Source organism: Janthinobacterium sp. HH106 (genome assembly GCF_001758725.1).
In the GTDB taxonomy this organism is placed as follows: domain Bacteria; phylum Pseudomonadota; class Gammaproteobacteria; order Burkholderiales; family Burkholderiaceae_D; genus Janthinobacterium.
Genome location: NZ_LRIC01000018.1, coordinates 1 through 57,671 on the forward strand (window position 1 = coordinate 1; position 57,671 = coordinate 57,671).

Below are 57,671 nucleotides of genomic sequence, written 5' to 3' on the forward strand. Positions count from 1 at the left end.
GGGGGCTCAGCGCACGCTGGCCAGCGTGCGCGCCGCCGAAAACATGCTTTCGGAACTAGGTGAGATGAGGCGCGGCACGCTGGCCATTCATGCCAGTCAGACTATCGCCAGCTACTGGCTGCCTCGCCTGCTCGTTCAATTTCGTCAAACGTACCCCGCCATCGACCTGACTTTGGAAGTGGGCAATACCGACAGCGTGGCGCAGGCCATCCTGCTGGGTGGCGCTGACCTCGGTTTCATCGAAGGCGACATCGACGAACCCTCCCTGGCCATCGAAGCTGTGGGGGAGGATCAGCTCGTTGTCGTGGTAGCACCCGATCATCCATGGTCCGCCGGGGTGCCGCTGGCGGCTGCCGACCTGGTGCAGGCGCAATGGATTTTGCGCGAAACCGGTTCCGGCACGCGTTCGGCGTTTGAGAAAGCGCTGTCGGACATGGGCGTGCCGGTCGCCGCAATGCAGGTTGCTCTCAGCCTGCCGTCCAACGAGGCGGTGCGCAGCGCGGTGATGGCCGGTCCCTTTGCCACCGCGATTTCCGAACTGGTCGTGGCATCGCATGTTCAGGCGGGCCTGCTGGCGCGCGCGGCGCTGGTCCTGCCGGCGCGTGGGTTCTCGATGCTGCGTCATCCTGAACGCCATCGCAGCCGTGCGGCGCTGGCATTTGAAGAATTGATGAACACAAAAAAATAAATACAAATACATGGAATAAAAACAGGGCAATGACGTTTGCACCTGTAGCAAGCCCGTTTTTCAACCTGACCTGTACTGGACCGCACCCATGAAAACCACCCACCTGATGTTCCTGTTGGCCAGCACCATCGGCATCGCCACCACGGCTGTTGCCGGGCCTGCGCTGGATATGGCGCAAGCCCACTTCGCCGCCATTGGCGCCGGTGAACACGCCGCCATCGTGCATGATTACGCCGACAATGCGCGGCTGACCTGGGTTGGTGGACCGCTTGACGGCAGCTACGACGGTGCAGCCGCCATCGGCGCCGTATGGAGCAAGTTCGGCGCGATGGGCCCGCTGCGCGTCACCGTTATGGGCGCGTCCGAGTCGGTCAATCCGAAGGGTGCGACCGTCACGGCGGCAGTGCAATTCGACGGCAAGGCCTCCATCAAGGTGCGCTACGTGTTGACCTACCGCGACGGCAAACTGGTCAATGAAACCTGGCAGATCGATCCGAAGCTGGCCGCCAGCGCGATGTAATCACTGGTTCCATGAGCGTCCTGCCCCTTCTTCCCGGCGCGGAGTTGCTGGCGTGTGTCCCGCGGCTGCGGCGCTACGCGCGCGCGCTCGTGGGCGAGCGCGCCGCGGCCGATGACCTGGTGCAGGACACGCTCGAACGCGGCTGGGCCCAGCGCGCCGCGCTGCAACCCGGCACGGACGCGCGCGCCTGGCTGTTTGCGATCATGCACAATATGCGTATCGATCAGATACGGCGCGGCGCACTGGTCACCGAGCCGCTCGACGATGATACGCCGATGCCGGCCCTGGCGGATCGCAGCACGGTCAGCATCCAGGTGCGCGAGATGGATGCCGCGCTGCGCCTGCTGAGCGAAGAACAGCGCGCGATCCTGCTGATGGTCGGGCTGGAAGACATGCGTTATGAAGAAGTGGCGTCGACGCTCGGCATCCCGGTCGGGACCGTCATGTCGCGGCTCGCGCGCGCCCGCGAAAAGCTGCGCAGCCTGATGGACGGCGGCGCCCGCGTAAACTCGTTGAAAGTCGTGAAATGAACCTGCCCGTGACTGAAGCCGATCTGCACGCGTACGTCGACGGCGTGCTGCCGGCAGCACGCGCTGCCGAGGTCGCCGCCTACCTGGCAGAGCGCCCCGAGGAAGCTGCGCGCGTGCGCGCCTACGCGGCCCAGAACGACGCCATGCATCGCCTGTTCGATCCGGTGCTGGGCGAACCGGTCCCGGCGCCCATGGCAGCGGCCACCACGCCGCATCGCAACCGGCACTGGCAATGGCAGGCGCTGGCGGCGGGCCTGGCAATCGCGTTGGTGAGCGGTGGCGCCGGCTGGGGCTTGCGCGGCGCGGCAACTGGCCAGTCCCTGGCGCGTATGGAGCAGCAAGCGCCCGCGTATCAGCAGGCAGCGTGGTCCGGCCTGGCACACCAGGCCGCAATAGCCCATGCCGTGTACAGCCCGGATGTGCGCCGGCCAGTGGAAATTCGCGCCGACCAGGAAGACCAGTTGGTGACCTGGCTGTCGAAGCGCATGGGCAGCAAGATCCGTCCGCCGCATTTGGGCAAGCTGGGCTATGAACTGATCGGCGGGCGCCTGCTGCCCGGGGCCAGCGGGCCGGTAGCGCAATTCATGTACCACGACGGCGCTGGCCAGCGCCTGACGCTGTACGTGTCGACGGAGCAGGCGCGCAACAAGAACACCGGCTTTCGGTTCGCCAAAGAGGGCGACGTCAACGTGTTTTACTGGATCGACGGGAAGTTCGGCTATGCGCTGTCCGCAGCCGTCGACAAGGGCGAACTGGCACGGGTTGCCAGCGCCGTCTATGAACAACTGGAGGGACCGGTTTGAAATTTTCACTTTTTTTGGGCGCCATGCTCTGGTGCTGCACCGCCACAGTCTCGGCGCAGCATGCTGGCCACCATGGCGCGACTGCGCCGCCTGCCTCGTTTATCGCCAGTAGCGACAGGCCCTATGCGTCTCTCGCGGATGATGCCATGGCGATCATGGATGACGGCATGCGACGCGCGCCCACAACCGGGGATCCCGCGCATGACTTCATGAGCATGATGATTCCTCACCATCAAGGCGCGATCGATATGGCCAAGGCCATCCTGGTGCACAGTAACGACCGCGAACTGCGCAACCTGGCACAAGGCATCATCGTCGAACAACAGAACGAAATCAATGTAATGCGCGCCTGGTTGCAACGCTACCAGGCAGCCCACGGCGCAAGAGCCGATTCCACCAACGCAGACACCAGGAAAGACTCTCATGCAACTCACTGAATTGAATAAGCTCACCTTCGCCATGACGCTTGCGGTCGCTGCCATGGGTACTGCGCAGGCTGCGCCAGGCACACAGGACCGCGTCTATACAGCTGACCAGAACAGCAACACCGTTTCGGTGATCGATCCATCCACCAATCAGTTGCTGGGACAAATCCGGTTGGGTAATCAGCGGCCCGACATCCTGTCTCCTTTGTACAAGGGGCAAGTGAATGTTCATGGACTGGGTTTTTCGCCGGACCATAAAACCTTGATTGCGATATCGAATGGCTCCAATTCGGTGACCTTCATCGACACGGCCACCAATAAGGTCAAGGGCGTTACCTATATCGGGCGGTCGCCTCACGAAGGATTTTTCACCGCGGACGGTCGCGAAGTCTGGGTCGTGGTACGCGGCGAAGATTACGTCTCGGTCATCGATCCTGTCACCTTCAAGGAAAAACGCCGGATCCAGACAACAGGTGGTCCGGGCATGGTGATGTTCCATCCCGATGGCAAACTGGCGTTCGTGGTATCGAGCTTTAATCCTGTCGTCGATGTCATCGACATGAAAACATCCAAAGTGATCAAGCATATTTCTGTCACTAGCCCGTTCTCGCCGTTCTTGCAGTTCACGCCTGATTTCAAGGAAGTCTGGATGACGCACAAGGACGTTGGCAAGGTCACCCGCATCGACGTGGCGACGCTGACAGTCAAAGGCGTCATCGACACCGGTTTTATTACCAACCACCTGGCGTTCGGGAAGAACGCTGGCGGCGCAAGAGCCTACGTGACAGTGGGCGGAGAAAATGTCGTCAAGGTCTATTCCACCGGTGATCAGCCACAACTCATGGCGACGATACCGACCGGGGCCTTGCCGCATGGCGCATGGGCGTCGGACGACGGCAGCAAAGTGTACGTTGGTCTCGAAAACGGCGATGGTGTCGACGTGATCGACACCGCAAGCAACAAGGTCGTCGCGCATGTGGCGGCCGGCCAGGCGCCGCAAGCGCTTGTCTACGTGTCCCATGCCGTGCCCACCGGTGCTGGTACCAGCAACCTGGTGCCGCGTGTGAACGGCGAGTCGAGCAATATCGCTCTCAAGTCCCGCGGCGACGGCAAAGGATTCGTGGTCGTGCGCAGCCTGGGCGTGACCGATGCACTGGAAGTGTTCTTGTACAAACTGAAACCGGAGACTGTTTACAACGTCTACGCCGGTGGTCAGCGCGCGCCGGTGGGTCGCTTCAAGACTGACGGCAAAGGCATGGCGAACGGTACTGCCATTGGGCCCATGCGCGACGTGCGGCCGGGCCTGGCGCAGCAGCCTGCTGGCGCCAGCCGGATCCTGGTGATGGAGGGCGACACGCCAGCCGGAGCGGAGCAGGCAGCGCTGGCGAGCAGCGAGTGACGTCTGGCGTGCCGGTGGCTCCCTTGCTGGACGATGTAGCCGAACTGGCACGCCGCGTCGAACTGCTGTCTCTTCCCCATGTGGTCGCGCTCAACCAGTGGGTCGACACGCACGCAGCCGTCCGCGCGCTGCCGTACTTCGATCCGCTGGACGGCGGCGCCGATGCGTCCATTCTCATCTTGCTGGAAGCGCCGGCGCGCCATGCGATGCGCCCGCGCTTCGTCTCGCGCGACAATCCTGGTCCTGCGCAGCGCAATCTTCAACGTTTCCTGGCGCAAGCCGCCGTCGCGCGTGCGCGTACCGTGCTGTGGAATACCGTGCCCTGGCTGGCCGACGAGCAAGCTCCGCCGGCGCGCCTGGGTGTGGCGGCGGTACGTGCAGGCATCGCCATGCTAGGCGATGTGCTGGACCTCCTGCCATGCCTGCGGGTGGTCGTGCTGGCCGGACGCACGGCCCGCCAGGCCCACGCTGCCATCGAGGCCAGGCGGCCGGGCTTGATCGTACTGGAAATGCCTCATCCGAGTCCGCTATCTGTTTGTACGTCGCCAACTGTGGCCCCGCAAATCGTCGCGACACTGGCGCGCGCGGCGCAACTGGCGCGCTGAACGTTGGCCTTCAGGGCCGGTTCATCGACGCAATACAGGGAGAGACGAACAGGTTGCCACGGTAAGCGCCGAGCGCGGTGCGCCATGCGACAACCAGCCACAGGCTTGCCAGTACCACTACCAGCGCGCTGCCGAAGACCTCGAAGAACAGCGAATCGAGCACCTTCGCCAGACGCAGCGTGGTGACCGCGAATACGCCGAGCGGAAAGGTATAGCCCCACCAGCCCAGGTTGAATGGAACGGCTGCCCTGAAGTAGCGCAGCGTAATCAGGGTTGCCAGCATCATCCACCACAGGCCGAGTCCCCAAAGCAGCAGGCCGCTCACCACGCCCATCCCGTTGGCCACGTGGCCAACCTCGGCCAGGCCAAACGGCGCCAGCGTCGCCGGCGCGGCGGCGCCGAGCACCAGCATGCCGAGCGCGCCGGTGCCCACTGGTCCCAGCGCCAGCCAGCTCGATGCCGCCATGCTTTCGTGCGGCAGTTTGTGCAGGGCCATGCGTAATAACAGAATCGCGAGAATGCTGAGCGCCACTGGCACCGAGTATGCCCACAGCACGTAGCCGGTGATCAGGACTGTGAAGCGCGCGCCACCATCCTGCAGGTGCGGCACAAGCAGCCCGGCGCTCGCCGCTGCAACCTCGGCAGCGACGACCGGCAGCAGCCAGACCGCCGTCATCTGGTCGATGCTGTGCTGCTGGCGCGTGAACATCAGGTAAGGAATGAGGACGCCGCAAGCAAGTGCCATGGCCACATCGATCCACCACAAAGCTTCGGCCACCGCGACGGCGGCGGCGCCCCAGCGCGCCACGCCAAAGCTGAGAAATCCATTGATAATTGTAGCTAATCCCATGGGAATGGTACCGAAGAACATGGAGACGGTCGCATGGCCGAACACCTGTTTCGCTTCGTCGAAAAACATGACCCAGCGCGCGCTGTACAGCGCGGCAAACAACACGAACAGCGCAATGTTAAAAAGCCAGAGTCCCTCGGCCAGGCGGGCCATCCCCGGGAGCGCGCCTGGCAGTTGGGCGAGCGCAAGCGACAAGATGCCGGTGCCCATCGTTGCCGCAAACCAGTTCGGCGTAAACTGACGGATCACTTCGATAGGACTGCGCAGCTGGCGTAAGGGTGTGGCGCCAGCGGCCATCGCCTGAATTTCCTTGAATGACATGCAAATCCTTGATTGAAGGCGTGAAGCCGGATGGCATCCGGCATATTCCGTCAGCATAAAGCAAAGGCCGTACTAGCATTAATCAACCTGTTTCCTAGCTAGATATGACTTGAATTATGCGTTTTCCTGTTTTGATGCGGAGTATTAAAGTGGTTTCATTCTGCTGACCTGCAAAGGTCGCGGTCAGCACCGCTCCCCACCATTTACGAGGAAAACATCATGCACGCTCCAAAACGTATCGCGGTCACCGGCGCCGCCGGACAAATCGGTTATGCCTTGCTGTTTCGCATCGCCAGTGGCGATTTGCTGGGCCCAGATCAGCCGGTTATCCTGCACCTGCTTGACCTTCCCCGCGCGCTCGGCGCACTGAACGGCATCCGAATGGAGTTGGATGATTGCGCGTTTCCACTGTTACAGCAAGTCGTCATCACGGATGATCCACTGACAGCGTTTCGCGACATCGATCTCGCGATCCTAGTCGGCGCGCAGCCGCGCAGCAAGGGCATGGAACGCAAGGATTTGCTGGCGGCGAACGCCAACATTTTTGCCGAACAAGGCAGAGCACTCAACGCGGTTGCGCGGCGGGACGTGAAAGTGCTCGTGGTGGGCAATCCCGCCAACACCAATGCGCTGATCGCCATGACGGCGGCGCCCGATCTGGCGCCGTCCTGCTTCAGCGCGATGATCCGCCTCGACCAGAATCGCGCGCAAGCGATGCTGGCCCAGCACCTGCACCAGCCGGTGGACCGTGTCAGCCAACTCGTGGTATGGGGTAACCATTCGCCGACCATGTACCCGGACTATCGCCATGCCGAGGTCGATGGCCGGCCAGCGCCACTCGCCGTTGGCGACGAGTCATGGAATCAAGAGGTGTTCATTCCGACGGTCGCGCAACGGGGAACTGCAGTGATTGAAGCACGCGGCCTGTCCTCTGCAGCGTCGGCGGCCAATGCCGCATTGGACCACATGCGCGACTGGGTCTGCGGCAGCGCCGGGCGTTGGGTGTCGATGGCCCTGCCATCTGACGGATCGTACGGCATCGCCACGGGAATTTTCTTCGGCGTTCCCGTAGTTTGCCATGGCGGCCAGATCGAACGCGTCGCCGGCCTGGACATTAATGCGTTCGCCAGGGAGAAGTTGCAGCGGGCCGAGGACGAGCTGCGGCAGGAGCGTGCGGCGGTCGAGCACCTGCTGCACTAAGCGTCCAGGCCGGCCGCCATATGCGCAGCCTCGCGAGATACGCACCGGTGCCGCCTCGTATAATCCTGCATCGACTTCACGGATCCGGCTTCATGCGCCTTTCACTTCGCCAGCTCCAGATATTCCTGGCCGTCGCGCAATGCGGCAGCACGACGGCCGCCGCGACGGCACTCGCGCTATCGCAATCGGCGACAAGTGCCGCACTCAACGAGCTCGAATCGCTTCTCGACATCGTCCTGTTCGACCGGGTTGGCAAGCGCCTCGTCATCAACGATAACGGCCGCGTGCTGCTGCCGCAGGCACGCGAGATGCTCGACGCTGCAGCGACGATCGAGAAGCAGTTCGGCCGCCATGCGGCGCTCTCAGGAAACGGGCTGAACTTGGGTGCGAGCACGACCATCGGCATTTATGTGCTGCCGCCATTATTGGCCGCCGCATTCGGCAAGCATGCGGCCAATCCGCCACTCGTCAAAATCAGGAATACCGCCGAGATCGCCGCTGCCGTCGCGAACTTTGAACTCGACCTCGGGTTTATCGAAGGCCCGTGCACCGACGCCGCCCTGGAAGTGGCACCATGGCTCACCGATGAACTGCTGGTAGTCGGCGCGCCCGATCATCCACTGGCGCTGCAGAGCGCACGACGCGAGGTCACGCTGGATGAATTACGCGCCGCCCACTGGCTATTGCGGGAACCGGGCTCGGGAACGCGCGATGCCGTAGAGCAGGCGCTTGCGCCGTACCTGCACAGCCTTCGTTCGGCCGGAGAGTTCAGCAATGCCGAAGCGATCAAGCATGGCGCCGCCGAAGGACTGGGACTAGCCTGCCTGTCGCGGCTGATCGTGGCCGATTTCCTCGCGAACGGCCGCCTGGTTGCGCTATCGACGGCACTGCCGCCCTTGACCAGGCATTTTTTCATTGTCTACCACCGGCGCAAATTGCTGTCCCCCAGGTTGCAGGCGTTTCTGACATTCTGCCGCACAGAGCCGGTGCGTAGCCATCCATAGCGCAGCGGTCGGATAGCGGGCGCCTTGTCGAGACCGCTGGCTTTGCGATATGATCGCACCAGGAGATGACGTTCCTCCTTGAACCGCAGTGGAAACAGCGCTGCTGATGACGTCTACAGACACCTGACCTTGGTCGGGGCTGTAGGCGTTCGCGTTCACACCCCGGTCATTGGTCAGCCCGTATCGTTCGAGCAAAGATCGACCCAATGACAAACTCTTCCAATATTTTTCATATCGAGCAAATCGCACTGTTGCCTTCCATCGGCAAATGGCTGTGCATGGCAAGCGTGGTCGCCGCACTTGCCGGCAGCGCTGCTGCAGTATTTTTAATGACCCTCGATCATGCCACCGCGTGGCGCGAGGCGCATCGCTGGATCATCTGGCTGCTACCGGTTGCCGGGTTCGGCGTGGGAATGGTCTATCACCTGGCCGGTCGATCGGTGGAGCGCGGCAATAATCTCATCATCGACGAGATCCATGATCCCCAAAAGGTCATCCCGTTGCGTATGGTGCCGCTGGTGTTGGGCGGCACCGTCGTCTCGCATTTGTTCGGCGCGTCCGTAGGGCGCGAGGGAACTGCCGTTCAAATGGGCGCGGCGCTGGCCGATCAGCTCACGCAACTGTTTCGCGTCACGCCGGAGGGCCGCCGGGTCCTGCTGATGGCGGGCATGAGCGCCGGCTTTGCCGCAGTGTTCGGGACGCCACTCGCAGGCACCATCTTCGGCCTGGAAGTGCTCGCCATCGGCCGCATCCGCCATGACGCACTATTGCCCTGCGTTGTCGCCAGCCTCGGCGCCGACCAGGTCTGCCTGGCATGGGGCGTTCACCATACACACTATGCAATCGGGACGATCGTCCCTGTCGGCTTCTGGAGCGTTGCCGCCGTAATCGTCGCTGGCATCGTCTTCGGCCTGGCCGGCATGGCATTTGCCGTGAGTGCGCGCCGGGTGGGTGCCGCGGCGAAGCGGTGGGTTGCCTATGCGCCGCTGCGCCCGGCGATAGGCGGAATCCTCATCGCGCTTGCGGTATGGGGGTTCGATGCGTGGCACTACACCGGATTGGGCATCCCGGAGATCGTGCGCGCGTTCCAGCAGCCAGGGTCTCCCTGGGACTTTTTCGGCAAGATGTTTTTCACTGTCCTGTCGCTGGGCACCGGCTTCAAGGGGGGCGAGGTCACGCCGCTGTTCTACATCGGCGCGACGCTCGGGAACGCCCTTGCACCGATCCTGCATCTGCCGTTTGCCATGCTCGCCGGCCTGGGTTTTGTGGCCGTTTTTGCCGGCGCGGCGAATACCCCGATCGCAACTACGCTGATGGCCATCGAGTTGTTCGGGCCGGCAATCGGACCGTTCGCGGCCATCGCGTGCGTGACGGCTTATTTGTTTTCGGGCGACACCGGCATTTATCACGCGCAGCGTATCGGGCGGGGCAAGCACGGGATGTACCGGGGTGCCATTGCGGCCCCGGAATCTTCGATACGCTAACTGCAGGCGAGCAGAAATGTATGCTTGCGCGCGAATTCCGCATCCGTTGGGAGAACTTATATCGACATTAACCGTCGGGTTTAACACCTTAAACAGATTTTCCGGTTCGCTGCACTTCCTACCCCTGGCCCAAAAGTCTTCCACGGGCCAGTTTCAAGACCAATCCGATGGGCATGGCCAACGGCACTGCGATCGCGCCAATGCGCGACGTGAGCAACAGTCTGAACTCCAGGCCGTGACCGCGAGCCGCGTCTTGGTGATGGAAGGCGACGTTGCAGCCCATCCACAAGAGGCCGTACTGAGCAGCGCGCAGTAAGCAAATTGCGACAAAACTGTGTCAGTATGGCACTGAACAGTTTCATAACAATAACGGAGACCCGTATGGCGAAGACCTCGTTGGTATTGACGGCGGAGGCGGCGCGGCGCCGTTCCTTTCTGAGGCAGGCAGGCACGTTCGGTGCCGTCACCGCTTTCGGCAGCCCGGTATTGAGCGCGCTGGCTGCAGAAGCCGGCCACGTCACGCTGCCGTTTGAAAACGGCGAGCGCGAACTGGTCGCGTATCCCCAAAAGCGACCGCTGATCCTGCTTACCGCCCGTCCGCCGCAGCTGGAAACTCCGTTCAGTGTGTTCAACGAATCGGTGATTACGCCGAACGATGCGTTCTTCGTGCGCTATCACTGGAGCGGCATTCCCACCGCGGTAGATGCGCAGACGTACCGCCTGCGCGTCGGCGGCAATGTCAATACTCCATTGGAACTCTCACTCGCCGACCTCAAGCAAATGGCCGAGGCCACCGAGCTGGTCGCCGTTAACCAGTGCTCCGGTAACAGCCGCGGTCACTTGTCGCCGCGCGCCAACGGCGGCCAGCTATCGAACGGCGCCATGGGCAACGCCCGCTGGACAGGCATCCCGCTACGTAAGGTGCTGGAAAAGGCGGGCGTAAAGGCCGGGTCAGTGCAGGTCTCGTTCAATGGCCTTGACACTCCGCCGGTTGGTGACGGGCCCGATTTCATGAAGGCCCTCAATATCGATCATGCGCTCGACGGCGAGGTAATGCTGGCGTCGCAAATGAACGGGGTCGACATGCCCATGTTGAATGGCTATCCGCTGCGGCTGGTTGTACCTGGTTACTACGGCACCTATTGGGTCAAGCATCTCTCCGACATTACCGTTACCGACAAGGTATTCGACGGATTTTGGATGAGCACCGCATATCGCATCCCGGACAACCAGTGCGCCTGTACCGAACCGGGAAAGGCGCCGACCAAGACTATCCCGATCAATCGCCTCAACGTGCGTTCGTTCGTGACCAGCCTGACCGACGGCATGCATGTCAAGGCGGGGCGTCAGACTGTAGTGCGCGGAATCGCGTTCGACGGCGGCTACGGCGTGAATGAAGTGGCGTTTTCATCCGACGGTGGAAGGAACTGGCAGGCAGCACAACTGGGCAAGGACTTGGGGCGGTACTCCTTCCGAGAGTGGAGCGCGGCGTTCACGCCGAAACAGAAAGGGAACCACGAACTGCTGGTACGGGCGGTGAACCGGATTGGTCAAGGCCAACCCGCGAGTGCACTGTGGAACCCTGCCGGCTACATGCGCAACGTGGTCGAATCAACGCGCGTCGTCGCGGTATAAGGGGAACAAAATTGAAACATCCACTGATTTGTTCTCTGTTCACCATCGGCCTGATGGCTGCGGCCCCAGCTTTCGCCCTCGACATTCAGCTTCCGCCTGAAACTGCTGTCTTCAAACCCAGCGATTTGCCGGGATATGCGCTGGCCCAGCGCAACTGCATGACATGTCATTCAGTCCATTATATCCAGTCGCAGCCAACGACGTCGCCTCGCGGCTACTGGGATGCGACCGTGAAAAAGATGAAGAAACCGTTCGGCGCACAATTTCCCGATGCGGATATCCCGGACATCGTTGATTATCTGGTCAAGACCTACGGGGCCGAGCGCAGTACCGCAATTCCGACTGCGACAGCAGCGGTAAAGCCAGCTGCCGTGGCACGGACGGTCGGGACCGCCGCCGCAACCGACACAAAAGCGCTGCTTGCCACAAATGCCTGCACGGGATGTCATTCGATCGACAAGAAAATCGTCGGGCCGGCATTCAAGGAAGTGGTTGCTAAATACAAGGGAAAGGCAAACGCAGAGTCATTGGTAGCGCACAATATTCGGGCAGGCGGCGCCGGCAAATGGGGGCCTGTACCGATGCCAGCATTCGCCCAACTGAGCGAGACCGAGGCGATGGCTTTGGCGCATTACGTCCTGGCGCAGTAACTTTGATGCGGCGTTGCGGCAGATAAGAACGTGCGCTCTTGAATTTGGTCGCCACTCGATGTCAAGTCGAAGCGATAGTCCTGCGCGCCATAATTATTAGTGATGCTGCTGGGAACACCAGGTAGTCGGGCCGGACGCAGCATGCTTGCGCAACGTCCACTCCGATCACCGCAGCAAAGCCGCGTGGCGAAGGGATGGTGAAAAGGATCTGCCGGCCGCAAACGAGTGGACGGGGGAGAAAGAGGAACCTTGGCATATTACCTCGGCAGGGCCAGGCGCTCCACCTTGGTGCGCATGCCAACCTTGGCGCTTACCGCAAAGTGTAGGTTCTGTCGCGTTGTTGAGCGCAGCGCGGAATTTCCCTGGTGCGCATAACCGCGGCTTACAGGCTTAAAGCAACCCTACCTAGTCGTTTAGGCGACAGCAGAATGAAAAGGATCGCATTGATGCGAACGGCTGCTTTGGGTCGAAAGCGGTCCTACATTGAAGGACACGTTGCCTTAGCGCCCGATTTTTTCCGAATCCTGTGTTCTTCCCTTCCAGAATATGGTTCAAAAGCGGTGAGTGACTCATCGTGATTCCGAAAATTTATACAGTCCATTGTATCGGATAGGCGTCTCCCTGCGAGACGCTGCAGTCGCAACGCGTCTCGTTTTTACATGTTTTGACCCAGTAGCAACGATCAAACCCGAGCAGTTGACTATCAGATGCTCAGTGGATAGGTCCGGCAATTAACTAATGGGCTAGTCACTTGCCCCCAGTAGGACGCAGGGCATGCTCAATACGGCGCTGGTTAAAGGAATCTTCCCGATCGATGTAGCGCATGGCGGACTGTGCATTTTTCCAGCCCACATGCTCCATCAGCGTTCTCAGATCCCACCCATTCGCGGTTGCCCAACTGGCAAAGCCGCGGCGCAGCGAGTGGGCACTGTACAACTCAGGCGCATCCACGCCAGCTTCCTGCAGGATATTACGCAGAAGCGGCACCAAGCTATCGATGTTTAGGCCGTTAGCGCTAATGTTGGCCCAGCGATCAATGGCACGAAACACCGGCCCAGCCGTCAATCTCGCTGCAGCGATCCATTCCTCATAAGCGGTGACAGGGCATAGGCGCGATAGCAACGGCACCTTGAAGTTGCCGCCTTTGAGCTGGCGATCACCCTTGGTGCGCGGCAAAAAGCAAGTCATCCCTTCACCTGGCGTGATGTGAATATGCTCGATCTGCACGCGCGTCAGCTCATCGCCGCGAAACCCGCGCCAGAAACCCAGCAAGAACAATGCTTTATTGCGGCGGTACCGCAGCTCGGCGGCCAGTTCTCCCTGGGATTGCGCGGCGTCGGCGTTGGCCGTCAACCAGTGATCGACCAACATGAGTTGATCGATCTGAAAGGGTTTTGCTCGCTTTTCCTGGGCGGGGTGCAGCGTCTGGATACCGCGCAAGACTTGGCGTACTACCGGTGCCTTGGTTGGGTCTGGAAAGCCCTGGTCGAGATGCCACTGGGCTAATGCGGCCAATCGCTGACGCAGGGTGTTGACAGCGTGTTTGCCGGCACGGTCGGCCAGGTAGCGTGCCACGCTATCCGGCGTCGCCGGCAAAAGACCACCCCATTCCACTTCAAAATCGCGGAGCGCGCTTTGATAGCTTTTTCGCGTGTTCTCGCGCGTAGCAGCCTGCAGAAAGAGGTCGATATCAGACATGGCATGACAAGGCTGAAAAGCGGGCGGGTAAGGCCGGCTGGATAGATCGTGGCGAGCGGCGTCACCAATTATGTCCGGCTCTATCGGCAAATGTACAGCAAACGCGGCCAAAATGGCACGAAAAGACGTCTGACACAGGATAACCATATATTATCCTGCTTTAATTTCAAGGAAAATTTGAGCTTGAATTTCTCGAAAAATGGTATGTAATTACATGGTATGTAATCCATCATCTTATTTCGTGGAGACGCCATGGCCCGCGCCGGACTGTATCAATCGGATATCAAAAAAGCGCGCGATGCGTTGCTGGCGCAAGGGCGCTACCCCTCGGTCGACGCAGTCCGCGTTGCATTAGGCAACACTGGGTCCAAGACCACCATCCATAAATATCTGAAAGAACTGGAGACGGAAGAAGGCTCTGGTGACGGGCGCAAGGCGCCGATCAGCGATGCCTTGCATGATATTGTGGTTCGGCTGGCCGCGCGACTGCATGAAGAAGCCGACGAACGGACCTCGGCTATCGAGTCTCGGAACGCCGAGCAGGAGCGAGACCATGCCGCGGCCGTGAACAACTATATGAAAGAACTGGCGGCACTACAACAGCAATTGCGCCAGGCCAGGGAGGACGGCGTCGAGGAAATACGGACGCATACCCAAACTCGCTCCAGTCTGCAAAATGAGACCATCTTGCGCCACACAGCGCAGCAGCAGGTGGCCGATTTGCAAGAGCGCCTGGCCGAAAATGAGGCGCACCGGCGGTCGCTAGAGGAAAAGCATGCCCATGCGCGCGACTCCCTGGAGCATTATCGTCAGTCAGTCAAGGAACAGCGCGATCAGGATCAGCGGCGCCATGAACAGCAGACACAGCAACTGCAAGCCGAGTTACGGCAACAGCAACAAGCGGTGGTGCTCAAACAGGAAGAGGCGACTCGATTGAACCAGGAAGGCGCTAAATTGGTTGCCGAGCTGTCACATGCCAAACAGGCGCTTTACGAGCAACAAGCGCTCGGCCGTCGGCAAGATCAAAAGATCGATCAGCTTCATGCGGAGCAGCTGCATGCCGGAGACCTGGAACGACAACTTGCCGCCAAAGTGACTGGGAATGAGGTATTGCTGGGGCAGGTAGCAGAATTGGAAAAGGAGTTGGGGGGACTGAAAACCCGATTCCATGAACTCGAATTGTCCTTGGCCCAAGCTAACGCTAGAGCAGAAGCGAGCCAAGGCATCAGTGAGGAGTTGCGGGGTTATCTACAGTCACTGGACCGACCACCCGCCTAAGAGAAGAGCTAGAGACTGGCCTGGGCAGCCGGCCACCAGTCAAAATGAAGAGATATCGCAACAAAAATCAGAATTAAAATTCTTTAAAAACAAAAACTTAGATCAAATTTTGGGGATTTTTACAAGAATCCGGGCCGACCCTCTGATAGGAGTCCCAGTCGATCAGTTGCACCCGGTAGTCGCTGTACTGGTCACTGTTGGCGACGTACAGATCCCCCGACTGCAATTCCTGCATCGCCTCGGTCAACACGCACAGCTCGAAATACTTGCGGTTGACCTCGGTAACCGGCGCGCCGCCTGACCGCTGGCCAGTGATCAGCCGGCGCCATTTTTCCGGGATCCATTTGAGGTTGATGTTCGCGCCGGCAATCGAAATACAGTCTCTATGGCTTTGGCGGTTGGCCAGCACAAAGCGGATGGCGGCGATGAGCGACAGGTCTGCGGACGTGGACTCCAGGTTCAGCAGGCCCAGACAGTTGAGCAGCAAAGGCCGCTGCGTCTGGTAGGGAGCCAACATGAACGGCAAGTAGTTATTGCCCGCATAGGCGATATGCTCATCACACTCGATCAGCAGGCTTCCCGGATCGTCATGAAAGGCTGCCGCGATGCGTGTGCCGCGCTCCGCGTCGGTCTCGCCTTCCTGAAACGCTTCGAGTACGTCACGCAGCTGGGCGATCAGTTTCTCGGCGCGCTTTTGATGTTCGAGATAGTATTGCTGGAGCGCAAGCTCGGCGCCGGTGTGGATTTTTCGAAGCTTACGGATGAACATGCCCACCGCATCGTCCAGCGCCTTGCACAGCTGGGCGTGAAACAGCAGGACCATCAGCGCATAGCGCTTGTTGGGCTGCGTCGACTTCATGTCCGCGGCATCCAAGGCCCGCGCCTCATGGATATATTGGCTGCGCTTGACGACAGGAATGTGATCGACCGCCGGCAGTTCGCTAGACCAGCTTTTGAGCCAGCCTATGTGTTCGAGGTACTGGCGCACTTCCGTGTTGGTCGGCTTCTTCGGCTCCAGCTTCAGTTGCTGCCACCCGGTGAGCGACTGTTGCGGTGCGCTCGCCAGCATGGCGTCAAATCTCTCGATGACGGCCGCCGCGAGGGGTTCGGCCAGCGAGCGGAAAAAGCGGTCGTTGACCTGGTTTCGCACTTTCTGCGCTTTCCGGTTCAAGGTGCTAAACGCCGGCAGCTCGAAACGTTGCCGGATCAATTCCTCGATGACGACGTTGATGATGTCGGCTAATTCCTGCTTTGTCTGCGCCGCCTCGGTTGCCGCCGATTGAATCGCGCTGTCCGTGTCGGCTGTAACGGGGCGGATGCCCAAATAGCTCCGGATGGCCTCCATAAAGCGCTGGCGCGAATCCGATCGCTCCTCGAGGGCGATATCGCGGGCTGGAATGGAACGGTTGTGTGTCGATTTCGACAGGAAGGAAACGATTGGCGCGGGAATGTCCGCCAGCATGGGAAAGTAGCCCAGCCGCTGCACTGCTTTTAGTAACAGCATGATATACAGCCGCGCGGGAGCTGTACGCCCTGTTCTGCGTGCGAATCGAAGTTCCTCGTCGCTCGGCGTGTAGACATCTGCCAGCTCGCGGTGGGTCAGCTCCGGCTTGAACCGCGGATAGGCCGTTTCATGAATACTGGTCAAGCAAGTCCCTTCGATTAACTAGCAGCGAGGCGCCCCATTTATTTCAGCTTTAGAATTCGACGCGCCCCATTTAATACGATGATGCCGATGACCGTGCCGATCACTAAATCAGGATAATGGGAGCCAGTCCAGGCGACGAGTGCGCCCGCGACAATCACGCCGATGTTCGCAATGACGTCATTGGCGGAGAATATATAGCTTGCCTTCATATGGGCGCCGCGATCCCGCTTTTTTGCGATCAACACCAGGCACGCGACGTTCGCCGCCAGCGCGAGCGCGCCGACGCCCATCATCAAGCCGGATTCCGGGTCGCTACCAAGCAGGGTGCGCCGCACGACCTCTCCAAGCGCCCCGAGCGCAAGCGCCATCTGCAGCCAACCAGCAACATGCGCTGCGCGCGTCTTGAGCGATGCGGCCCGGCCCACGGCGTACAACGCAAGGCCATAGACGGCGGCGTCGGCGAACATATCCAGCGAGTCGGCTACCAAGCCCGCCGATTGAGCAATAAGGCCCCACACCAATTCGAGTACAAACATGGCGCCATTGATCGCGAGGAGCAAGCGAAGGACTTTCGCCTCTGACTCGTTACCCGCCTTGTCAGCGTCGGCACCATCTTCGGGGGCTGATGGCGCCGCACTGATCAGATACGCACCAAACTGTAAGGGAATGAGCTTCGAGAGGATGGGATCGATGGTGCCGGTATGCGTCACGTGGAGCTGTCGCTGTTCGATATCGAAGTTGAGCGACTTGATACCTTCTATGTCGGAGAGCGCCATGCGGATCATGTTCTCTTCTGACGGGCAATCCATCTTGGGAATCCCCAGCGTGCTGGTCGTCCGTGTTGCTCGGGCGGCTGCAGGGCGCGACTGGCGCAGTTCGACGCCCAGTCCCAAAGGCAGCAGCGCATCGACCAGCGTTCCTGGAGCACCGCGATGGAACACCGTTACCGTGCGCGTGTTCAAATCGAACGCCATGCGGTCAATATCCGGGACGCTCCCCAAGGCCATCCGGATCAAATTCTCTTCGGATGGGCAGTCCATCTTGGACACGAATAAATCGGTTTCCAAGGTGACAGGAGCGGAAGTTGGATCTGGCGTCATGGTGATGTACTTTCGAGTTGAATCCGCTCAGGTTAAACGTTCAAGCAGCTTTAACGTCAAGCACTGTAAGCATCGATTATTGGCGAGGTGTCAGAGCGTCGATAATCCGGCAATCGGAAACCAGGCCGCCCTTGCAGGAGGCCAAGAGACTAGTGAGTCGGTCCTTCAAGAGGAGCAAATCGGCAATCTTTTGTTCCACTACGGCAAGATGGTTCTCGGTCAGCGCAGTCACCGTACAGCAGTCGCCATTCTGCTGGTCGGAAAAAGATAGCAGGCTCCGGACCTGGTCAATCGTAAAACCGATGTCACGCGCACGCCGTACAAAGGTAAGGCGGTCGAGGTCGTCATTCCCATACTGCCGATAATTGCTCCCCGAGCGGGACGGCGACGCGAGCAGTCCTATTTTTTCGTAATAGCGAATCGTGGCAGCCGGTATCTCGGCTGCGCTGGCCAGTTGGCCAATCGTAAAAGTAGGTGACATGGCGCTTGACCTTAAAGTGACATTAAGGTTTATAAAGACTCTTTGCCATCCCGTCAAGCCATGGAACCTATGCGTATCCGGATTTCTTTCTTCATTGTTGCCACTGTGCTGGCTACGACCGCTGTGGCGCAATCGGTCGTCGAGAATGGTACTGCCCTCAGATTGGGAGACGCCGTGGCGAAGGCGCGGCTTCAGGCGCCCGCTCTCCAGGGGGCGGATGCTGCCGTGCGTGCAGCCGAGGCCAACGTGCAACTATCCGGCCTGCGGCCCAACCCAACGCTGTCGGTAGAAGCTGAAAACGTCATGGGTTCAGGCCGCTACACCGGTTTCGGCGGCGGTGAAAAAACCGTTTCATTTTCGATACCCTTGGAACTGGGCGGTAAGCGTCAAGCCAGGGTCGGCGTGGCGCGGGCTGAAAGCATTGCTGCTGGGATTGGCGCCAAAGCGTCGCAAGCCGACTTGACGCTGCAGGTAACCGAAGCTTTCGTTAGCCTTGCCGCAAGCGAGCGGCACGCGCAGATCGCTAAAACGAGTCACGAGCTGGCCGAGCGCGCCTTCCATGCGGCACGAGAACGGGTGCGAGCGGGTAAAGCGTCTCCAATAGAAGAGCAACGCGCTGATGTCCTGCGCATTAATGCGGAGGTCCGCCTGGGCAAGGCAGTACGCGCAGTCGAGTTGGCTCGGTCCAATGTGGTACGGCTGACGGGCGTCGCAAAGCCATTTGCAATCGCATCGCCCTGGTTTGAGCATGTTGAACGTAGTGACGTACCTGCCGCTTCAGGTGCGGGACTGGCAATTGTGGCTGCTGATGCCGAGGTCGCCGCTGCCGCTGCCCGCATTGTCGCGGCCAGGAGCGACCGCGTTCCCGACGTTACACTCACCGCCGGCATGCGCCGCTTTGGAGAAACTTCCGATAAGGCGGCTGTAATCGGTCTGTCAATCCCCCTCCCACTGTTCAATCCGGGTACAGCCGTTTTATCACGCACGCGGGCTGAATACGATCGAGCTGTAGCAACGCGCCGTGCCGCTGGGCTGGCATTTGACCAGTCCATGGAACAGGCAAACGCCGAGGTTGCTGATGCCGTTGAGGCGGCGCGCGCGGCGAACGGTCCCGCCTTGGCCGCTGCGGAGGAAGCGGCACGTATCGCACGGCTCGGCTACCGCGAAGGTAAATTCCCCCAACTCGAACTGATCGAGGCCGAGCGTTCGTTGGCCGAGACTCGCCAGGCATCTGTAGATGCACTGACGGCATTGCACACTGCGCGTGCGCGTCTGGCGCGGCTACAAGGTTCCACTTCTCCAATTTATAAGGACTGACCATGCAAGCGGTATTTCGATCGGGCCTGTGCGCCGCCATAATTCTGTTGAGCGCGTGCTCGCCCAAGCCTGAAGCGGCGAAGCCGAAAGATTCGGTCGTGGCTCAGAGTGACGACAAGAAAAACGATAAGGACGAAAAGCAAGAGGAGAAGGAAGCCAAGTCCGATGCCAAGAGCGAGGCTAAGGAGAGCGGCGGAAGCGAAGAGAAAGAAGGCGAGTCGGAGGGCAAAGAAGATTTTGTCACGCTTTCTGATCAGCAAATTCGAGCAGCGGGAATCGACGTTGCGCCGGTACGGCAATCCTTCGCTGGCGCCATTGAGGCCCCGGCCGTTATCGCCGCCGATCCCAAGCAGGCGGCCGTTGTGTCCAGCTCCGTCGGCGGGCGGGTGGTCGAAGTGCGGCGCAATCTCGGTGAAGCAGTCGGTCGCGGCGACGTGCTTGCTGTTATCGAAAGCCGCGACATTGCCCAGCTGCGCGCCGACATCGAGATTGCGAAACGCCAATATGAACTAGGCCAGGCAACCTTCAAGCGGGAAGAACGCCTGTACGGAGAAAAAGTCACTTCCCGCCAAGAGTTCGAAGTAGCGCGTACCTCGGCGCAAGAAGCGGGGACCCGCTTGCGCTTGGCCGAGCAGCAGTTGTCCGCCGCGGGCGGCGCGGGAGGTGGCCAGCTGAACCGCCTGATGTTGCGCTCGCCCATCAAGGGCAATGTCACGGCCCGTCAGATTGCGCTCGGCGATATTGTCGAACCGAACGCGCATTTGTTCGAGGTCGCCGATCTTAACAAACTGTCCGTCGAGCTGTCCCTATCGCCGGATGACGCGGCGCGTGTAGCAGTTGGCGCGACCGTGGATGTCTCAACGGATGGCCGTTCCGGATCGGCCCGCATCACCAGTATGTCGCGAATTCTCGATCCAACAACGCGCCAAGTGCGCGCAATCGCGATGCTGCCCAATGAGCGCGGCACCTGGCGCATCGGAGAAACCGCGCGCGCCTCCATCGCTCTTTCGGGCAAAGCCGATGGCGGCCAGCTTGCAATCCCACGCACAGCGGTACAAACCGTCGAGGACAAGCCGAGCGTGTTTGTTCGCGCGAAGGATGGGTTCGCGATCAAACACGTCGTTCTGGGCGCTGCCGCAGCTGGCTATGTGAAGGTTTTGTCCGGCTTGAAGGGAAACGAACAGATCGCCGTGAGCAATACCTATCTGTTGAAGGCCGAGCACGGCAAAGGTGAGGCTGGCGACGATGACTAATTTCCTCATCCCAGAACATTCCGAGGATTTCCAACCATGATTTCACGCATCGTCAATTTTTCTGTCGCTCGCCGGTGGCATGTACTCATCGTGACGATTCTGCTGTCGATCATCGGTGCTGTTGCGCTAACCCGCCTTCCCATCGACGCAGTACCGGACATCACTAATACGCAGGTCCAAATCAACGTCGTGGTACCAGCCCTCTCGCCAGCCGATGTCGAGCGCCAGGTAACGTACCCGATCGAAACCGCGTTCGCCGGCATCCCGGGACTTGAATCTACGCGCTCGCTGACCAGGCATGGCTTCGCGCAGGTGACAACCGTATTCAAGGATGGGACCGACATCTATTTTGCGCGCCAGCAGATAGCCGAACGAATGCGAGCCGTCGAGCGATCGCTACCCCCTGGCGCCAATGCAAGCCTGGGACCGATCGCGACCGGTCTCGGAGACGTCTATATGTGGACCGTCGAGTTCGCGGCGAAGCCAGGCGCGAAGGCGGGTTCAGGTGCCGGCCTGCAGGCCGATGGCAGTTATGTCACGCCCGAGGGCGAGGTGCTGCGCAGCGCGGCTGAAAAGGCGACCTATCTTCGTACGGTACAGGACTGGATCGTCGCGCCCCAGCTAAAAAACACCGAAGGACTGGCCGGAGTTGATGTTATTGGCGGCTATGTCAAACAGTATGTGGTCACGCCCGATCCACAACGGTTGGCGGCACTGGGAATCAGTTTATCGATGCTGGGTGAAGCACTTGAACGCAACAATACCAGTGTCGGCGCTGGCGTAGTCTTCCAGAACGGCGAGGCACTTACCGTGAAGGCCGATGCGCGCATTACTTCGACAGACGAATTGGCCAAGACCGTCATCACTACCCGGAGCGGTACGCCGGTTCTGGTTTCGCATGTCGCCACTGTCGGTCTCGGCCAGGAGGTGCGGTTTGGATCCGCGTCAGAAGGCGGGCAAGAAGTTGTGGTAGGTACTGCCGTGATGCGCATCGGCCAGAACAGCCGGACGGTCGCCGCTGCGGTAGACGTGCGGTTGAAGGAAATCGCACGCTCGCTACCTGCGGACATGCTGATCCGGCCAGTGCTCGATCGCACCCGCCTCGTTGACGCGACCATCAAGACAGTTGCGATCAATCTGACCGAGGGTGCGTTGCTGGTGATCGTGGTCCTGTTTGCGCTTCTCGGGAATCTGCGCGCGGCACTCATCGCCGCAGCGGTCATCCCGGTCACCATGATGCTGACCTCCGCCGGCATGCTCAAGGCAGGCTTATCGGCTAATCTCATGAGTCTGGGTGCGCTCGATTTTGGCCTGATTGTCGACGGCGCTGTGATCATCGTGGAAAACGCGCTGCGCCGCATCGCGGAACGACAGCATTCTCTCGGCAAAGTGCTTTCCAGGTCCGAGCGGCTGGAAACGGTAGCGGCTGCAGCGCGCGAAATGATCAGGCCGAGTGTCTACGGCCAAGCAATCATCATTCTCGTGTATGTGCCGCTGCTGACCTTTCAAGGCGTTGAAGGCCGCATGTTCGCGCCGATGGCATTGACTGTCATACTCGCCCTCTTGTTTGCCTTTATTCTCTCCCTGACGTTCGTGCCAGCGGCAATCGCACTATGGCTTTCCCGCCATGTCGATGAGAAGGAAAACAGGATGGTGAAAGCCGTATCGTCGACTTACGCGCCTTGGCTGGACCGGGCTCTGACCCGGCCCAAGCTGATCGGCGTGATCGCCGTCGCCGCTTTTGCCGGTGCCATTGGACTGTTTTCCACCCTGGGCCAGGAATTCCTCCCGACGCTCGATGAGGGAGACGTACTGCTACAGGTGGCCCGCATTCCAGGAACCTCCATCGATCAAAGCCAGGCCATGCAGTTCGCAGTGGAGAAGGCTGTCGCGAAGCTACCAGAGGTAAAGCTGGTATTTTCGAGAACCGGGACGGCCGAACTGGCGGCAGATCCCATGCCGCCCAATATCACGGACACCTTTGTCATTGTCAAGGACCGGGCCGAGTGGCCGAAGCCGAAGATGAGCAAGGCTGAACTGGTTGAGAAGATCGAGCATGCCGTAGCGGGCATCCCTGGTCAAAACTACGAACTTACGCAGCCGATCCAGATGCGCTTCAACGAGCTGCTTGCTGGCGTCCGCGGTGACATCGCCGTTAAGGTCTATGGTGACGACTTCGACGTGATGGTACGGACCGCGGAACAGATCGCGACGAAGCTGCGTGCCGTGGAGGGTGCTGAGGATGTGCGCGTGGAGCAAGTGCAAGGGCTACCACTACTCGATGCGCGCCTTGATCGCGACGCCATGGCGCGAGTGGGGCTCACTGCGCAGGACGTGTACGACACTTTGGCGGCGGCCGTCGCCGGGCGCGAGGCCGGTTCGATCTACGAGGGTGACAGGCGTTTCGATGTCGTGGTGAAGCTGGGTGAAGGGATACGAAACGATGTGGAGGCGCTGCGCCAACTGCCGGTCCTGACTCCGAGCGGAAAATTTGTGCCGTTGGGATCGGTGGCGGTACTAGCCACGGCCAAGGGCCCGAATCAGATCAGCCGTGAAAACGGCAAGCGCCGGGTGGTGGTGCAGGCAAACGTGCGCGGTCGCGACATCGCCGGCGTCGTCAAGGAAGCCCAGGGTAGTATCAACGCTGACGTGCGGGTGCCTGCGGGCGTATGGCTCACATGGGGCGGACAATTTGAAAATCTTGAGCGTGCCCGCTTGCGTTTGGCGGTGGTGGTTCCAGCATGCTTCGCGCTTATCGTAGTGTTGCTTTACTCGGCCGTAGGCTCATGGCGCGCCGCTGCTGTGGTGTTCACTGGAGTGCCACTTGCTCTGATCGGTGGTATCGCAGCGCTGTGGATTTGTGGCTTGCCGTTTTCAATATCGGCGGCGGTGGGTTTTATCGCGCTATCCGGTGTGGCGGTGCTAAACGGTCTGGTGATGGCCGGCTCAATCGACGACCTGGCGAAAACGCTGCCGTGGGATCAGGCCGTGCGCGAAGGTGCGTTGCGGCGACTGCGGCCGGTATTGATGACGGCACTGGTTGCCTCGCTCGGATTCGTGCCGATGGCCCTGGCGACAGGCGCGGGCGCCGAGGTCCAGCGGCCTTTGGCCATCGTCGTCATTGGCGGGCTGATTTCGGCCACAATCTTGACTCTGTTTATGCTGCCTACCCTGTACCGGCGCTTTGCGCGTCCCGAGGAAAGCCTGGCCGAGGGAATCTGATGAGAACGAAACTCGATTGTTATTGCACCTGAAGGACGGGACATGGAAAAACATTATGACGTAGCGATTATCGGCGCGGGCTCGGGCGGGTACATCGCCGCGATTCGGGCGGGACAGCTCGGGCTTTCGGTCGCCTGCATTGAATCGAATCCTTATGCGGCGCCGGACGGCCAACCGCGTCCCGGCGGGACATGCCTGAACGTGGGCTGCATCCCGTCTAAAGCATTGCTTGCGTCCAGTCACTTGTACGAGCAGGTGGTACACCACACTGCCGAGCATGGCATTAGCACTGGTCATGCGACGATCGACGTGAACAAGATGGTCGACCGCAAAGACGGTGTGGTGACCAAGATGGCCAAAGGTATCGAATACCTGTTCAAGAAGAACAAAGTCGAATTTATCAAGGCGCGCGCTAAATTCGTGGGCGCGGGCAATGGCGTATTCGAACTGGAGGTATTGAAAGACGGTACAACGCAACGGATCTCGGCACGACACATCATCGTCGCCACGGGATCGAAGCCACGCCAGCTGCCCGGCACGCCAATCGATAATCAGACCGTCTGCGACAATGCGGGCGCACTGGATTTTCGAGAGGTACCAAAGCGCCTATGCGTAATCGGGGCGGGGGTCATCGGCCTTGAGCTGGGGTCGGTGTGGCGCCGGCTGGGCGCTGAGGTAACCCTGCTCGACGCCATGCCTGACTTCCTGCCTGGCTGCGATATCGCTGTCTCGAAAGAGATGTTCAAGTTAATGTCGAGCCAAGGGCTGAAGCTGGAGCTTGGGGTGACCATTGACAGCATTGCACTCTCCAACGGGGAGGCGGTGATTTCGTATCGCGGCCCAACCGGCGCACCGATGCATCTCATCAGCGACAAGGTGGTCGTCGCGATCGGACGAATACCAAATACCGATGGCCTGGAGCTCGACGTCATTGGCGTGCAACCAGACGGTCGCGGATATATTCCCGTCGATGAGCACTGCAAGACAGCGGTGCCTAACGTGTTTGCGATCGGCGATGTAGTGCGCGGCCCCATGCTCGCGCATAAGGCCGAGGAAGAAGGCATCATGGTGGCCGAAATCATCGCCGGGCAATCCGGCCATGTAAGCTATAACGCTATTCCCTCAATCATCTACACCAGCCCCGAAGCGGCATGGGTCGGAAAGACGGAGCAGGAACTGACACGTGAGGGCCGCGCCTTCAAGTCGGGGCAGTTTCCGTTCGCGGCAAATGGCCGCGCTCTCGGTGGCGGAGAGGCACAGGGGTTTGTGAAGGTACTTGCTGACGCCCAGTCTGATCTGGTGTTGGGCGTGCACATTGTCAGCTCACTCGCGTCCGAAATGATTGGTGAGGCGGCGATGGCATTGGAGTTTTCAGCCTCGTCCGAAGACATCGCCCGGATTTGCCACGCGCACCCGACCCTGTATGAAGCGATCAGGGAAGCGGCCCTCGCCGTCGATAAGCGCGCCCTCAACATTTGATGTCCTCTGTTAGCAAAAACCATATGCGTAAGCCTTTAACTCCCCTCGCTGCTGTGTTGTTTGCCGGCCTGATTTGTGCGGCCGACCTCGGAAGCAAGGCTCTGGTGATTAAACACCTGGCGTACGGTCAGAAAATCGAGTTGATGCCGTCGCTGAACCTAGTTCATGCGGTCAACGAAGGTGCGGCCTTTGGTCTTCTCGCCACCGCGGGAGGCTGGCAACGCTATTTGTTCATAGCGATAGCCGTACTGGCATCGGCATTTTTGATTCACATGATAAGAAAGCCCCGGATCGGCTCTGTGGAAAGGCTTGGTCTGGCGATGATTCTCGGCGGCGCCGTCGGAAACCTGGCCGATCGAACCGCTCGCATGGGAGTTGTGGACTGGCTCGACTTGTACGCCGGGGTACATCACTGGCCAGCTTTCAACATCGCTGACATTGGCATCACGCTGGGCGCCGCTGTGCTCATCTTAAACGAGGTTTTCCGCGCCAGCGCGAACGTGTCGCCTGCCGGCAAAGGGTAATGCTGAGAGACGCAATGAGGACCGTGTGGTAAATTTGCGTCGGGGTTTTATTTTCAAAACCACATAAGGACGGCGTAAATGCTTAATCGCAAAAGAGAAATCGCCAAGTTTTTTTCCGGCTTCGAGGCTTTTCATACCGTTTTTCACGGCTATCTACTTGTTACAGGCGCAGAAGTCTCCGTACTTGGAGTCGCAGCCACTCCAGGGTGGAATTTAACAGGAATTATTCTGAACGGAACGATTGCCATAGCGCTCGGCATCTACGCGTGGAAAGCATAGGAAACCAAAGCACATTATGATCTTCAAACATAGGGCGCGCGCAATCCAACTATTGCTGGCCATTCCACCGGCTTCCGACCGCCCCTGTTAGCCGTTACCGCCGTGCTTTCACCACATTGAATCCAAATCCGATCACTGCAGCCGAAAGCAGGAGTAGCTGGGCGCCGTAGGTCTGCAAGGTTGGATAGATGCCAAGGATAGGTAGCCGCAGGCCGTCCACCGGTGTCGCCATCAACCAGCCTGCTTCCTGCAAACCGGCTATTCCCTTTCCAACGAGGACTACGGCCAGCGCGGCGATCAGCACGGAGCTGTATGAGAAAAATTTTCCGATTGGCATGCGCGCACTGGTGCGCAAGAACACGAAGGCAATCACTGACAACAGAACTAGCCCGGTCACGAATCCGCCGAGCAGTGCAGATCCGTTTCCATCGGCCGCGAGTGCTGAGTAAAAAAGGACCGTCTCAAACACTTCCCGGTACACAGCGATGAAGGCAAGCGCAAACAGCGCCCACGCCGAGCGTTTCTGCATCGCTGCGCTGAGCTGCCCGTGCAGATATGCCTGCCACTGCCCTGCCTGGCCCTTCTGGTGCATCCACAGCCCGACGGAGAGTAGCACCACCGCTGCAAAGAGCGACGACAAACCCTCTGTAATCTCCCGGCTGGCGCCACTGATGCTGACAACGTAGGTAGCCACTAGCCAAGTGACGCCGCCGGCCGCCAGCGCGGAGATCCATCCAGCATGTACGTAGCGCAGTACCTGTGGCCGCTCGGCTTTACGGAGGAATGCAACCATCGCGATCACGATCAGTAAGGCTTCGATCCCTTCGCGCAGGAGGATGGTGAGGGCGCCGACGAACACTGTGGTGGCGTCGGTTTTGTCTTTGCCGGTGACCGCTTCCACACGGACAAAATAGACATCGAGTTGCCGTGCGTGTTCCGAGGCGGCCGCCAGGTTGCCACTGGTGACGGCCCCCCTGTACAGTTGCATGGTTCTTTCTACGTCGATCAGTAGCTGGCGGTCGGTAGCATCAAGCGTCGCCTCGAGTGGTTCGAAGCCATCCAGGTATGCCGACAACGCCAGTTCGGTGGCCGTGGCGCGGTCCCCCACTTTCAACGCTTGCAAGCTGCCCTGAAGCAGTTTACGAGACAGAGCGATTCCGGACTGCCCCTTTTGCTGACCAACCACTTCGGGATGGGTCCGTGTATACGCAACTACCGCCCGGGCGGTAGTTGGCGGCATTGCCTTTGCAAGTTCCTCCTCCGTCACGGTTACAAGTGCACTCATGTCCGGTAGCGTTTTACCTGGCGCGGTATCGCGCGCGAACGCTTCTTTGCCCGCTTTGATGTCCGTATCGTTGAAGCCGAGAGTTCCTACAAAGAACGCCAGGGACCAGCGATCCGCGTCTGACAAGCTGGCAAAAGCCGGCATGGACGTCCCCGCAACACCTTGGCTGATCACCTGGTGTAATGCCATGAGTGAGCGCGACCGAGCCCGCTCCCTGTCGGTGAACGCGATTGGCTTCGGTTCAAGCCTCGTTGCGAGAGGGCCGTCACCGGCTCCGGCCGCGCCGTGGCAGGACGCGCACTGCGCCTTGTACAGCGTGGCGCCACGGGATAGCTCGGGCACGCTTCTAGGCGCCACCGGAAAAGGATAAGCCGCCAGGAGCAACTTGTTCGCGTCCCGGGCGAGCTCGCTGACGCGCAGCGGTGGATCTTTACGTGCAACCGCCTGTTGCAGGCGAGTTACGATCGAAGTCAACGCAGCGTGCGAAGCGTGGGGTGGCAGCGCGATAACCTGAGAGCGGGCGCGCTCAGAAAACTCCTGCATTTCCTTGTATTCCATCTCGCTGATAACCGACCCGTTTTGGACGGCGCCGGCGTAGTCCACGGCCACATAGTCGAGCAGTTGCCAAAGTTGTCGGACCTCCGGCTCGTTTGACTGGGGAGATGCGTGGACATTGTGTAGCGCGAAACCGTAGCAAAATGCGAGATGGAGAAATAGTTTCCAGATGGGGTGCTTCATTCTTGACCGTTCACAGCGACGTTATTGCGGGTATTACACACCTTGTAGCAGGTTGAAGGTCAAGGCTTTTCCAACCGCGCGGGGCGTTTCGCAACTGGCATAGTTGAGTCTCGTCATTTCGTGAGGACATTGCCGACTTATCATCGGAATGTGATTGTATAATGCGGCCATGAAACGCCTTCTCCTCATCTTTCTGATCATCCTGTTGCCGCTTCAAACGGCCTGGGCGGCAGGGCTGTGCAATATCGTGGGAAGCGCGGACGCGGCTGGTACTATCGCGATACTGCCCGAGAATGTAGCTGAAGCAGAGGCATTCGATACAATTGCGGAGCAAGGTTGTGGGACGGTCTGTCCTGCAGGCTGCACCCTGTCGGCCGCTGTTATATCCAGCTCGCTAAATCTGAGTTCGCTCGCAAATGCTGAGCGTACCCGGCTGCCTCCCGAACTCGATTTCGAGTCGCACATTTCCGACGGCCCCCGCCGGCCCAAATGGTTTTCTCGTCGCTAAGCCTGCAACAAGCGCACATCAAGTCTGGCCATCTGGCTCCTATACCGCCAAGCCCCAGACTATTTGAATCCTTCCAGGCATCCCTCATTCAACGTTGAGATACGCTGGCCAGTTCCTGGTCTGCGCCTCTATACCTAAATTCGTATCCCGTCTTTTGGAAATCAGATGGCGGGAAATATCCGACTCGCCGGCGAGTTTCGCACGGCCATTTCGGACAAGACGAGATATCGCTCCACAGGCGGCGTTCGCCGCCTTCTAACTACAAAACAAGGACTCAAAAATGAAACTGTCATCTATATTTCTCTCATGCGTGGTCGCCGGCGCACTCGTCATTTCGTCGACCGCATCGGCCGCTGACGCTAGTTCGCCGCAAGCGCCGGCGGCCGATAAAGTCAGGACCAACAAGGAAGTTCGTGAGGATAGCCCGTTCGGTTATGTTGCCGTACTTGGTACTGCTGCCGAGGAAATCATTATTGTTCCGGGCAAGACACGTCACATCAAAGTGGTCCGACTTGAAACATATCGGATCGTCCATGGTTCCTCTGTTGTGGTTTGGACATTCGATACTTTTGGCCTGCCGACGTTTCCATTATCAAAAATTCTACCTGGCTCGTCGGACGTTACGGTTCATGTGGGTGAAAACCCTATGTACGCCAATTAGTCAGCTTATGATGTCTGAGCAGTAGCTCTCCACGCGCCATTCGCATGCAGCCACCCTGCCGCAGGAACAGAGAAGCGACGGCGCCGTCCGCACCCTTGTCACTAAGCTGAAGGAGCAAAAAAAGCGACTGCAGAGGGTCAAAGATGCGCTCGAAGAAGAGGCAGCTGCGACGGCAAAGGCCCAGCTCGCAGGCTTGGCGTCCGTGGGCCCCGATGTCCTTCCCCCAATCTAACGCGTTCACTGCATTGGCACCCCTAGTCACCTGGTGGTAGCCGGCGGCAATGTCAAAAAGGAGCCTCGGCTCCTTTTTTTCCGTTCTCAACGACGTCGCTGACGCCGCGGCGGTTGTCAGCCAAGTTGATGGCTGGCCGCAGGGATATCGTGAAACTCTCCATCCTCGGACTGGAAGACCTCAAGGCGAAGGACTAGGTCTCGCATGTTCGCGAAGATGACTGGCGCCACAAGACAATGTGCTGGTGAACGATAGGTCGGGGAGCTGGGATTCGCTTACGCGACGCTTGCCCCAGCTTGTACAGATTTCAACACGCATGAAACGGGAACTACTTTGGCAGAGGTTGCTCGCTACGACCAGACGGAGCAGGGCCGACGTGTGCCATCTTCCTGCAACCAGGGTTCTGAACAACCCAGCCGTATTTGTTTGCAGTCTCATTTTTCATGAGCTCCATATCACATACATACCCGGGGAAAGTAGCCTTCAGGGTGGCGGATTTTGTTTGCATGTCGATAATGTTGATAGCGATCTTCTCATCTGGCACGTTGTTGAGGGCTTTAATTAACTCGCGAGCAGCGAGCGTAGCAGCATAATCCGAACCGCTTACGAACTTCGTTGTGTTGGCAGCGCTAGCGTACGGTGCGGGCTGTTGTGCATTGGCACCTGCAGCGACCAACAAAACAGCAAAAGTCGCGGTACTCCGAAGATTTTTCATATTAAAGCCTTTCATAATTATGTCGTTGGATGGTAGGGAATGTGTCAATTCAAACAAATTGGTTTGACGCATCCGTGAACGTATAGCGCTTAAATTGAGTCATGCAAAGCTAATTGGACAATTTTTTTCGAAATATCTACGCGGCCAATGGGTATTTGTCGAATTAGCAAAGGTCGACGAGACAAATAGGTAATTTGCGTCGGCCCGTACGTGGAGTACAGCCGAGCTATCCTCACCTAAAAAAATGATGGAGGAACGTGGCGGGTCGGTCGACCAATCATTGACACCGTCGGTGAACGAAAGGGCCAGGTGCTCAGTGACATCGACGCGCGCCACCACCTTCCACAGCGACCAGCGACGCCACACCGGAGTTTTAAGCGTCGCAGCTCACAGATAACGATGGCCAGCGGCACCGGGTTGGCACGGTCCTCCGCAAAATGCTTGTCAGGCCCGCGGAACTTGCGGTCCACCGGCCACGTCGCAGCGCTTTGTTGCGCCACCTCCGGATGGCTACTGCCCGGGCGGCGCCATAGCTGCATGAAACGCTCGGGTCTACCTCCTCGACCGCCCAAGCTTCTCCCCCAAATTCAGGATCTTCCTTATTCATATATGTAATGGCTGGCGTTTGAAAGTGGCCGTACTCGCATTCGAAACCGATTTCGGCTCGAAATAACTGCAAACGAAAGGGGTTCCGTGCTGACGCTATCTGCAAATTAGCTTGCAATCAACGGCGCCGGCTCGCATTCCATGGTCGCCCGCTTACGATAACTGCAAATGACGGCTCAGGCCGGCAAGTGCCCCTTTGTCGTCCTGCGCGAAGGGCTGTCAACTGAGAGCACCTCCTTTAATCCTCTAGCCAGAAGAGCAGGCCTGAGTTCCTTCAAAGAATTGTGCGGCACAGCCACCCAAAGCAGGTCTCGAGCCCGAGTCGCCGCGACATAGCCGATGCGGCCGAGCTCAGTCTCGACGCCCTCAAGCAACGCTTGCGCATGTTCCTTGAGCGTCATGTACAGGACGGCGTCCAGGCTTTCTCCCTTCGCCCTGTGCACGGTGTCGACTCGCAGCGCATGGGCATCGCTGTCAGCCAGCTCCTCAACGCTTGCGAGCGGCAAGTTCGGTAACGCCCTCTTGGACAGCTTATGCCCAATGTTATCGATCGTTTTCAGGCCAAAATTCGTCACTATCTGGGCGAGGAGGATCTTGATGCGGGCGAGGAGTAAAGGGTGCCACTGCGTGTCGGCGACCAATGACGAGGAAGGGAGCCCACTGACCGAGTCACGTGTGAATGCCCATATTTGCTTCCGGAGTTTCCTATCCTGCGGATTGATGGAGTGCTGCGTGATCTGGCTCACAAGCCCATGGGGTGGGCTGTCCAGCAGCGCGACCACGGCAACGGCCACGTGCTGGAAAGCCTTCAGGAAGTCCTTCCTCCGGTCACGTAGAACCGCAGCAGCGGCCAGAGTCTTAACGAGGCCTTGACCGGCCGTCGCCTCGTCGCCACGCAGAGTCTTCGCCAGGCCTTTGCCACGGCAGAGAACGCCGGAACGCTTGGCGTCGGAGCCGGCGGCGGACATCGCTTCATTGAAGGCGGCGATGAGTTCGGGGTGCTCGTTACGCTTATAGCCCGTGAAGAATGCGCCATGCGGTGTGCTGGGTGCGGGCCGCTCCGCAACATCGCCGCGGCCGCACAGGCTGTTAGCCAGATCGACGATGCTGGGGGCCGACCGAAAGTTCCGTTGCAGCGAGTGTTGCTGAACATCAGCGCGCTGGTGATAGTCGGTCAGGAACTTGCCGTCGGCACCCGCGAACTCGTAGATGCCTTGGTTAGGATCGCCGATGAGCGTTACACATGAGCCGGCACCGATGAGCAATTCCAGGATGGCCTCGTGCACCGATCCGATATCCTGAGCTTCGTCGATCATGATATGCGGGTACCGGCGAGCAACGGCGGTGAGCAGTTCGGGCCGCTCCTTTAGCGCCCGGTATGCCCAGTACCGTCCCAGGTCATGTGTGTACGCGCCGGTCCTACCCAGCTTCGCGATGAGGTTGCGCGCCATGGACGCGTCCACCAACTCTATTTGGTCGTTATAGAGATGGAAGAAGACCTCGTCACCGCTCACGAACGCCAGGTGCAGCGAGGTGATTGGCTGGGGAAACGACGACGTCGAGAACTTGAAGCCCTCCAGAAAGGCTTCGTTGCCCGTCACCAGGAAGGCCGGGCGCGCGGACATCATGGTCCGATGGCCATGCGGGCGGATGATGTTGGTGGTGATGAAGCCGTCCAGTGTGTCGATGTCAACCCGCGACCGCCTTGCGCCGGAGGGCAAACTGCTTGCCAGGTCGTTGTAGGCCTTGCGGAATGTGTCGACGGCGACATTTGAAAACGACAGCAGCGCCACGCGGCCACGCGCATCGCCGAGATTGCGGCGCATCTGCACGAGGCGGTGCACGGCCGTCTTTGTCTTGCCGCTACCGGCACACGCGACGACGCACAGCGGCACCATCGGCGCGTCGACGACGGACTGCTGCTCGGGTGTCAACGCGCTCATGGCTTCGGAGTCGCCGCCAACTGGCAAGCATGCTTGATGGCAGCCTGAATGTACGTTGGCACGGTGAAAGCAACCTTGTCGTCCGAAATGACCTGCGCCAGAGACTGGGCGAAGCTGCCTTTCTTGACGTTGTTCTTCGGGCGTTCAAACATGCCGCGGAACAGCGCCTTGGCCTTGGCAGCGTCGCCGACTTCCATATCGACCGTGAGGGTCAACGACTTGGCGATTCTCGGGTGTAACTCGGCCAGCGCCTTGAGCATGGCCGTGCGATTGGTGGCCTCCAGTGCCAGGTCGTACTCGAAAGTCTTGAGGCCGTAGAAGATCTTAACGTATGCGTCCTCGCAGCCCTTCATCTTAGCGGTGTTGGCCGAGACGGTGATGGCGTCACCGGGCGCCGGGTAGACGGGCTCTGTGTCTTCCTCTTCCTCTTCCTCTTCCTCTTCAGAAGCGCCCGCGCTTTCAACGGCAGGCGCCGGTAGAGGCATGCAGCCTACGGCCACCGCCTCAGCTTGGGGCTCGGCTTTGGGCGGCACAGGGTCGGCGTCCGTCAGGACCGCGACAGGAATCTTCAACCCCGCGTCTCCGAATAGGGGAAGGAACGAGTCGAAGTTCAGCCCTTCGACACTGATGAGGCTCACGCCGTGCTGGCGTAGATTGCAGTCAACACGCTGGGCCAGCGCGTTTATCATCATGAGCTCCGCCGCCCCCTCCACGAAAATTACGCGGCGGGCGAAGAAGAGCTCGGCACGGGTGACATCGAGGTAGCGCTCCAGCTTCTCGCGCTTGCCCTTCTTAAAAACCACGCTGCGCGGGAGGAAGGTCTCTACGGCGGCACCCGTGTCGACCAGACACACCAGGCTGTCCAGGTCGGCGATGCTCGCGAAGTTTGGCGAATGGCTCGTTACGAAGAGCTGGACTGGTTTTTCGCCTTCGATCACCTGTATGGACTGCAGGTACTGGAGCAGCACGGCCTGAAGTTGGGGATGTAGGTGCGCCTCGGGCTCCTCTACGATCAAGCCCCGGTAACAGGAGTCTGGATTCTTGGTCAGCTCGCTCAGCACGACCGCCATGTAGACCAAGTTGTTAAAACCCAACCCGTTCTGCTCGATCTCGAAGGAGTCCACCAGGAGCGACAATCTGGACTTCAAGCTCTTGAAGTTGCTAGCACTCAGACCGACCTCCAGCAGCTGCGCGAGTTGCGGTCCCAGCATCGTTTTGTGCTGGAAGTTGATCGCGTCATGCGTACTAACGATGGGCAGGTGCGCCTTTAGCTTGCCATCGAGTTCCTGCAACGCCTTGTTGATGCCATCGATGCCAGCATCGTCGGCCAGCAGTTGCAGCAGACGCGCAAGCTGGCTGGTGCGACCCGGCTTCAGGCCTTGGGACGCATCCCTGAGCGGCGGCAGGTATACGCCCCGCAGGTTCTCCATCATGTCCGCCGTCAGGCCGACGTCCTCGTTCTCGCCGCACCAGCGTTTGGCGCGCAGGCGGCCGGCATTGTCGGCGTCCGAGTAGCGGATCTTGATGTGTGCATCGAGCCCGCTGGCAGCGCCTGGCACGAGTGCGGCCAGGAAGTCCGCTTCATCGTCGAGACTAAGCCCGCTGAACACGTACTCGAACAAGATGTCACCTGATGGGGAGCCGCCGTTGGGCCGGTGAACATCGTCTTCACCGAGCCGCGGGTAGGGCTCGTCATGACCAGCCAGCAGTGCACGCAACGCGTCGACCACGGCCGTCTTGCCGACATTGTTGCCGCCGACCAGGACGTTTAGGCCGGCTTGAAACGACAGTTCCGCGTGTTTGAGCTTGCGGAAATTTTTGATCACTAGTTTGGCAAGGTACACTCTTGTTCTCTCTTGCTTGCGGGTTCGCTGCAACACGCAGACGATGCCGAGGTTAGTTGCCTTATATTTTGGGCGGTGCAAGTGTCCGGCGGTGGGCCGAAAGCGGAAATTGCATACTGAACATTGTATCGTACAGACGCAGCCATGCGAGGTGCCGCCATCGAGACAATTTTCGTCTCTCACACGGGGTGGTACAGCACTTTCGAGACATCGTCACCAGCTTGTCCAGACCCAAACGAGGCAATGTCCATAGCTTTCGGATGCTTGCAATTAGCGCGAGCACGCCACTCTGGAATGCGAGCCGGCGCCAACGATTGCAAGCCCATTTGCAGATAGCGTGAGCGCGGCCGCTTGGCCGCTTGCAGTTAATTCGAGCCCAAAACAACGTCGAATGCGAGCACGGCCGTTGTCAAACGCGAGCCGCTACACATTTAGACCGTTTTGCCATCGGTGTGCATGGCGAACAGTGCTCCTTGGAAGTGTTGAATAGGCTGGGCACTTTCCGTGGGTCACTTCTTGTTCATATCATTGCAGTGTGGCTCCCGCTTAAACCGGCGCAGAAACACTTCTCTCGCTTTTGCAGCGGTATCTATGCACATATTGCGTTCAGTGAGGGCGTGCATACCTCGTGCCATAATTTCGGTCCGCTCTATTCGATTGGTCCCATCCCACTTCTTTGAGTCAAGTTGGGCGCTTATTAATTTGCCCTCTTCATTTGCCAATGACGCCATAAGCAGAGCACTGCAAACTCTGCCTGTAAGTTGTGACATTGTCACTTTTGAAAAGTCTTCAGAGGCGGTGATGACGCACATGTGCGGTGCGCTCGCCACGTCGGCCACGTACGCGAAGAAGGGAGCGGCGACAATTACGTTAATCAGGCGAACGGATGGTCGCATTGGATCTTTCCCATTAATTAGCGTCCGACACGCTTTTGGTAAGAAGGGACCTCAATTTTTCTTCTTCGGCGCCATGAACAATAGGACTTCTTCATCGCTGAGCTGATCTCCCAAATCGTCGAGCATGGTCTCGTCGAACTTACCATCGGAGCCCGCAAGCGCCCATGCGACCGCAGGATGGTTGGCAGGCAGCATCGTAGCTATTCGGTTCGCCGTCGGCAAATCTCGGGCCCGCATCACCCAGATTACGAGTAGCAGGAGGACTCTGCGCTTGTCGTTGGTTGCCAGTGTCTCAGCGATCGCGAGGACATGGGGCAAGTCGCCGCGCTTAGCGAGGAGGAGGAGAAGTCGCGAGGCCACTGGCTCGATCCGACGCGAAACGTCCCGGGCCGAAATACGTGCGATCACGTCGGGTGCGACGTGATCGGCAACCGCCATAAGAGCGTGCACTGCCGCCCGACGAACAGCCTTGCGTCCAGGATTGAGCGCAAGATCGAGCAAGCGCGCTTGCGAATCGATTTCTGCATTGGCAACCAGAAGCCTGAAAATCTCATATCGCAGGTCAGGGTCCCGGCTATCTATCGCAGTTCGATAGAGCTCATCTGCAGTTGGCGTATCTATGGCACCGAGCTTGGCGATGGCCGGCACTGCGGCCCGCGCGATGGGATAGATGTCATCCTCATTGTGATAGCGAGATTCTGGGGACCAGCTATCCTTGACGAGGCGAAGTAACGTGGGTAGGTGTTCAGGGTGTGGCTTCTCTGCAAGAAGTTCGACGAGCGTTTTTCGCACAGGACTGGCTTTCGCTTCAACAAGCGCGAGTAAATGTTGCGGCAATGGCGCCGGCAAAGGAGTGGCGACAGCCTTGAGCGCGCGCGAGATTACTGCGGCGAACTTGTGCTTCAGCGCGCCGTGCACTTCCTCGGTCATGCAATGACGAATGGCCGCCTCAATCGCTTCGACTGCCGCGCCATCGTCATCGGACTGTACGAGAACACAACGAACATCGTCCGCAATAGGCATCTGTATGTGCCGGTCGACCATAAACCGAAACACCCGCAGATTCTCGCTGGTGAAATTCATGCGTGCGATAAGAGCGCAAGCTGCATCAGAAAACTTAGGCGATTTATTATTTTTTAGCGCAATGGCTGCCTGGCTAACTTCCCCAAACGGAACAGGGAGCTTTAGCACTGCGGCCGCCGCGGCCGCGGCAGTGCGCTCGTGTAGGACGTTTTTTTTGAAACCGGAATGTCGATGTTGAAACTCGCCCAATTCTATGGCGATCTCTAATAGTCGGGACTCTCGACCTTGATTTCTGAGATCACTGACGATCTCTGTCAAGAAATCGGGTTCTCGTTCAATCAGACAACTCAGAGCTGCCTGACGAACGGACGGCTCTGGGTGGCCAGATACAAGCCGGCCGATCAACTCGCCTCTATACATCGGATCCCAGACTTTCGTGAGAATCCGCCATAGCGTACCCTCATCCTTGGTGCCGAAGCCGGTCGCAACCGCTCCGGCTATCTCGTCGGCGTTCGCTTCATCCTCATTTGCGAGCGAGCAAAACCAATAATACCGTAGCCGGTCGCAGTGGCGGTGCTCGGCAAGTTTTCGCCATCCGACGGTTGTTCTCACCCGATCAACATATGCTTTCAGAAACTCGCCGGCAGTGTGGCCGTCCTCGTTCTCCTGAAGATGGTTGGCGTAATCGTCGCTGTATTCATTATTGATAATTGCGAGACGGGTTTCGTCCGCGTTTCTGCGGTCTGCCTCGGACGGCGTTAGGACGTCCGCAGCAATATCTACAATCGCCTCGAACCCAGTAAGATCGTTGAGAGCGCCCGCCGCGATGGCATCACTGCTGTACGTCACGCCGTAGTGAACCGCTTTGGATGCTGCAGCCAAGAATGCCGGCGTGAGCTCTCCTGCTAAGCGCTCAGCTTCGACGACGAAGTTCTCGGAAAAACTATCTTGATCTCTTGGCAGTAATTCAATTATAAAGGTTTCGACCAACACTTTGACGGCAGGATCGGAGCGTAACCGATCATGCCACACATCAGCGTGTGGTGCAGTACCCCAGCAATGCATGCCGCCGAAGCTTCGGTCCGGACGGTGCAGCAGGAAACGGGCGGCCTCGGACACGTTGCTGTTGGCAGATCCCGCCGCCGCGGCTAGATCCAAGTTGCCCCGAAAACCTTTTCCACCTTCGGCGAGTTGGGCCGCGAGCCACGCGTCTATCTTCGCCTGAGAACCAGGCGTCGGCTCGGGCTTGAGCTCTGGTGTGCGATCAGCGGCCGCGATCAACCGAGCGGCAGCGGCAATACCCCAATCCTCCCCGGGGCCATCCGGTGAAACTAAAATATCAATGAGCGTTCGAAGTGTCTTCCTGGCGACGAGGCGGTCGCGCGTCAAGGCCTTTTCGATCCCAGCCTCTACACGTGGATGATAATAAGTGACGGACGCTTCTGCCTGACGCAGGTTGCGAGCTGAGACAAAGAATGCAATTAGCGGCGACACACCTTTTTCAAACTGGGCGCTATGCTCCGACAACTTCTCTTCGACCGACCGCAACAGCTTAAGCGACAATCGATCGTTCGCCTTGAGTAAGCCCCAGACCACCGCGGCCGCACGCACGTCACGTCTTTCCTCGATTTGGTCGATAACGGTGCGCTCGATCGAATTCTGGTGCGCCTGACGGATAGCCTCGGCGACGAAAGCACCGGGATTCCGCCGGTCATCGAAATCTATCGTGGGCAGTGCATCGAAGAACTTTTGGATCTCTAGAGGCGTGGCCAGCTCAGACAGCACCGACACCTCATGGTTTTTCGCGATCGGCTGAAGCTTGCGCGGCAGAGCATCAATTCGCGTGCGGTAAAGGCGGCGACGCTCAGTCGGACCGTAATGTTCAGCTTCCAAGTTAACAAGCCAAGGTTTAACGGTATCCAGCGCACCAGCGCTCTGAGCCACATCGAGACGGGAAGTTGCGACAATCATTCGGCTGGAGCGGGCATCGCCAAGAAAACCCGCGAGCTGATCGTTCCACGGGCGGCTCGCTGGATCGAAGTCGAACCGTCCCCATGGGTCTTCAATGTCATAGAGGACAGGAGGTTCGGTCTTATCGTCTCTAATCTGTTGGGGCCCTAGGGTGATCGGCACGCGAGTGAGTCCAGGGATACGTTCTCGCAGCTCTTCGTAAAGCTTTCCAGTCGCCATTGTCTTGCCTGTACCCGACTGACCGATAATCAACGCAGCGCCTCGCTTGTCCATGGCGGCGAGCAGGTCTGACCAGTTCGTTGGATGGACATAGTGTTCGAGCTCGGGAGAGCTCGCGATGTATCCGTCATGCCTCCGGATAAGTCTCTCGAGTTCCAATCGCGTCCAACGGCCGCCTCCAGCGCCGCCCATCCGGTTCCTGGCCTCGTCGCGTAAAGCTCTACGGCAGGCTTCCAATCGCGCATTCGGCACACGAAAGCTTTCCGTGAGTAGGCGTTTAATGTCGGTAGCTAGCCGTTCTTCGTCCTGATTGCAGATGATGGCAACGCGCCCTGCCGCGTCGGCCGGAAGCATTTTCTTTATGGACGCAGGCATATTGGTCGCCCCCGGCCAGATGCTCGCCCGACGGACACGCAACTTTCGCGTTTCGCCGTTGAGGGCGGCGCTTGTGACGAGCAAGTACCGCGCCGACGGCGTGGCGAGCCGTCGCGCAGCGGACTCCCGCACCTCGCCGTGATTCAAAAGGGCCTTAATCCCGCTAACGGTCCAAGCATCTCCTGTCCGTAGTTTCGCTTGAACGATTAGCCGATAGCCATCCATTGATACAGTGCTCGTTATCCGACCTGGTTCGTACTCGGTCAAATCGGCCTCGATGTCTTCCTCCGTGGCCGGCTCGAGCACGAGCTCATGCGTCAGCTTGCTGGCGAGCACTAGGTCGAGCGCCAGCCAGACCGACACATCGATCTGGTATTCATATCCAACAATAGATACGGCGCCGGACCCAGCGCCCTCATGAAAGTCAGATATTAATTGATCAGGCACTTTTCTTCACCTCGATTGGTCGGTAAATCGATAAGCTCGGCTTTACTACAGCAGCCGAGTTTGCTAAGCACTCTACAGTTCATGGCGATAGTGTTCCAACGCATCCGTCGTCGTCCGGAAGGAAGTACAGGCGACCCCAAGGTGTCATTCAGCTTTGCGGCGTCGAGCCTCGTCAGAACGTGCGAGTTCGATTGCCTCCAGCGCGTCGCGCAGGCGTCGTGCCACGAGTGGGGTGACGAACATATCCACCGTATCGGCTTGAGCATAATGGGTGCGGTTTGGTCCAATCGCTTCGATGCCGGTCCCACCCGCACCAGTTTCAAACAACATCAGGTCGCTTGGCCCGTTCGTTTCGTTCAGCGATTGCTCATGCAGTTCGCGGGCCGAGTTGATGTTGTAGATCATACCGTCCTCGCACCAGCCCTTTGTATCGACACACCACACCTTTTCCAAAAGCGCTTCAAGGTGTGCGCCTACGGCTTGTTCAGTCTTCGATTCGAAGAAAACAATCCGTTCTTCGAACGCGCCATTCGTCATGTGGTTTGGTAGGCTTACAATTCCTCGATACAGTCGGCCGTTTCCTGCGAACGTTGCCGGCTGTCGTAGATAGTTCGCTGGTTTGTTCATTGTGCTTTTCCTTTACTCGGCTGCCGCCGAGTCTTCCTTGTGGTGCGCCGCCAGCTCGGCACGTGCTTTGGCAAAATGCTGGGGACCGTTGCCACGCCCATCGGTGCCATACAATGCGATGCGCAGAACGTCGATGATCCTGGTGATGGTGTCTTAGCCCTGATTGACCAGTGTGTGGCCCAAGGCGCTCAGTTCGCCCACCGCGTCCGTCAAAGCCGCGTGCAGGACTTCAAGTTGGTCGATGCTGCCATATTCTCCTCGATCAGTTCATGCGCTTCCAGGCGCACAGTTTATAGGTCAGGCGACCATTGAAAAGGTAATGCTCTGTGTCACGCTTGCAGCGGGCGCAGTAGCGCATAAAGTTCCTGTCAAAGCTCATTGGGCGCAGCACCCCACTCGTTCAGCAGGCTGGTGATCAAACGTTCATCGCTACCACACCAAATCTCGGTATTGCCACCTGTTGGCATCGAATACCCGCTGCTGGTTTCTTTGTAGACAGAGCTCAGAACGCGATCAGCCGGTACCGCTCGGCGTACCATTGGGCCGGTATCAAATTGTTGGTCGCCGGCGACCCAACCTACTATTGGAGTTAGGTGCCACAAAGTCCACTCGCTGCTAGCCATGATTTTTCTCCATCAAATGCGGCTCAACAGCCCGGCGAGCAGACCAGAAGCGCTGGACGATGCACCGCCGCGCAGTGTGCCCTTGGGGAAGCTCATGCTGTCACGGCTCTTGCCAATGATGACTTGGTGCGTGTTTTCGCCTTCGTCGATCTTGCTGCTCTCGCGCAAGAAGCGCTCAAACGGTTCCGGCAGGCCAGCTTGATTTATGCTGGTGGTAACGCCAAGGTGGCCAGCGGTAAAAGCGCTTAAGAAGGCTTGGGGTCCTGTTTTGTTCATTGCTCCTCCGCGTAGAGCGGCCTTTCAAGTTCGCCGGCTGCCGGCCGGCGCGGAGCGCCTGGCGGCGCCGGTTTTCTCTTACAAGCCGCGCAGTTGGATTGTGCCGTTGCGCTCGCCCTGTATCTTTTTTAAGTTACGCTTGTCGTAGTCGTCGAGTCCGGTGCAATCCGCGTCGGAAAGACCCATCTCACTCACAACATCAGCTGCTGCGACTGGCTGATCGTGCAGTGCGATCAAAAGCGAGACGGCGACTAATGCCCCTAGCTAAAATTCTGTAAGCTGTGTTTGTGCCATAATTTTCCTCGTTGGCCGGCACCATGCCGCCCTTCTAAACGTCGCAACTGCCTTGGGGTTGATGACGGTGGATCAGGCGCATTCCATGATCCATTACGTTAATCGTTTATATCGATTTTCCACGCACAACTAACTTTAGATCAAACAAACACTGCAATGTCACATCACTAGGAACCCCAGCAGCTTTAAGCCGAGTTGCAAATTCGATTGGTGAGATCGTCGGCTGTCGAACAACTTCTACGATGGCTCTGTAAATTACGTCAACATGCATTGGCCGACGCAGAACTGCTCTCACGTTTTCAAAAAGCGCACCGCTAGATTTCCACCAACTGGAACTCCAAATATACCGGTATTTACCTGACGCAAAAGCCGGATCGACATCAGAAATCCGCGTTGTATTTTTTTGTCGAGCAGACATCATTTCGCGCTCAGCCCGCTGTCGTTCCGCTTCAAGAGTGGCAGAAACAAGTTTAGCCTGCTGTCGTTCTGCTTCATATGCGGCAGCAACACGTTCATTCTCGATGCGTTCGTTTTCAAGCTGTTCAATGAATCGAGCGGTGTTTTCCACCAACATGGCTCGTTCGTCGTCTGTAAGTGGTCTTGCAGCGCCGCCACCATAATAAGGCGCAGCCACTGTACCCGGCCCACCGTAGAGCGTTGCATAACACTGCGATCCGAGGACATGGAATTTGCCATTATCAAGGACGACATGTATGCGCTTGAATACCGAATGACCGCATCCGTCTGCCTGACACCTTATTCGATTGGCGTGCGATACCTCGACGATGCTCAACAAATGGGACTTCGGTTCAGGCGCTGATATCATCTTGCGTTTTCCTTAACTCAGTTTTCAGTTGACCGAATGGTCAGGCCAAGCGTGAATCGTCACGCTGTCGCCGACCGTAATCGGTCCATCCTTCGTATCCAAGCGTTCATTTCGGTTCTGAAGAACCCGTTCGCCTTGCCGCACTTTGCCACTGGCCAGTAGCGCACGCAACGCACCGACATCATCGACTACCTCGCTGTCGAACAAGATTTGGGCTAAATTCTCGCTGGCCATAATTCTCCTCAATGGCCAGCACCGCACTGGCCTTTTCATTACGCCAGGCCCGTCATGCGGGCCTTGGGGTGCTGCTGGGCGCTTTCTTCTAACCCCAACTGACCAGATCAGCTGGGACTTCAATATGATGGTGCATCTTTACTTGAGCACGAAATACGTCCCAGGCATCAGGGCCTGATGGCGAATGAGTACAATGCAAGCACTGGGTACCGCCGGCCATTTGCTCTGCTGCGGACTTGTGGACATCTAGACCAAAGGTCTTGCTGAACCTGCCAACGCAAGATCCGTCAGCCGCCGTTACCCAGACTGTGCTGCCGTCGCCGGAAACTTGAATATCATACGGTGGGCAGTCTAGGAAGGCCGGATGGTCGAGATCAACCACAATGCTGCTTTCATACCGATCCTTACCAACATATTTTTTCGCCCACGCACGACGTTGTCTTGGTGTCCGGTCTTCACAGCCACGCTCATGCCGACGCTTCCATATTTTGCACAGCGCTTGCATGTCACGATTAAAGATCGTGAAAAGTCGATATTCGGCACCGCAATGTATGCATGAAGCATAGCCGGTGTTGTTGGTACCCATTTAACTTTTTTCCTCGAATTGGGAATCGACCGTTGCAATAATTTCCTCTATTCCGCTGTAGCATTGTTGTGATCGCCAAGCCAGCCCCTACGCTCAGGGTCGCCATCATGGGCAAGCATCCATGACCAGCCAGTCTCTCCAGTGTCAGGACCGTTGGTGTTCAATTGCACAAAGGCGGTACCGCCGACGTTGTCGACGATGAAGAGGCCTACGTGACAGAAACCCGGCGCCTCCCGCTTGATGCTTCCTTCGCGGCCATCAACATGCTTTACGCGCTTCCCTGTCCAACCCATTCCGCGACTCATTTGGTCTTTTCCTTGATCAATCGCGGCACGCTGCCAAGGCAGCATCGTCCGCTGATACTCCGTTTGCAATTGCCATAGCGCGGTAATTCTTGTGCAGCTCGTGGCCACCGTCATGTACGTCGTCCCTCAACTCGCCGCGGATGTACCGCAGGCGCACCGTCAGGTTATGGTCGGCACCTCGCATCAAGAACCCGGCACTCATGGCTGGCTTTTTGCTCCCAGCTTCGTGGCATCCAAAAGTATGTTCCGCCATATCGTACGCCGTGCCAGCTGAATGACGAAACGCCTCGGCAGGAAACTTACCGGTCGCATCGACCCGCCATGGACACTTGGGGCATGGTTGCTTTCGATAGCGGCCCTTCCCGCCTTCAACCGTCACGACTTGGTTATTGGCGTCAGCAGGTCGGACTCGCGTTATCTTGGGCATGTTCTTGCGCATGGGGTCTTTTCACAATTGTTCATCAAGCGCTTCAAGCGCCTCTTCACCAGCAAGTGTCGGCACCAATTCAAATTGCGACTCCCAGAGGTTCCCGATGTCGCGTACGAACAGAAAACCAGCGGCCTCCAGATCCTTCGCGGCTTTAGAGAGCTGCTTGCGCTTGACACCAGTTGCCTCGACCGCTTCGGCCAGCAGCTTCCGAGCAGGTAATCCGAGCTTCACTAGAATCGCTGCCGATTCCAGCGCTTGCTCCATTGACTCATGCGAGATCAGCATCATCTGGATTTTCCCTAATCGGTGATTGCACGCAACCTGGCGAGAGCATCTTCCACCACGTACTCCGGTACTGTCTCGACTCGCTTCGCCTTTCTTGTTTCCAAATCCAACATGCGAATCTGATTGACCAAAGCTACACCTTGGGTCTTTGTGCCGGCACCGCTCAGGGAAGCTGCGAACCCCGCATGCCGTGCGAAGTCGCCGCCTTGTGTTATTGGAGCAACCAAGACCACGCCCAACGCGTTGAAAGCGCTTGTGGACAGCACTAAGACAGGCCGCATACCTCTTTGCTCGTGCCCTTCGGTCGGATCGAGGCTGACCATGACAATGTCGCCGCGCCCGAATTTACTACGGCTCACCACGCTTCACGCCCCACCGGCTTGATTTGCGACCAAACTGCCATATCGGCCGGTTCCGCTGCAGAAAGGTCACATTGTGCTAGAAGGTCAACCAAAGAATATGACGGGCGCGCAGCTTTCAGCAGCACACCTTCTGCCTGCACGTTGACACTGAGTTTATCTCCCAAAGTCACTTTGAGCATACCCAGCAACTCGGTAGGCAAGCGCACTGCTGCGCTATTGCCCCACTTCTGAACTGATAATTCCATAGACCCTCCTAATGTAGATACATTGTAGATTCGTTTGGTAGGTGTTGTCAATCTCATTGTCTATACAATGTATCGCCATGATCGAACCATTGTACGTCCACCAAAGATAGCCTCGTTCATCGGTAAAGTTTAAGGCATCATAGTGTGCTTCGTGTCGACCGCTACAGCGCGGTTATTAATGCAACGCCGATGTAGAGGGAACCAAAGCTGACATTAGTTTGAGGCGGTCCCCGATGGGCCAGCTGCTTGATTGGTTGGTAGGAGTGGCGTCTCGCTCATGTCCGCCTTCGGCTCCTCGAACACCAACCGCAACGCGCATGGAATGGACTGGGGTTTGGTCACGCCGGCAAACATAACGAGCATACGCTGCACCTCGTGACGGGCAAACCCCGCCGGTGGCACATGCAGGTCAAGGTGTACCGGAAGCTGGGTACTGTCGCCATTGTGTTTCCCCGTCCGTTCGACCTTGCGGCGCACCTGACGTATTTGCGTCGCCAGCACACTAGGATCGGCCCCTCCTTCCGGGGTTGAAATCGATTCGACCAGCCGTCGCAGTAAGTTTCGGATCGGCGGGCGGTCCCCGCTATTGATCCGTTTTGCCACCTGCTGCGCGTTTAATTCTACAGGGATGGTGATATCACTCAAGGCCTGTCGCACGGCGCCCCATTTGGACTGCGACTGCGTGCCGCCAGGCTGGGCGTGTATCAGGAGCTGCGCCCAGTGCGCCTCCGTGTCGACGTGGATGATCGAGCCAGTCAGTGACGCGACATACAAAGCCGCTTCGAGGCTCAACCCCTTGAACACCTGGATCTGCGCACCGTCCTTCCCTGAGGGAAGCGACTGCAGCAACGTGTACGGATCGGCCAGGGCTTGGCGCTTGAAGTACTCGATGAACCGATCCGTCGCATTAGCGTCCGCCTCAGGCATGTGGTCGGCAATGAAGCGCCGCTGGGACGCCTCTGGCAGCATCCAAACCACGCGCTGCGTTTCCTGTTTCGCGAGTTTCAGGAAGCGGTACAGGCCACCGCCCTTAGGTGGTTTCCATCCGTCGGTGCGCCGGGTGAGCACCTCCCTGACATGATGGCCTAGCGGGGCGCTGACCTCGCCGTGATCGGGTACCAGATGCACGAGGCCGGCGCGGATACACGGACCGTGTAACTATTGCCGAAAAGGTCAATGAGCTGATCGATGTGGGCGCGAAAATGGCACTTGATGACTTCGGCGCCGGCCGCGACGGACTGGAGCGCCTGTATGCTGTTCGTAATGTCACCGCAGTAAAGATCGATCGGGAATTTTTACTCACATGCATGCAGCGGCAGGATGCCCGCCGCATGCTAAGCATGCTTATATCTCAGTGGCGGCGTGAAGGAATCAAATCAGTTGCTGAAGGTGTAGAGTCTGAGGCAATGTTTGCTTTTGCTCGCGGACTTGATGTGGACTTGGTTCAGGGCTGGTTCGTTGACAGGCTTGTTGGAATGAACCTGGTGCGCGATCCCTGCTGACGCCTTCAAGGTATCGTTGCTTTTGACATCCGCTTAACGATCTCGCCTGCAGAGAGCAATCCAGCTGAAACAGTTCCGTCTTCATAAATAATGCTCGGCGTCGTTGTCAGCCCCAAACGTTTGGCAAGAGACAGGTTGGTATCGAGCTGCCCTGCATCGCATGTACTCGATGGTATTGCCATTCCACCGGCAACGTTTTTCCAAGCCGTCACGCGATCACTAGAGCACCATACTGCGACAGCTGAAGTACGCCCTACCTTGCTGTGGCCTGGTAGAAGATGGCGGTAAACTGTCACATTTTCAAGCTGTGCTAGTTCTGGCTCAATTTCGCGGCAGAACTTGCAGTCAGCACTCATAAAGACGTGAATCGCGCGCTCGCCAACACCCTTTGATGTTTTGAAAGCCCCTTGTTGGGTTAGCAATGTCAGCGCCTGGCTGTCGAGCTGTAGAACCCCCGGTTGAGGGCCCAGGAAAGTAAAGCCAAAGATGGCGACTGCAATAATTCCAGCGCCAGCAGCCATCACTGCTCTCGAAGATTTTTTGTTGACTTGTGACATCTGGATTCACGGTTATTATGGATACATCGATCCTACTTTACGACTCAATATTTCTGGAGAGCAAACCTATGCAATTTCTGACCGCACTCTTTAGCCTGGACCCATCCCATCTTACGTTGCTGGGAATGGTTCTCTTTGTGCTTGTCGGCGCTGGCGCCGGAGCTGCATCGTGCAATTCCGAAGAAGATGACGTGAGCGAATATGAAAACGCGAGTTGGAACCCTTCGAGCGTCAATTACAATGAATAAATGCCTCCCAGCGCTCCTACCCCGCGGTCAACGCAGTGACGGAAAGGGTGGAACATTTGTCGCGTTCCCAACGGCGTCCCAATACCACCATTCTTGCGCTCCGAATTTGTCATCGTAGTACACCTTCTTTGCAGCCTTCCTCTTAAGATATTCTGTGTCACTACGGCCGAACACTTCCATCGGTACTTCCTTCGGTGTATCCGTCAGAAGAAAGTCAGGCAAGACCTGTTCGGAGCTGGCATCGAATCGCAGAGGTTTAGAAAACGACCTGTGCTGGGAAACAAGCATCTCCGCCACAACCCGCTCATAACTCGACTCCACAGGAATAAATTGCGCAGTGACAGCCATGATGGCCACGTCGATCGCCGTTGCGTAAATACCGTGTTTTCCCTGTCGTAGTTCTATTTGGGCGATGGCGACGGCCCCAGTTCCGTTCCGCCAAGCCGACATAGCATTTGCGAACCGCCGCATCGTAGATGCCCATAGCCCTTCCTGCATGTACACAATTGGCATTCCGTGAAAGCCGGCGATCTTCATCTGTTGTTCCATCTGGGGTTCCCGGCCCTGGTTCCATGCCGCTAAAGGGGCGATGACGAGCATACGCCTCTTTCCGCTCAGAGCCGAAGCTGTGCGATCACGATTCCGTTCTGCTTCGCGCGTATCGGCGCCAAACGTCGGAAGTAGCAGCTGGAGAACGAGTTTGACGTTTCCTATCCAAATATCGTCCGCAGCGTTGTGAACAAGCCAGTATGCGAGGGATGGTCGACGCTTCCCGGTGAAACCGGGCCTCCACTGATTTAGTTCGGCTGCATCCCATAGATAGTGAAGTAAACCCAATAATTTTATTGACGACCTTTTCACTGAAGCGGGGCGATCGGCAGACTGCCTGATCGGCGCTGACTGGGATGCGGATGTTTCCCGCTCCACCATTCCAATCTCTAAGCGGATCAATACTGAGCCGTCTGCTTGCGGGTCAACCACATTGATGGTGGTCGTACCCAGCCCGGTTTGTGAAGAGTTGGCGCTATAAAATTGACAGTCGCTAGCATGCTCACCCCCGGTCATGCTGAACCTAGCCAGTGAGAACTGATCGGTATCGTCGTAGTGCTTAATAGCCAAGCGCTTGGCGCCCATCCCGCTGCAGCCGCACCGCACCTCCGCACGTCCGTAGGCAGCTTTCAATGCTGACCGCCAACCTTGCTGAAATTGGTTCGCGGTCTGGAAGTTGGTCGAATACGTTTTGATCACGCCGGTTAGCGTGATCGATACCGGATGTACATTGCTCATGATTGGGACAAGAAAGTAGCTGAAGACGAAATTTTCACACGTTACACCAGTTGCCTGACTGGAAAAGCAATTTGTTTCTATTCTGAATGAAGGGCTGAGGTCGCCCTCTACGGGCATATTGCAAAAAGTCACTTTTTTTCGCGTCTTTAAATATGTGTATTGCGAAAGTGAATGGGACAATTCCTGATTCCACACCTCCATTAACAGACAACCGACAAGATGGCTCAACAAAGCTTCCCTGCTGCAGTCGCAAATATCACCATCAGGCCACAGGTTGCGCTCACTGAAGCGCAGATTGTGTGCATGACAGACATCGAATATATGAGCGACGCACAAACCGCATTCTTCCGTGCTCGACTCATCGATATCGAAGACATTCTCCAGTCGCGGATGCGTGCTGCGGCAACCGAAATAGCGTCTTGCTCGGACGTCGCTGATCCGATTGATCGTGCAAGCGCCGAAGAAGAACACCAGTTGGCGTTATCGAATCGGACGCGCGACGCACGACAGATCTTGGAGGTGGGTGCAGCGATGAGGAAGATCGAAGCTGGCCAATTTGGATGGTGCGTAGAAACAGGCGAACCGATAGGAGTGGATCGTCTCTTGATCTGTCCCACCACCACACTGTGCATTGAGGCGCAGCAGCGCCGGGAGAGCAAAACCAGGCGCTATTGGGTATGAGCTTGGTTAAATTCTCGCCAAAGGTAGTGGAACTCAGCAATCCTCATTACAGTCCTGAGATACTGCTCGACACAGTCATGCGGTTTTTGGGTTTGAAGTATGACCGTCATCTGGCTCATCGCCTCGGTGTACAACCGCCGCAAATTTGCAAGATTAGGAAGCGACGTCTTTTGGTCACTCCCGCGATCCTAATCAGTATGCACGAGGAGACAGGACTCGGCCTGCGTGAATTGCGGGCGCTTATGGGCGACTATCGCGAACACACCAGGCCAAGTGCAAAGCACCCTTCGATTCCGCAAACAGTGCAGATGGAAAACCTGCCTTATAGCAAACTCGTGAGCCAAAGGATCCTACATTCCTCATTGGGTGACAGCATAGGGACTGATTGGTACCGCTCATGATTGGATGTGATAGCGAGCCGGATAGTGGAAACCCTTCAACGGCCTGGTGGCCATGGTCGAGACAGCGCTGCAAGCCGATCCATTCAACGGCTACGTGTTCGTCTTCCGTGGCCGACGCGGCGACTTCATCAAACTACTGTGGTGGACCGGCGACGACCTGTGCTTGCTGGCCAAGCGGCTCAAGCGGGGCCGCGTAGTCTGGCCGCAGGCTAACAGCGGTACGGTGGCGCTATCTCAAGCCCAACTGTCGATGCTGCTCGAAGGCATAGACTGGCGCCAGTCGGTGGACAATGCGCCGCGCCACAAGCCGGCCCGCAAGCCGCTGCCAGAGCACCTGCCGCGCGACGAGCGCGAATATCAGCCGCAGGCCGACGCCTGCCCGGCCTGCGGCGGAGGCCTGCGCCATATGGGCGAGGATGTGGTCGAGTAGTTCGAGTTGGTGCCGGCAAGTTTCTTCGTGATCTGCCACGTGCGTCGCAAACTGGCTTGCAGTTGCTGCGAAACGATCGTGCAGGCGCCTGTGCCGAGCCGGCCGATCGCACGTGGCATCCATCTGCAAACCCACTTGGTCCACTTTAGCGGCGTGCTGCAGGCGGACGCATATGCGCGCGTCATTGCATTTTACGTCGACGGCATGATAAAGGAAGCGGCGTGCTGGGCGCACGCGCGCCATAATTTCTATGGCTTGAACTCGGCCAGGCCGTCGGCCATCACGACGGAGACATTGCGCCGGATCGCCGAACTGTATGTGATCGAAGCCGAGATACGCGGCAAGGCGCCGGACGAACTACAGCGGGTGTCCACCGCCGCTGTCGCCAGCCAGATTGCATCGGCCGATAGTTCCATCACAGCGCGCGCATCAGTTCGCCCAGCCAGCTGGCCGGCACCTCGCTCGGCAAGCTCAACGTCCAGCCGCGCTCGTTGCGCAGGCTGATCGTAGCCACCAAAGGTGCCGCCGGCGCCACCCGCACCGGCAACAAGCTGGGCACGGACGACACCTTGGCCAAACGCCGTACCCAATAGCCAACTTGGCGAATCGGAAAGCCATGCTCGATGGCGTATGCCCTCTGCGACAGTCCGCTGGCCCGCCACTGCGCCACCCGCTCCTCCCACATCTTCTGCCGGTCCTCGTTTGACATCTTTAACTCCCGTAGTGATCGAGAGGATAGTTTGGCGAGGCCAATCAGGAATTCATAGATGGGATGGTTGGCCGCTTACCTAGAGGCTGCGATTTCAATGCCTGAATCAGAAGCCTGGGTGAGAGCCCGTGCCCCTCGGCTGGAGAACGGTTACATATCTCTTACGACAAAATTACTCCGTTCCTTGCCAATCAAGCTTGCAGGCACCGTCCCTGATAGGATCCTCCCATAGCGCCGCACGCCACGGGCAGGCGCCTCTGGCGCCGCAACGCTTTCCGCGCGCTCCGGCCGAACTGTGAGGTTCTGAAATAGACGCGACGCGGGATGTTGCAGTTCCGGGCGGGACCATACCCTTTTTAATAATGATTGAGCTAGGCCCCGTCCATGGCGTGTAGATGATTGCAAAGGGTCTAACGCTGCTCAAAGCCGTACCGGACGGAGCCGCTTCGTACTACGCGGAATTGGTCGCGCGTTTTGATACCGACCGGGTTGGGCAGGGGTTAGCACCATCCAGTTGTTAGGGTCGAATACGAAAGGGACGTACAAGATGCGGTACCTGCGTTTCCGGTCCTCTCTTGCACTGCCGGCGACCTCAAGCTCTCTAGCCGACAACTCGAACTCTCCACCAGCGTCGAGTGCCGATTTGACCTCGTAAAGGTATTCATGGCGTGCAGTAACGACCCGGAAATCGTAGCCTAAGGAGTCATCACCAGCAGGGCCAGTACAGAACTTCTCGCGGTTTGACGAGACCCAGCAATCGTCCAACATCTCTTTTGGGTGGCGGCGGAAGAGCACTTTCCAGACCAGCCACTCGCTTGCCATGCCCATGACCGAGCGGGTTGCTTCGGGCAGTTGGTTACGCCAAGCTCCCCCGCCACCGCCTCCCCCAGTTCCAGACCGCGGCTTCGCTCCTTCTTGCTGCTGAATCAGCTTAGCGACGCGACTTCGGGTGAGCCACTCCTCGCCCTGGGCCAACGCTTCGGCCGCGAGGCTCTCAAACTCCGAGACAAATCCGGGGTTACCAGTGTCCAACGAGTTTCCGGAGAAGGAGATGCTACGGCGAGCCGCCTCGGCTTTACGGTTAAGTTCGCGAGCTTCCTGTTCCTCGTGCTTCAAATCTTCTGGCGTCAGACTCAAGTCACTCAGTGCATCGGTCGTCGGCATGTTCGTGGGCCACCAGGCAGCGCGCAGTAGCAAGCCTGGCAATTCGCCGGGCGCGACCACCTGGAAGTCCAGCAGACCCGCTTGGTCTAGCGCGCGCACGAGCTGCTGAGCATCGGTTGCACCTGCGCAGACTGGCTGTTGCACGCCATGCTTCCTGCACCAAGCGCGTATCAGGTTCATCAAGTCTGCATGCCGCAGCATCACCTGTTTCCGGTTGGCGGCTACAACGACCTCTAAGGACTCAAGGTCGACCGAGGGATCATCAGCCCCGAGCGTTGCCTTGATCGCCAGATCTGCGTGGGTGACGACGCGAGCTCGATCAAGCTCCTCTAACCGTATTGGCCACTGCGAGTCGAATTGTATGAATTCAAGCTTTCGCAAGACCACGTAGTTGTCCAGCGGCTCAGCCGCCTGCCAATTGCGCAGAAAGGCTCGCCTCAGCCGAGCGCGTATCAAGGGGGCCAGTTCGGCTAGGTACACGCTGAACAGTCGGCGAAAGTCCGTCTCGTCGTTCATCGGCGGGTAGCCCAGCTCGGCAAGCGTGCGGCCGAAGGCGGCGAATTCAAAGTTGAGCCGCGCGCGGATCGCCTTCTGGTCGTTGGTTTCGGTGACTATCTCGAGCAACTGCTCGACCACCTGCGCCGGCAGTTCGCCGGCAAGCCAAGCGCGAAGCTGCAGGACGGGGCCAAGCTGCGCGTGCCTTTCGCGAAGCCGATCAGAGGCCTCAATGCCCTTAAGGAAGGCAATCGCAGGAAGCACCGCGTCGACGCTGCGTTGCATACCACCCTTTATCGCAGCAAAGTGCTCGCGGACAACGCTGACGTCTCTGCCAATAGCCCGAGCCAGCATGTATTCAGACGGCCCAATCGCGCCGCCGTCGTAACCGTCACGCTGCAACCTCCCCAGCAGCAGTTCGAGCGTGTTGCGCCTCGACCCTAGCAGTTTGGTGAGCGCCTGCGACGCTTCGAGTAGCAGCTGCAGGTCGATGGGACCGATAGTCTTAACAAGCAGCGTTGGGGTACGGTTATGCCGCACAGCGTGCACACGCTCTCTGCCGCTCACCGGTATCTCATTCCCTGAGATGGTGAGGGCAAATCCACTGCAGCGCCTGATGCGGATCGTGCGAAGCCGGCGGTCGAGTTCATCCGTAGGAAGTGACCGCGTCTCTAGAGGATCGCCGAGGTGCTCGTGCGCCAGGACAGCAAGGTCGCTCAACCACGCCAGTTCCCCCACCAGCAAGGGGTCGTCGTGCGAAGCTTCGAACTTGCCCCCGTCGACGATCAGTTGCACGTCGCCAGAGTCCGTCAACCGAGGCGAAAAGCGGCCGGTTGCCCTAACTAAATTACAAATCAGCGAAGCGTCGGCTTCCCCCACGTCGAGAACAGCTTCGCCTGCGTCGCCCAACGAGCGTGCGGCGAAGGCATGAGGCTCGCTAGTCACGTAAACTACCGGCGGGTCCTGCTCCTGCCCCGGTAAAAGTTCAAGGCTTCCCGCCCGCTCCACAATTAATTCAAGCGATGCAGGCAGCGCACTTCGGTGCACCGCGATGTCGGCCCACGCACGCCGAACTTGGTCGCGCAGGTCGCGTCTTTCGGCAGTAGAAAGATCCAGGAACACTGCGGCAAGCGATGCCAACCGATCTGGCGCGCTCGACGCGTCCGACCAGTCGCGAAGGCCGACCTTGGGGTCGAAGAGGATGGCTGGGAGCTCCTCGCGGGCGCCGGGTTCGGACTTAAATCGCGCCACGAAGCGAGGTGGGTTCTGACGGGCTACCCTCGTAGACCAACTGTCGCATGGTGGTGCGAAGACGACCTCGTCCGAGCGAGTGCTAGTCGGCCACCCGCCGTGTCGCAGGAAAATATAAAGCGGCGTGAAAAGTCTGATTGTCTGGTACCCGCGCCAGTGTTGGACTTCGAACTCAAAGTGGCTTGATCCGCAGACCCTCAGGTAGGCGACCAAGAAGTTCGACAGCGCCTCCTTCGCGGATGTCGGCAGCTGATCGTGTTCAAGTTGGCCCGGCACTCTCCAAGCTTCATGGCGTACTCTGTACTCGGTCTGCGGGTAGAGCAGCTTATGCTGAGAGGCTTCCTTGATCCAGGTCACGTCAAACCCAAGTTTGGGGTCGCCGGCGCTCAGGAACCAGTTCCAGTAGCCGTTCGGCGTGGCCGCACGAGGCAGGTTAGCTGCTATAGGCTGAAGTCCGTCTGGGACTTTGAGAATTTGAAGGAAGCGGGTCCAGTCTTCGCGCCTATCATCAGCGCGGGCGCGGGGCCAGTCGGAGAAGTCGATGAGTAGGCGCTTGCGCTGCTCATTGCAGTCTAGGGAGAAGGATGAAGCCTCATCGAGATACTGCTCGAGGGTTCGCCCAAGGGAGCTCCACGACGACGACATCAGGGCGTTCTCGGCACGAATCCAGCCGCCTTGGCTCGGCACGCTCAAACCAGCCTGACGCAACACGGCTTCCACTGGCTTGTCGCCAGTGCCGAGCCAGACTCTGAAGGCCCACGTCAGGGCTTCCTGTCGCTGGCTATCACTTCCCCACTCCAAGGCGCTCCTGAGGGCCGCCAACGTCTCAAGTGGATCATACTGTCGAAGAAGGCCGGCCTTTGTGAACTGGTGGATGACCTCGTCCGGGACCGCGAACTGCTGATTCAGGAACCGGAACTTGCGCGAAATGGCCGAAGGTGGATTGGGAAGTCCCTGGGTTCGCTGTCCGCCCGCACCTGTTGTCCGCACAAACACAGGGGGCGCATCTTCCAGCCCGGTCGCCGTCGCGACGAGAAGCTTGTCTCCGTCTCCGAGCAGAACCTTCTTGCCCTCCAACGCGTTTAGTTCGATCTTCGACACGGAGAAGATTGAGAGTACATCCTGGTAGAACTCTCCCCACCTGGTGGCGGCCGCGTTTTTCTTCTTCGACAAGAGATATGAAGCCGTTGCTTCGACCCAATTGCATAACACTGCTTTATGCAACTCCAGCGGCAATGACATGAAGGTCGCGAGCGCCTTGATCCGAGACAACTGATCGTCGGATACTCCAGTCAGGATATGGGCCTCGGCAATCGACGCAAGCCGTAAAGGGGTCATTTGCTTTGTTGTGATACCCGGCCATGCGTAGAGCTCGTTCAATGGTACCCACATAATGCCTCGGCCAGAGGTGGCCGGCCAGATCGCGGCGAATTCCATCGGCCGTTCGAGCGCCTTGAACGCGCCGACAATCGTCGCAATTCGTGCACCCGACCAGGCAGCCATGTCGACGATTGCGCTGGGCGGAATGGCCAAGTTCTCGTCAACGATCGCCAGGCAGGCCTTCGCCGCGGTGTCCGCCGCAGCTTCGATCAGCAACTGGTTAAGTGGCAAGTCGGGCTTGATGGTACGCCTATCAATGTCCGCGAAGAACGGCGCATCAATATGGCCGGCCATCGGCGAGACCGCGTGGTCGTCCATTGGAAGAAAGTTGTACAGACGCGGAGCGACCGCCTTGTCCAAGCACACGGCGATCGAAACGACAGCTTCACCCTTCCAGCTAAGCCAACGTTTGAGTGGCGGCGCCGCCAAAATGCTCTCCGTTACCGCTGCGAGTACGACGTCCTTTTGCAGCGTCTGCTTGACGACCAGAAAAACGCTTCCGTCGCTCAGTGTGACACGTTGCATCCGAATGCTCGACGACGGGTCTCGCAAGATCGGTTCAACCGCGCGGGATAGCGTTGCCTTCATTACCTCGGCCCCATCTCGAACGATCGAGACTTCCAGCGACGCGAGGCGATCGAGAAAGAGCTGGACTGGCGCGGCCGCGTTAGTTAGCGCAGCCACCTGCTTCTGTGCCAGTTCGACCTCACGGGACGAAGCCAATGGAAGGCAAACGACCGTTGCGTACCCCTCCGAGGCGAGGCGCCGCACATCGTCCGTTTGCTCGGTAACGGCGACGGGAATGAGGTAGCGAGGAATGTCGGCGGCGACTTTAGCGGCCATCTCCGGTAAAGCACCAATCTCCGCCAATTGCGCTTCGATCTCTACAGTTGATGCGAACCGGAAGCAGTAGCCGTTGAACATGGGCGCAGGCATCTCAGAGCCGGCAGAAAAGATGTGGACGTCGTCGGTCAGTGCCTCGACACTTCTGAAGCCTAGGCCCTTATTCCCGATCCCTTCCCCGATCTCCTTATCGCTCGTGCCGATGTTGCGGATTGCCACGAAGTTCGAGTCAGAAAAAGGGCGACCCTTGTTGGCTACGAGCAATACGCTCTTCTGGTCATTGGCCACCACCAAGCGGATCGCGACCTCGCCTTTCTCGCCAGCGTCGTGCGCGTCGTGCGCGTTCTGAAGCAGCTCGAAGAGGACGCGGTCGCCGTACTGCGTCCCGATGATCTCGTTCAGACTCATCAGGCTCTCATACACCTTAAGACCGCGTCGCTCCGCGTCTAGCGCGTGCTCAAGCTGTGAGCGAGTGATGCTATCGATGGATGCCGCTGCCGAAGTGAGTTGGGTCTCAGCTGTTATTACCTGCTGCTGCCGTCCGCCGTCCGTTTGCATTACCGAATTTTCCAAGCTTATCCCTCTGGTTTCAACTAATTAAACAATGCGCTGCGAGACTGAAAGGAAAGTTTCGATGCTGCCAAAGCTCTCGCAGCAGAGGGAGCGTTGCCGGTGCCGCTTTGCTAAGTGCGGCGACCACTTCTTACCTGTCAAAGAATGAACACCAAAATACTACTGCGCGGCATCATTTCCTAGCAGGCATCGGTGATCGCGACACGAGCGGCAGAATTTGGCGATTATGGCTTACCGCACGGCAAAACGAAGATTGACATTAAATTAATCTGTTGGCAAGTTCCTCTTTAACATGGTGTTCAGTTTAATAATGGGCCTCAGCCATGCGCGCTAAACCAAATCGGGGTAAAGATTGGCGCGATTGGCTCTACCGACCAGCATTTTTTTGATCCATGCCGGGGAGTGAACCATGCGAAGTGCGAGACGAAAAGTGATTCGACGCTGCTTCCAGGGCCGCTATGTTTTGCGGACCAAGTGACAACCAATCTGTGCCATGTCGACTGCTGTGAAATTCCCACAAAAAATGCGCCACTCGCGGATCGACGTATGCCTTTACAGCCATCAGTTCTGCCGTCAGTACCGAGCAGTCCTTCAATCGCGAGCTTGGAATGTCTGGCGAAAGCTCTTCTTTAGGAATAGCTTGTACGGCCGCGGCGATAGCGTTTTTAGTCCTATCTACTGGATCAGGTCCCACATCACGACCGAATGATCCGTAATAGGCAGATGTAATGCTCTTCCGGGAGTGCCCAAGCTGTTCGCTTGCTTGTTCACGTCTTAAATCGAGATCCTCTTTCGACATTTGGCCGGGCCCGCCGCCTAAAGTGGGCGGAATAACCGATGCAATTAAGGCGGCATTCTCTGCAAACTGAGCGCGCAGGCCGTGACCTGTTACTTTCGTCATTGCCTTCGTTATCCCAATCTTTGCCAGCATCCGATGCCATTTTCCGAGGCTGAATTTGATATCTGCTACGCTCCCATCGTGCTTTGTGGTCCATCCGAGATGCTCTGATTTCTTCACCATCGATTTAACCTGATCCAGCACTATCCTCTGCTCCGTTGTATCTATGTAGATATCTCGAGGCCGCCCGCCTTTCGTTTTGTATGCGGCGAAACGATCGCCACGATCAACTTTCCAAGGGTGGCACTCGATGACCTCATGGCGACGAAGGCCAAAAGCGACCGCAACGCGAAGCATTGCTCC

The 57,671-nt window shown here is 58.3% G+C and carries 50 protein-coding genes, 1 pseudogene and 1 riboswitch (1 of these 52 running past the window's edge); of the genes and pseudogenes, 25 read left to right on the top strand and 26 right to left on the bottom strand.

Translation table 11 applies throughout. The annotated features are described in order from the left end of the window. The 7 genes from JAB8_RS09525 to JAB8_RS09555 all read left to right on the top strand — a co-directional run. Window positions 1-688 (top strand): LysR substrate-binding domain-containing protein (locus JAB8_RS09525; RefSeq protein WP_070289335.1); only part of this gene is annotated, 688 nt, incomplete at its 5' end. An 88-nt stretch (window positions 689-776) separates the two neighbouring features. Continuing rightward, the gene (locus tag JAB8_RS09530; RefSeq protein WP_056139895.1) at window positions 777-1,208 is read left to right on the top strand and encodes a nuclear transport factor 2 family protein; all 432 of its coding nucleotides are present in this window, start codon (window positions 777-779) and stop codon (window positions 1,206-1,208) included. A gap of 11 nt (window positions 1,209-1,219) precedes the next feature. Next, entirely contained in the window at window positions 1,220-1,738 is a 519-nt protein-coding gene (locus JAB8_RS09535; RefSeq protein WP_065306346.1) for an RNA polymerase sigma factor, read from the top strand. Continuing rightward, on the top strand, window positions 1,735-2,541 hold the full coding sequence (locus JAB8_RS09540; protein WP_065306345.1) for an anti-sigma factor: 807 nt from the start codon (window positions 1,735-1,737) through the stop codon (window positions 2,539-2,541). Before JAB8_RS09535 ends, JAB8_RS09540 begins: the two co-directional genes overlap by 4 nt. Before the next feature lie 23 nt (window positions 2,542-2,564). Then, window positions 2,565-2,978, top strand: coding sequence for a DUF305 domain-containing protein (locus tag JAB8_RS09545; protein WP_056139884.1), 414 nt, complete (start codon window positions 2,565-2,567; stop codon window positions 2,976-2,978). 22 nt (window positions 2,979-3,000) lie between these two features. Continuing rightward, window positions 3,001-4,365 carry a cytochrome D1 domain-containing protein gene (locus JAB8_RS09550; RefSeq protein ID WP_245714249.1) on the top strand — a complete coding sequence of 455 codons (1,365 nt, stop codon included), beginning with the start codon at window positions 3,001-3,003 and terminating at the stop codon, window positions 4,363-4,365. Window positions 4,366-4,379: 14 nt separating this feature from the next. Beyond that, entirely contained in the window at window positions 4,380-4,970 is a 591-nt protein-coding gene (locus JAB8_RS09555; RefSeq protein WP_065306379.1) for a uracil-DNA glycosylase, read from the top strand. Between the two features lie 10 nt (window positions 4,971-4,980). On the opposite strand, the gene JAB8_RS09560 is transcribed toward JAB8_RS09555, so the two are convergent. Continuing rightward, window positions 4,981-6,141 carry a TDT family transporter gene (locus JAB8_RS09560; protein ID WP_065306343.1) on the bottom strand — a complete coding sequence of 387 codons (1,161 nt, stop codon included), beginning with the start codon at window positions 6,139-6,141 and terminating at the stop codon, window positions 4,981-4,983. A 219-nt stretch (window positions 6,142-6,360) separates the two neighbouring features. Between JAB8_RS09560 and JAB8_RS09565 the strand changes: the two genes are divergently transcribed. The 5 genes from JAB8_RS09565 (at window position 6,361) to JAB8_RS09585 (ending at window position 12,114) form a co-directional block, all read left to right on the top strand. Further along, complete coding sequence (locus JAB8_RS09565) at window positions 6,361-7,341, top strand: malate dehydrogenase (protein WP_065306342.1); 981 nt, start codon at window positions 6,361-6,363, stop codon at window positions 7,339-7,341. A gap of 92 nt (window positions 7,342-7,433) precedes the next feature. Then, window positions 7,434-8,345: a LysR family transcriptional regulator gene (locus JAB8_RS09570; protein ID WP_065306341.1), complete on the top strand. Its 912-nt coding sequence runs from the start codon at window positions 7,434-7,436 to the stop codon at window positions 8,343-8,345. 52 nt (window positions 8,346-8,397) lie between these two features. Next, window positions 8,398-8,468: riboswitch (Fluoride riboswitch) on the top strand. 83 nt (window positions 8,469-8,551) lie between these two features. Beyond that, window positions 8,552-9,829 (top strand): voltage-gated chloride channel family protein, encoded by a 1,278-nt coding sequence (locus tag JAB8_RS09575; protein WP_065306340.1) that lies wholly within the window; start codon window positions 8,552-8,554, stop codon window positions 9,827-9,829. 381 nt (window positions 9,830-10,210) lie between these two features. Further along, complete coding sequence (locus tag JAB8_RS09580) at window positions 10,211-11,464, top strand: molybdopterin-dependent oxidoreductase (protein WP_070289336.1); 1,254 nt, start codon at window positions 10,211-10,213, stop codon at window positions 11,462-11,464. An 11-nt stretch (window positions 11,465-11,475) separates the two neighbouring features. After that, window positions 11,476-12,114 carry a c-type cytochrome gene (locus tag JAB8_RS09585; RefSeq protein ID WP_245714247.1) on the top strand — a complete coding sequence of 213 codons (639 nt, stop codon included), beginning with the start codon at window positions 11,476-11,478 and terminating at the stop codon, window positions 12,112-12,114. A 747-nt stretch (window positions 12,115-12,861) separates the two neighbouring features. Here the strand turns inward: JAB8_RS09585 and JAB8_RS09590 are convergent. Then, window positions 12,862-13,812, bottom strand: coding sequence for a site-specific integrase (locus tag JAB8_RS09590; protein WP_070289365.1), 951 nt, complete (start codon window positions 13,810-13,812; stop codon window positions 12,862-12,864). A 252-nt stretch (window positions 13,813-14,064) separates the two neighbouring features. On the opposite strand from JAB8_RS09590, the gene JAB8_RS09595 reads away from it, so the two are divergent. Further along, window positions 14,065-15,090 (top strand): DNA-binding protein, encoded by a 1,026-nt coding sequence (locus JAB8_RS09595; protein ID WP_070289337.1) that lies wholly within the window; start codon window positions 14,065-14,067, stop codon window positions 15,088-15,090. A gap of 97 nt (window positions 15,091-15,187) precedes the next feature. Here the strand turns inward: JAB8_RS09595 and JAB8_RS09600 are convergent, their stop codons facing one another. The 3 genes from JAB8_RS09600 to JAB8_RS09610 form a co-directional block, all read right to left on the bottom strand. Continuing rightward, the gene (locus JAB8_RS09600; RefSeq protein WP_175445176.1) at window positions 15,188-16,738 is read right to left on the bottom strand and encodes a DUF4158 domain-containing protein; all 1,551 of its coding nucleotides are present in this window, start codon (window positions 16,736-16,738) and stop codon (window positions 15,188-15,190) included. Window positions 16,739-16,776: 38 nt separating this feature from the next. After that, entirely contained in the window at window positions 16,777-17,838 is a 1,062-nt protein-coding gene (locus JAB8_RS09605) for a cation transporter (RefSeq protein WP_254679484.1), read from the bottom strand. Window positions 17,839-17,914: 76 nt separating this feature from the next. Continuing rightward, window positions 17,915-18,319: a helix-turn-helix domain-containing protein gene (locus JAB8_RS09610; protein WP_070289366.1), complete on the bottom strand. Its 405-nt coding sequence runs from the start codon at window positions 18,317-18,319 to the stop codon at window positions 17,915-17,917. A 60-nt stretch (window positions 18,320-18,379) separates the two neighbouring features. Here JAB8_RS09610 and JAB8_RS09615 point away from each other — a divergent pair, with 60 nt between their 5' ends. From JAB8_RS09615 to JAB8_RS28975, 6 genes are all read left to right on the top strand, one after another. After that, window positions 18,380-19,636 (top strand): TolC family protein, encoded by a 1,257-nt coding sequence (locus JAB8_RS09615; protein WP_139142991.1) that lies wholly within the window; start codon window positions 18,380-18,382, stop codon window positions 19,634-19,636. A 2-nt stretch (window positions 19,637-19,638) separates the two neighbouring features. Further along, window positions 19,639-20,889, top strand: a complete 1,251-nt coding sequence (locus tag JAB8_RS09620; protein ID WP_070289340.1) for an efflux RND transporter periplasmic adaptor subunit — start codon at window positions 19,639-19,641, stop codon at window positions 20,887-20,889. A 36-nt stretch (window positions 20,890-20,925) separates the two neighbouring features. Next, complete coding sequence (locus JAB8_RS09625; RefSeq protein WP_070221981.1) at window positions 20,926-24,111, top strand: CusA/CzcA family heavy metal efflux RND transporter; 3,186 nt, start codon at window positions 20,926-20,928, stop codon at window positions 24,109-24,111. A 42-nt stretch (window positions 24,112-24,153) separates the two neighbouring features. Next, window positions 24,154-25,590, top strand: a complete 1,437-nt coding sequence (gene lpdA, locus JAB8_RS09630) for a dihydrolipoyl dehydrogenase (protein ID WP_070221983.1) — start codon at window positions 24,154-24,156, stop codon at window positions 25,588-25,590. Window positions 25,591-25,613: 23 nt separating this feature from the next. After that, a complete protein-coding gene (lspA, locus tag JAB8_RS09635; RefSeq protein ID WP_070221985.1) occupies window positions 25,614-26,114 on the top strand; it encodes a signal peptidase II in 501 nt (166 codons plus the stop codon). Between the two features lie 78 nt (window positions 26,115-26,192). After that, complete coding sequence (locus tag JAB8_RS28975; protein ID WP_139142992.1) at window positions 26,193-26,393, top strand: hypothetical protein; 201 nt, start codon at window positions 26,193-26,195, stop codon at window positions 26,391-26,393. Between the two features lie 94 nt (window positions 26,394-26,487). Here JAB8_RS28975 and JAB8_RS09640 read toward each other — a convergent pair whose 3' ends face one another. Next, on the bottom strand, window positions 26,488-28,416 hold the full coding sequence (locus JAB8_RS09640; protein ID WP_070221987.1) for a cytochrome c/FTR1 family iron permease: 1,929 nt from the start codon (window positions 28,414-28,416) through the stop codon (window positions 26,488-26,490). A gap of 169 nt (window positions 28,417-28,585) precedes the next feature. On the opposite strand from JAB8_RS09640, the gene JAB8_RS28980 reads away from it, so the two are divergent. Both JAB8_RS28980 and JAB8_RS28110 read left to right on the top strand, forming a co-directional pair. Next, complete coding sequence (locus tag JAB8_RS28980) at window positions 28,586-28,924, top strand: hypothetical protein (RefSeq protein ID WP_139142993.1); 339 nt, start codon at window positions 28,586-28,588, stop codon at window positions 28,922-28,924. A 280-nt stretch (window positions 28,925-29,204) separates the two neighbouring features. After that, complete coding sequence (locus JAB8_RS28110) at window positions 29,205-29,585, top strand: CzcE family metal-binding protein (protein ID WP_071650215.1); 381 nt, start codon at window positions 29,205-29,207, stop codon at window positions 29,583-29,585. 560 nt (window positions 29,586-30,145) lie between these two features. On the opposite strand, the gene JAB8_RS09650 is transcribed toward JAB8_RS28110, so the two are convergent. The 15 genes from JAB8_RS09650 to JAB8_RS09725 form a co-directional block, all read right to left on the bottom strand. Next, window positions 30,146-30,547: a hypothetical protein gene (locus JAB8_RS09650; RefSeq protein ID WP_139142994.1), complete on the bottom strand. Its 402-nt coding sequence runs from the start codon at window positions 30,545-30,547 to the stop codon at window positions 30,146-30,148. Between the two features lie 767 nt (window positions 30,548-31,314). Next, complete coding sequence (locus JAB8_RS09655) at window positions 31,315-33,081, bottom strand: ATP-dependent helicase (protein ID WP_070289341.1); 1,767 nt, start codon at window positions 33,079-33,081, stop codon at window positions 31,315-31,317. Then, the gene (locus JAB8_RS09660; RefSeq protein WP_070289368.1) at window positions 33,078-34,925 is read right to left on the bottom strand and encodes an AAA family ATPase; all 1,848 of its coding nucleotides are present in this window, start codon (window positions 34,923-34,925) and stop codon (window positions 33,078-33,080) included. The genes JAB8_RS09655 and JAB8_RS09660 overlap by 4 nt, the downstream gene beginning before the upstream one ends. A gap of 947 nt (window positions 34,926-35,872) precedes the next feature. Then, on the bottom strand, window positions 35,873-39,856 hold the full coding sequence (locus JAB8_RS09670) for a HEAT repeat domain-containing protein (protein WP_139142995.1): 3,984 nt from the start codon (window positions 39,854-39,856) through the stop codon (window positions 35,873-35,875). A 144-nt stretch (window positions 39,857-40,000) separates the two neighbouring features. Beyond that, window positions 40,001-40,483 carry a hypothetical protein gene (locus JAB8_RS09675; protein WP_139142996.1) on the bottom strand — a complete coding sequence of 161 codons (483 nt, stop codon included), beginning with the start codon at window positions 40,481-40,483 and terminating at the stop codon, window positions 40,001-40,003. Between the two features lie 635 nt (window positions 40,484-41,118). After that, the gene (locus JAB8_RS09685; RefSeq protein WP_070289345.1) at window positions 41,119-41,382 is read right to left on the bottom strand and encodes a hypothetical protein; all 264 of its coding nucleotides are present in this window, start codon (window positions 41,380-41,382) and stop codon (window positions 41,119-41,121) included. Between the two features lie 400 nt (window positions 41,383-41,782). Continuing rightward, window positions 41,783-42,472 carry a hypothetical protein gene (locus JAB8_RS28985; protein ID WP_175445177.1) on the bottom strand — a complete coding sequence of 230 codons (690 nt, stop codon included), beginning with the start codon at window positions 42,470-42,472 and terminating at the stop codon, window positions 41,783-41,785. A gap of 54 nt (window positions 42,473-42,526) precedes the next feature. Then, the gene (locus tag JAB8_RS09695) at window positions 42,527-42,736 is read right to left on the bottom strand and encodes a hypothetical protein (RefSeq protein WP_070289347.1); all 210 of its coding nucleotides are present in this window, start codon (window positions 42,734-42,736) and stop codon (window positions 42,527-42,529) included. Between the two features lie 88 nt (window positions 42,737-42,824). Then, a complete protein-coding gene (locus JAB8_RS29880; protein ID WP_254679485.1) occupies window positions 42,825-43,322 on the bottom strand; it encodes a hypothetical protein in 498 nt (165 codons plus the stop codon). A gap of 47 nt (window positions 43,323-43,369) precedes the next feature. Continuing rightward, complete coding sequence (locus JAB8_RS29480) at window positions 43,370-43,741, bottom strand: hypothetical protein (protein WP_175445178.1); 372 nt, start codon at window positions 43,739-43,741, stop codon at window positions 43,370-43,372. Continuing rightward, on the bottom strand, window positions 43,644-44,066 hold the full coding sequence (locus JAB8_RS29885) for a DUF6283 family protein (RefSeq protein ID WP_070289350.1): 423 nt from the start codon (window positions 44,064-44,066) through the stop codon (window positions 43,644-43,646). Before JAB8_RS29885 ends, JAB8_RS29480 begins: the two co-directional genes overlap by 98 nt. Window positions 44,067-44,075: 9 nt before the next feature. Then, a complete protein-coding gene (locus JAB8_RS09715) occupies window positions 44,076-44,345 on the bottom strand; it encodes a hypothetical protein (RefSeq protein WP_083287643.1) in 270 nt (89 codons plus the stop codon). Between the two features lie 11 nt (window positions 44,346-44,356). Next, window positions 44,357-44,704 carry a type II toxin-antitoxin system ChpB family toxin gene (locus JAB8_RS09720; RefSeq protein ID WP_070289351.1) on the bottom strand — a complete coding sequence of 116 codons (348 nt, stop codon included), beginning with the start codon at window positions 44,702-44,704 and terminating at the stop codon, window positions 44,357-44,359. Then, the gene (locus tag JAB8_RS28125; RefSeq protein ID WP_071654400.1) at window positions 44,698-44,949 is read right to left on the bottom strand and encodes a PbsX family transcriptional regulator; all 252 of its coding nucleotides are present in this window, start codon (window positions 44,947-44,949) and stop codon (window positions 44,698-44,700) included. The genes JAB8_RS09720 and JAB8_RS28125 overlap by 7 nt, the downstream gene beginning before the upstream one ends. A 213-nt stretch (window positions 44,950-45,162) precedes the next feature. Continuing rightward, window positions 45,163-46,077 carry a hypothetical protein gene (locus JAB8_RS09725; protein WP_070221482.1) on the bottom strand — a complete coding sequence of 305 codons (915 nt, stop codon included), beginning with the start codon at window positions 46,075-46,077 and terminating at the stop codon, window positions 45,163-45,165. Between the two features lie 32 nt (window positions 46,078-46,109). On the opposite strand from JAB8_RS09725, the gene JAB8_RS09730 reads away from it, so the two are divergent. After that, window positions 46,110-46,451: an EAL domain-containing protein gene (locus JAB8_RS09730; RefSeq protein WP_083287453.1), complete on the top strand. Its 342-nt coding sequence runs from the start codon at window positions 46,110-46,112 to the stop codon at window positions 46,449-46,451. A gap of 5 nt (window positions 46,452-46,456) precedes the next feature. Here JAB8_RS09730 and JAB8_RS28130 read toward each other — a convergent pair whose 3' ends face one another. After that, on the bottom strand, window positions 46,457-47,008 hold the full coding sequence (locus JAB8_RS28130; protein WP_071650204.1) for a DsbC family protein: 552 nt from the start codon (window positions 47,006-47,008) through the stop codon (window positions 46,457-46,459). A 68-nt stretch (window positions 47,009-47,076) separates the two neighbouring features. Here JAB8_RS28130 and JAB8_RS28990 point away from each other — a divergent pair, with 68 nt between their 5' ends. Then, window positions 47,077-47,256: a hypothetical protein gene (locus tag JAB8_RS28990; protein WP_139142998.1), complete on the top strand. Its 180-nt coding sequence runs from the start codon at window positions 47,077-47,079 to the stop codon at window positions 47,254-47,256. Between the two features lie 27 nt (window positions 47,257-47,283). On the opposite strand, the gene JAB8_RS09735 is transcribed toward JAB8_RS28990, so the two are convergent. Next, window positions 47,284-48,771 (bottom strand): DUF1173 family protein, encoded by a 1,488-nt coding sequence (locus JAB8_RS09735; RefSeq protein WP_139142999.1) that lies wholly within the window; start codon window positions 48,769-48,771, stop codon window positions 47,284-47,286. Window positions 48,772-48,846: 75 nt separating this feature from the next. On the opposite strand from JAB8_RS09735, the gene JAB8_RS09740 reads away from it, so the two are divergent. Both JAB8_RS09740 and tnpB read left to right on the top strand, forming a co-directional pair. Then, a complete protein-coding gene (locus JAB8_RS09740; protein ID WP_175444839.1) occupies window positions 48,847-49,224 on the top strand; it encodes a TraR/DksA C4-type zinc finger protein in 378 nt (125 codons plus the stop codon). 444 nt (window positions 49,225-49,668) lie between these two features. Then, window positions 49,669-50,559 (top strand): annotated as a pseudogene (tnpB, locus tag JAB8_RS28135) (IS66 family insertion sequence element accessory protein TnpB). Here tnpB and JAB8_RS29485 read toward each other — a convergent pair. The 3 genes from JAB8_RS29485 to JAB8_RS09760 all read right to left on the bottom strand — a co-directional run. Then, window positions 50,471-50,764 carry a hypothetical protein gene (locus tag JAB8_RS29485; RefSeq protein WP_070289352.1) on the bottom strand — a complete coding sequence of 98 codons (294 nt, stop codon included), beginning with the start codon at window positions 50,762-50,764 and terminating at the stop codon, window positions 50,471-50,473. The pseudogene tnpB and the gene JAB8_RS29485 overlap by 89 nt on opposite strands. Before the next feature lie 420 nt (window positions 50,765-51,184). Beyond that, window positions 51,185-56,305, bottom strand: a complete 5,121-nt coding sequence (locus JAB8_RS09755; RefSeq protein WP_175445180.1) for a DUF3883 domain-containing protein — start codon at window positions 56,303-56,305, stop codon at window positions 51,185-51,187. A 532-nt stretch (window positions 56,306-56,837) separates the two neighbouring features. Then, window positions 56,838-57,671, bottom strand: the 3' portion of a protein-coding gene (locus JAB8_RS09760; protein WP_083287467.1) for an integrase domain-containing protein. The gene runs 441 nt beyond the window's last position; only the last 834 of its 1,275 coding nucleotides appear in the window; its start codon lies off the right edge, out of view; the stop codon is at window positions 56,838-56,840.

Excerpts from the sequence above, each read along its gene's own strand:
- JAB8_RS09530 (WP_056139895.1), top strand. The coding sequence starts at position 777 with ATGAAAACCACCCACCTGATGTTCCTGTTGGCCAGCACCATCGGCATC.
- JAB8_RS09535 (WP_065306346.1), top strand. The coding sequence starts at position 1,220 with ATGAGCGTCCTGCCCCTTCTTCCCGGCGCGGAGTTGCTGGCGTGTGTC.
- JAB8_RS09540 (WP_065306345.1), top strand. The coding sequence starts at position 1,735 with ATGAACCTGCCCGTGACTGAAGCCGATCTGCACGCGTACGTCGACGGC.
- JAB8_RS09545 (WP_056139884.1), top strand. The coding sequence starts at position 2,565 with ATGCTCTGGTGCTGCACCGCCACAGTCTCGGCGCAGCATGCTGGCCAC.
- JAB8_RS09550 (WP_245714249.1), top strand. The coding sequence starts at position 3,001 with ATGACGCTTGCGGTCGCTGCCATGGGTACTGCGCAGGCTGCGCCAGGC.
- JAB8_RS09560 (WP_065306343.1), bottom strand. The coding sequence starts at position 6,141 with ATGTCATTCAAGGAAATTCAGGCGATGGCCGCTGGCGCCACACCCTTA.
- JAB8_RS09565 (WP_065306342.1), top strand. The coding sequence starts at position 6,361 with ATGCACGCTCCAAAACGTATCGCGGTCACCGGCGCCGCCGGACAAATC.
- JAB8_RS09570 (WP_065306341.1), top strand. The coding sequence starts at position 7,434 with ATGCGCCTTTCACTTCGCCAGCTCCAGATATTCCTGGCCGTCGCGCAA.
- JAB8_RS09575 (WP_065306340.1), top strand. The coding sequence starts at position 8,552 with ATGACAAACTCTTCCAATATTTTTCATATCGAGCAAATCGCACTGTTG.
- JAB8_RS09580 (WP_070289336.1), top strand. The coding sequence starts at position 10,211 with ATGGCGAAGACCTCGTTGGTATTGACGGCGGAGGCGGCGCGGCGCCGT.
- JAB8_RS09590 (WP_070289365.1), bottom strand. The coding sequence starts at position 13,812 with ATGTCTGATATCGACCTCTTTCTGCAGGCTGCTACGCGCGAGAACACG.
- JAB8_RS09595 (WP_070289337.1), top strand. The coding sequence starts at position 14,065 with ATGGCCCGCGCCGGACTGTATCAATCGGATATCAAAAAAGCGCGCGAT.
- JAB8_RS09605 (WP_254679484.1), bottom strand. The coding sequence starts at position 17,838 with ATGACGCCAGATCCAACTTCCGCTCCTGTCACCTTGGAAACCGATTTA.
- JAB8_RS09610 (WP_070289366.1), bottom strand. The coding sequence starts at position 18,319 with ATGTCACCTACTTTTACGATTGGCCAACTGGCCAGCGCAGCCGAGATA.
- JAB8_RS09615 (WP_139142991.1), top strand. The coding sequence starts at position 18,380 with ATGGAACCTATGCGTATCCGGATTTCTTTCTTCATTGTTGCCACTGTG.
- JAB8_RS09620 (WP_070289340.1), top strand. The coding sequence starts at position 19,639 with ATGCAAGCGGTATTTCGATCGGGCCTGTGCGCCGCCATAATTCTGTTG.
- JAB8_RS09625 (WP_070221981.1), top strand. The coding sequence starts at position 20,926 with ATGATTTCACGCATCGTCAATTTTTCTGTCGCTCGCCGGTGGCATGTA.
- lpdA (WP_070221983.1), top strand. The coding sequence starts at position 24,154 with ATGGAAAAACATTATGACGTAGCGATTATCGGCGCGGGCTCGGGCGGG.
- lspA (WP_070221985.1), top strand. The coding sequence starts at position 25,614 with ATGCGTAAGCCTTTAACTCCCCTCGCTGCTGTGTTGTTTGCCGGCCTG.
- JAB8_RS28975 (WP_139142992.1), top strand. The coding sequence starts at position 26,193 with ATGCTTAATCGCAAAAGAGAAATCGCCAAGTTTTTTTCCGGCTTCGAG.
- JAB8_RS09640 (WP_070221987.1), bottom strand. The coding sequence starts at position 28,416 with ATGAAGCACCCCATCTGGAAACTATTTCTCCATCTCGCATTTTGCTAC.
- JAB8_RS28980 (WP_139142993.1), top strand. The coding sequence starts at position 28,586 with ATGAAACGCCTTCTCCTCATCTTTCTGATCATCCTGTTGCCGCTTCAA.
- JAB8_RS28110 (WP_071650215.1), top strand. The coding sequence starts at position 29,205 with ATGAAACTGTCATCTATATTTCTCTCATGCGTGGTCGCCGGCGCACTC.
- JAB8_RS09650 (WP_139142994.1), bottom strand. The coding sequence starts at position 30,547 with ATGAAAGGCTTTAATATGAAAAATCTTCGGAGTACCGCGACTTTTGCT.
- JAB8_RS09655 (WP_070289341.1), bottom strand. The coding sequence starts at position 33,081 with ATGAGCGCGTTGACACCCGAGCAGCAGTCCGTCGTCGACGCGCCGATG.
- JAB8_RS09675 (WP_139142996.1), bottom strand. The coding sequence starts at position 40,483 with ATGAACAAACCAGCGAACTATCTACGACAGCCGGCAACGTTCGCAGGA.
- JAB8_RS09685 (WP_070289345.1), bottom strand. The coding sequence starts at position 41,382 with ATGAACAAAACAGGACCCCAAGCCTTCTTAAGCGCTTTTACCGCTGGC.
- JAB8_RS09695 (WP_070289347.1), bottom strand. The coding sequence starts at position 42,736 with ATGGCCAGCGAGAATTTAGCCCAAATCTTGTTCGACAGCGAGGTAGTC.
- JAB8_RS29880 (WP_254679485.1), bottom strand. The coding sequence starts at position 43,322 with ATGGGTACCAACAACACCGGCTATGCTTCATGCATACATTGCGGTGCC.
- JAB8_RS29480 (WP_175445178.1), bottom strand. The coding sequence starts at position 43,741 with ATGACGGTGGCCACGAGCTGCACAAGAATTACCGCGCTATGGCAATTG.
- JAB8_RS29885 (WP_070289350.1), bottom strand. The coding sequence starts at position 44,066 with ATGCGCAAGAACATGCCCAAGATAACGCGAGTCCGACCTGCTGACGCC.
- JAB8_RS09715 (WP_083287643.1), bottom strand. The coding sequence starts at position 44,345 with ATGATGCTGATCTCGCATGAGTCAATGGAGCAAGCGCTGGAATCGGCA.
- JAB8_RS28125 (WP_071654400.1), bottom strand. The coding sequence starts at position 44,949 with ATGGAATTATCAGTTCAGAAGTGGGGCAATAGCGCAGCAGTGCGCTTG.
- JAB8_RS28130 (WP_071650204.1), bottom strand. The coding sequence starts at position 47,008 with ATGTCACAAGTCAACAAAAAATCTTCGAGAGCAGTGATGGCTGCTGGC.
- JAB8_RS28990 (WP_139142998.1), top strand. The coding sequence starts at position 47,077 with ATGCAATTTCTGACCGCACTCTTTAGCCTGGACCCATCCCATCTTACG.
- JAB8_RS09740 (WP_175444839.1), top strand. The coding sequence starts at position 48,847 with ATGACAGACATCGAATATATGAGCGACGCACAAACCGCATTCTTCCGT.
- JAB8_RS29485 (WP_070289352.1), bottom strand. The coding sequence starts at position 50,764 with ATGTCAAACGAGGACCGGCAGAAGATGTGGGAGGAGCGGGTGGCGCAG.
- JAB8_RS09755 (WP_175445180.1), bottom strand. The coding sequence starts at position 56,305 with ATGAGTCTGAACGAGATCATCGGGACGCAGTACGGCGACCGCGTCCTC.